At 71.2% G+C, this 51,297-nt stretch carries 55 protein-coding genes; 28 read left to right on the top strand and 27 right to left on the bottom strand.

Annotated features, from left to right (window positions below; genetic code table 11):
- Window positions 1-69: 69 nt before the first annotated feature.
- Window positions 70-921: a helix-turn-helix transcriptional regulator gene (locus I4J89_RS46445; protein ID WP_196420639.1), complete on the bottom strand. Its 852-nt coding sequence runs from the start codon at window positions 919-921 to the stop codon at window positions 70-72.
- A gap of 104 nt (window positions 922-1,025) precedes the next feature.
- Here I4J89_RS46445 and I4J89_RS46440 point away from each other — a divergent pair, with 104 nt between their 5' ends.
- Window positions 1,026-1,754, top strand: coding sequence for an SDR family oxidoreductase (locus I4J89_RS46440; RefSeq protein ID WP_196420638.1), 729 nt, complete (start codon window positions 1,026-1,028; stop codon window positions 1,752-1,754).
- Window positions 1,755-1,893: 139 nt separating this feature from the next.
- Here I4J89_RS46440 and I4J89_RS46435 read toward each other — a convergent pair whose 3' ends face one another.
- Together I4J89_RS46435 and I4J89_RS46430 are read right to left on the bottom strand one after the other, a co-directional pair.
- Window positions 1,894-2,457, bottom strand: a complete 564-nt coding sequence (locus tag I4J89_RS46435; protein ID WP_309238782.1) for an HD domain-containing protein — start codon at window positions 2,455-2,457, stop codon at window positions 1,894-1,896.
- The gene (locus I4J89_RS46430; RefSeq protein ID WP_196420637.1) at window positions 2,454-3,629 is read right to left on the bottom strand and encodes an ROK family transcriptional regulator; all 1,176 of its coding nucleotides are present in this window, start codon (window positions 3,627-3,629) and stop codon (window positions 2,454-2,456) included. Before I4J89_RS46430 ends, I4J89_RS46435 begins: the two co-directional genes overlap by 4 nt.
- Window positions 3,630-3,723: 94 nt before the next feature.
- Here I4J89_RS46430 and I4J89_RS46425 point away from each other — a divergent pair, with 94 nt between their 5' ends.
- Window positions 3,724-4,881: a serine hydrolase domain-containing protein gene (locus I4J89_RS46425; RefSeq protein ID WP_196420636.1), complete on the top strand. Its 1,158-nt coding sequence runs from the start codon at window positions 3,724-3,726 to the stop codon at window positions 4,879-4,881.
- On the opposite strand, the gene I4J89_RS46420 is transcribed toward I4J89_RS46425, so the two are convergent.
- The 5 genes from I4J89_RS46420 to I4J89_RS46400 all read right to left on the bottom strand — a co-directional run bounded on the left by I4J89_RS46420 (window position 4,874) and on the right by I4J89_RS46400 (window position 7,102).
- On the bottom strand, window positions 4,874-5,371 hold the full coding sequence (locus I4J89_RS46420; protein ID WP_196420646.1) for a YfbM family protein: 498 nt from the start codon (window positions 5,369-5,371) through the stop codon (window positions 4,874-4,876). The two genes, I4J89_RS46425 and I4J89_RS46420, sit on opposite strands and share 8 nt — an antisense overlap.
- Window positions 5,362-5,532 (bottom strand): hypothetical protein, encoded by a 171-nt coding sequence (locus tag I4J89_RS46415; protein WP_196420635.1) that lies wholly within the window; start codon window positions 5,530-5,532, stop codon window positions 5,362-5,364. The genes I4J89_RS46420 and I4J89_RS46415 overlap by 10 nt, the downstream gene beginning before the upstream one ends.
- A gap of 158 nt (window positions 5,533-5,690) precedes the next feature.
- Window positions 5,691-6,188: a hypothetical protein gene (locus tag I4J89_RS46410; protein WP_196420634.1), complete on the bottom strand. Its 498-nt coding sequence runs from the start codon at window positions 6,186-6,188 to the stop codon at window positions 5,691-5,693.
- An 87-nt stretch (window positions 6,189-6,275) separates the two neighbouring features.
- Window positions 6,276-6,557 carry a hypothetical protein gene (locus I4J89_RS46405; protein ID WP_196420633.1) on the bottom strand — a complete coding sequence of 94 codons (282 nt, stop codon included), beginning with the start codon at window positions 6,555-6,557 and terminating at the stop codon, window positions 6,276-6,278.
- A 113-nt stretch (window positions 6,558-6,670) separates the two neighbouring features.
- Window positions 6,671-7,102 (bottom strand): MarR family winged helix-turn-helix transcriptional regulator, encoded by a 432-nt coding sequence (locus tag I4J89_RS46400; protein ID WP_196420632.1) that lies wholly within the window; start codon window positions 7,100-7,102, stop codon window positions 6,671-6,673.
- A gap of 77 nt (window positions 7,103-7,179) precedes the next feature.
- On the opposite strand from I4J89_RS46400, the gene I4J89_RS46395 reads away from it, so the two are divergent.
- Both I4J89_RS46395 and I4J89_RS46390 read left to right on the top strand, forming a co-directional pair.
- Window positions 7,180-7,926 (top strand): SDR family NAD(P)-dependent oxidoreductase, encoded by a 747-nt coding sequence (locus I4J89_RS46395; RefSeq protein ID WP_196420631.1) that lies wholly within the window; start codon window positions 7,180-7,182, stop codon window positions 7,924-7,926.
- A gap of 86 nt (window positions 7,927-8,012) precedes the next feature.
- Window positions 8,013-8,414 carry a hypothetical protein gene (locus I4J89_RS46390; RefSeq protein ID WP_196420630.1) on the top strand — a complete coding sequence of 134 codons (402 nt, stop codon included), beginning with the start codon at window positions 8,013-8,015 and terminating at the stop codon, window positions 8,412-8,414.
- A gap of 1 nt (window position 8,415) precedes the next feature.
- Here I4J89_RS46390 and I4J89_RS46385 read toward each other — a convergent pair whose 3' ends face one another.
- Both I4J89_RS46385 and I4J89_RS46380 read right to left on the bottom strand, forming a co-directional pair.
- On the bottom strand, window positions 8,416-9,219 hold the full coding sequence (locus I4J89_RS46385) for an IclR family transcriptional regulator domain-containing protein (RefSeq protein WP_196420629.1): 804 nt from the start codon (window positions 9,217-9,219) through the stop codon (window positions 8,416-8,418).
- Between the two features lie 4 nt (window positions 9,220-9,223).
- Entirely contained in the window at window positions 9,224-10,660 is a 1,437-nt protein-coding gene (locus tag I4J89_RS46380; RefSeq protein ID WP_196420628.1) for an amidohydrolase family protein, read from the bottom strand.
- A 110-nt stretch (window positions 10,661-10,770) separates the two neighbouring features.
- Between I4J89_RS46380 and I4J89_RS46375 the strand changes: the two genes are divergently transcribed.
- The 8 genes from I4J89_RS46375 to I4J89_RS46340 are packed head-to-tail and all read left to right on the top strand — an operon-like array spanning window position 10,771 to window position 16,351.
- Window positions 10,771-11,904: a CaiB/BaiF CoA transferase family protein gene (locus I4J89_RS46375; protein ID WP_196420627.1), complete on the top strand. Its 1,134-nt coding sequence runs from the start codon at window positions 10,771-10,773 to the stop codon at window positions 11,902-11,904.
- Window positions 11,889-12,635: a citryl-CoA lyase gene (locus I4J89_RS46370; RefSeq protein WP_196420626.1), complete on the top strand. Its 747-nt coding sequence runs from the start codon at window positions 11,889-11,891 to the stop codon at window positions 12,633-12,635. Before I4J89_RS46375 ends, I4J89_RS46370 begins: the two co-directional genes overlap by 16 nt.
- Before the next feature lie 9 nt (window positions 12,636-12,644).
- On the top strand, window positions 12,645-13,508 hold the full coding sequence (locus tag I4J89_RS46365; protein ID WP_196420625.1) for a DODA-type extradiol aromatic ring-opening family dioxygenase: 864 nt from the start codon (window positions 12,645-12,647) through the stop codon (window positions 13,506-13,508).
- Entirely contained in the window at window positions 13,505-13,867 is a 363-nt protein-coding gene (locus tag I4J89_RS46360; RefSeq protein WP_196420624.1) for a hypothetical protein, read from the top strand. The genes I4J89_RS46365 and I4J89_RS46360 overlap by 4 nt, the downstream gene beginning before the upstream one ends.
- 41 nt (window positions 13,868-13,908) lie before the next feature.
- Window positions 13,909-14,826, top strand: coding sequence for a quinone oxidoreductase family protein (locus I4J89_RS46355; protein WP_230860739.1), 918 nt, complete (start codon window positions 13,909-13,911; stop codon window positions 14,824-14,826).
- 54 nt (window positions 14,827-14,880) lie between these two features.
- A complete protein-coding gene (locus I4J89_RS46350; RefSeq protein WP_196420622.1) occupies window positions 14,881-15,237 on the top strand; it encodes an ArsR/SmtB family transcription factor in 357 nt (118 codons plus the stop codon).
- Complete coding sequence (locus tag I4J89_RS46345) at window positions 15,237-15,878, top strand: SRPBCC domain-containing protein (protein WP_196420621.1); 642 nt, start codon at window positions 15,237-15,239, stop codon at window positions 15,876-15,878. The genes I4J89_RS46350 and I4J89_RS46345 overlap by 1 nt, the downstream gene beginning before the upstream one ends.
- Before the next feature lie 41 nt (window positions 15,879-15,919).
- Complete coding sequence (locus tag I4J89_RS46340; protein WP_196420620.1) at window positions 15,920-16,351, top strand: hypothetical protein; 432 nt, start codon at window positions 15,920-15,922, stop codon at window positions 16,349-16,351.
- Here the strand turns inward: I4J89_RS46340 and I4J89_RS46335 are convergent.
- On the bottom strand, window positions 16,309-17,148 hold the full coding sequence (locus I4J89_RS46335) for a YndJ family protein (protein ID WP_196420619.1): 840 nt from the start codon (window positions 17,146-17,148) through the stop codon (window positions 16,309-16,311). The genes I4J89_RS46340 and I4J89_RS46335 overlap by 43 nt on opposite strands.
- Before the next feature lie 63 nt (window positions 17,149-17,211).
- On the opposite strand from I4J89_RS46335, the gene I4J89_RS46330 reads away from it, so the two are divergent.
- Window positions 17,212-17,643 (top strand): class I SAM-dependent methyltransferase, encoded by a 432-nt coding sequence (locus I4J89_RS46330; RefSeq protein ID WP_196420618.1) that lies wholly within the window; start codon window positions 17,212-17,214, stop codon window positions 17,641-17,643.
- Here the strand turns inward: I4J89_RS46330 and I4J89_RS46325 are convergent.
- Entirely contained in the window at window positions 17,618-18,619 is a 1,002-nt protein-coding gene (locus I4J89_RS46325) for a carcinine hydrolase/isopenicillin-N N-acyltransferase family protein (protein ID WP_309238781.1), read from the bottom strand. The genes I4J89_RS46330 and I4J89_RS46325 overlap by 26 nt on opposite strands.
- Window positions 18,620-18,709: 90 nt before the next feature.
- Between I4J89_RS46325 and I4J89_RS46320 the strand changes: the two genes are divergently transcribed.
- Both I4J89_RS46320 and I4J89_RS46315 read left to right on the top strand, forming a co-directional pair.
- The gene (locus tag I4J89_RS46320) at window positions 18,710-19,642 is read left to right on the top strand and encodes an NADP-dependent oxidoreductase (RefSeq protein WP_230860738.1); all 933 of its coding nucleotides are present in this window, start codon (window positions 18,710-18,712) and stop codon (window positions 19,640-19,642) included.
- Window positions 19,643-19,711: 69 nt separating this feature from the next.
- Complete coding sequence (locus tag I4J89_RS46315) at window positions 19,712-20,665, top strand: cyclase family protein (protein WP_230860737.1); 954 nt, start codon at window positions 19,712-19,714, stop codon at window positions 20,663-20,665.
- A 15-nt stretch (window positions 20,666-20,680) separates the two neighbouring features.
- Here the strand turns inward: I4J89_RS46315 and I4J89_RS46310 are convergent, their stop codons facing one another.
- Window positions 20,681-21,172 carry a hypothetical protein gene (locus tag I4J89_RS46310; protein ID WP_196420617.1) on the bottom strand — a complete coding sequence of 164 codons (492 nt, stop codon included), beginning with the start codon at window positions 21,170-21,172 and terminating at the stop codon, window positions 20,681-20,683.
- A 96-nt stretch (window positions 21,173-21,268) separates the two neighbouring features.
- Between I4J89_RS46310 and I4J89_RS46305 the strand changes: the two genes are divergently transcribed.
- The gene (locus I4J89_RS46305) at window positions 21,269-24,778 is read left to right on the top strand and encodes an ATP-binding protein (protein WP_196420616.1); all 3,510 of its coding nucleotides are present in this window, start codon (window positions 21,269-21,271) and stop codon (window positions 24,776-24,778) included.
- Window positions 24,779-24,866: 88 nt separating this feature from the next.
- On the opposite strand, the gene I4J89_RS46300 is transcribed toward I4J89_RS46305, so the two are convergent.
- Window positions 24,867-25,460 carry a helix-turn-helix domain-containing protein gene (locus I4J89_RS46300; RefSeq protein WP_196420615.1) on the bottom strand — a complete coding sequence of 198 codons (594 nt, stop codon included), beginning with the start codon at window positions 25,458-25,460 and terminating at the stop codon, window positions 24,867-24,869.
- A 187-nt stretch (window positions 25,461-25,647) separates the two neighbouring features.
- Between I4J89_RS46300 and I4J89_RS46295 the strand changes: the two genes are divergently transcribed.
- Together I4J89_RS46295 and I4J89_RS46290 are read left to right on the top strand one after the other, a co-directional pair.
- A complete protein-coding gene (locus tag I4J89_RS46295; protein WP_196420614.1) occupies window positions 25,648-25,920 on the top strand; it encodes a hypothetical protein in 273 nt (90 codons plus the stop codon).
- A gap of 67 nt (window positions 25,921-25,987) precedes the next feature.
- Complete coding sequence (locus I4J89_RS46290; RefSeq protein ID WP_196420613.1) at window positions 25,988-28,948, top strand: Ig-like domain-containing protein; 2,961 nt, start codon at window positions 25,988-25,990, stop codon at window positions 28,946-28,948.
- 10 nt (window positions 28,949-28,958) lie between these two features.
- Here I4J89_RS46290 and I4J89_RS46285 read toward each other — a convergent pair whose 3' ends face one another.
- A complete protein-coding gene (locus I4J89_RS46285) occupies window positions 28,959-29,741 on the bottom strand; it encodes a LysR family transcriptional regulator (RefSeq protein ID WP_196420612.1) in 783 nt (260 codons plus the stop codon).
- Between the two features lie 15 nt (window positions 29,742-29,756).
- Between I4J89_RS46285 and I4J89_RS46280 the strand changes: the two genes are divergently transcribed.
- Window positions 29,757-30,329 (top strand): nuclear transport factor 2 family protein, encoded by a 573-nt coding sequence (locus I4J89_RS46280; protein ID WP_230860736.1) that lies wholly within the window; start codon window positions 29,757-29,759, stop codon window positions 30,327-30,329.
- Between the two features lie 58 nt (window positions 30,330-30,387).
- Here the strand turns inward: I4J89_RS46280 and I4J89_RS46275 are convergent, their stop codons facing one another.
- The 8 genes from I4J89_RS46275 to efeU form a co-directional block, all read right to left on the bottom strand.
- Complete coding sequence (locus tag I4J89_RS46275; RefSeq protein WP_230860735.1) at window positions 30,388-31,275, bottom strand: GNAT family N-acetyltransferase; 888 nt, start codon at window positions 31,273-31,275, stop codon at window positions 30,388-30,390.
- Window positions 31,276-31,410: 135 nt separating this feature from the next.
- Window positions 31,411-32,340 (bottom strand): CPBP family intramembrane glutamic endopeptidase, encoded by a 930-nt coding sequence (locus tag I4J89_RS46270; protein ID WP_196420610.1) that lies wholly within the window; start codon window positions 32,338-32,340, stop codon window positions 31,411-31,413.
- On the bottom strand, window positions 32,337-32,879 hold the full coding sequence (locus I4J89_RS46265) for a PadR family transcriptional regulator (RefSeq protein ID WP_196420609.1): 543 nt from the start codon (window positions 32,877-32,879) through the stop codon (window positions 32,337-32,339). Before I4J89_RS46265 ends, I4J89_RS46270 begins: the two co-directional genes overlap by 4 nt.
- A 75-nt stretch (window positions 32,880-32,954) precedes the next feature.
- Window positions 32,955-33,950, bottom strand: coding sequence for a nitronate monooxygenase (locus tag I4J89_RS46260; protein WP_196420608.1), 996 nt, complete (start codon window positions 33,948-33,950; stop codon window positions 32,955-32,957).
- A 9-nt stretch (window positions 33,951-33,959) separates the two neighbouring features.
- The gene (locus tag I4J89_RS46255; protein WP_196420607.1) at window positions 33,960-34,913 is read right to left on the bottom strand and encodes an FAD-dependent oxidoreductase; all 954 of its coding nucleotides are present in this window, start codon (window positions 34,911-34,913) and stop codon (window positions 33,960-33,962) included.
- Window positions 34,914-35,012: 99 nt separating this feature from the next.
- Window positions 35,013-36,242, bottom strand: a complete 1,230-nt coding sequence (efeB, locus tag I4J89_RS46250) for an iron uptake transporter deferrochelatase/peroxidase subunit (RefSeq protein WP_196420606.1) — start codon at window positions 36,240-36,242, stop codon at window positions 35,013-35,015.
- Window positions 36,243-36,244: 2 nt separating this feature from the next.
- Window positions 36,245-37,384 carry an iron uptake system protein EfeO gene (gene efeO / locus I4J89_RS46245; RefSeq protein ID WP_196420605.1) on the bottom strand — a complete coding sequence of 380 codons (1,140 nt, stop codon included), beginning with the start codon at window positions 37,382-37,384 and terminating at the stop codon, window positions 36,245-36,247.
- The gene (gene efeU, locus I4J89_RS46240) at window positions 37,377-38,225 is read right to left on the bottom strand and encodes an iron uptake transporter permease EfeU (RefSeq protein WP_196420604.1); all 849 of its coding nucleotides are present in this window, start codon (window positions 38,223-38,225) and stop codon (window positions 37,377-37,379) included. Before efeU ends, efeO begins: the two co-directional genes overlap by 8 nt.
- 91 nt (window positions 38,226-38,316) lie before the next feature.
- Between efeU and I4J89_RS46235 the strand changes: the two genes are divergently transcribed.
- Window positions 38,317-39,231, top strand: a complete 915-nt coding sequence (locus I4J89_RS46235) for a M56 family metallopeptidase (protein WP_196420603.1) — start codon at window positions 38,317-38,319, stop codon at window positions 39,229-39,231.
- On the opposite strand, the gene I4J89_RS46230 is transcribed toward I4J89_RS46235, so the two are convergent.
- Together I4J89_RS46230 and I4J89_RS46225 are read right to left on the bottom strand one after the other, a co-directional pair.
- A complete protein-coding gene (locus I4J89_RS46230) occupies window positions 39,228-39,611 on the bottom strand; it encodes a BlaI/MecI/CopY family transcriptional regulator (protein ID WP_309238780.1) in 384 nt (127 codons plus the stop codon). The genes I4J89_RS46235 and I4J89_RS46230 overlap by 4 nt on opposite strands.
- A gap of 25 nt (window positions 39,612-39,636) precedes the next feature.
- Window positions 39,637-40,380 carry a hypothetical protein gene (locus tag I4J89_RS46225; protein ID WP_196420602.1) on the bottom strand — a complete coding sequence of 248 codons (744 nt, stop codon included), beginning with the start codon at window positions 40,378-40,380 and terminating at the stop codon, window positions 39,637-39,639.
- Window positions 40,381-40,544: 164 nt separating this feature from the next.
- Here I4J89_RS46225 and I4J89_RS46220 point away from each other — a divergent pair, with 164 nt between their 5' ends.
- Genes I4J89_RS46220 through I4J89_RS46195 form a run of 6 tightly spaced genes read left to right on the top strand, consistent with a single transcriptional unit; the run spans window position 40,545 to window position 47,993 of the window.
- Window positions 40,545-43,358 (top strand): WD40/YVTN/BNR-like repeat-containing protein, encoded by a 2,814-nt coding sequence (locus I4J89_RS46220; protein ID WP_196420601.1) that lies wholly within the window; start codon window positions 40,545-40,547, stop codon window positions 43,356-43,358.
- Window positions 43,358-44,176, top strand: coding sequence for a carbohydrate ABC transporter permease (locus I4J89_RS46215; protein WP_196420600.1), 819 nt, complete (start codon window positions 43,358-43,360; stop codon window positions 44,174-44,176). The genes I4J89_RS46220 and I4J89_RS46215 overlap by 1 nt, the downstream gene beginning before the upstream one ends.
- A gap of 17 nt (window positions 44,177-44,193) precedes the next feature.
- Window positions 44,194-45,474 (top strand): ABC transporter substrate-binding protein, encoded by a 1,281-nt coding sequence (locus I4J89_RS46210; RefSeq protein WP_373688215.1) that lies wholly within the window; start codon window positions 44,194-44,196, stop codon window positions 45,472-45,474.
- Window positions 45,475-45,481: 7 nt separating this feature from the next.
- A complete protein-coding gene (locus I4J89_RS46205; protein ID WP_196420599.1) occupies window positions 45,482-46,516 on the top strand; it encodes an ABC transporter ATP-binding protein in 1,035 nt (344 codons plus the stop codon).
- A 38-nt stretch (window positions 46,517-46,554) separates the two neighbouring features.
- Window positions 46,555-47,424: a carbohydrate ABC transporter permease gene (locus I4J89_RS46200; RefSeq protein ID WP_196420640.1), complete on the top strand. Its 870-nt coding sequence runs from the start codon at window positions 46,555-46,557 to the stop codon at window positions 47,422-47,424.
- Between the two features lie 59 nt (window positions 47,425-47,483).
- Window positions 47,484-47,993 carry a hypothetical protein gene (locus tag I4J89_RS46195; protein WP_196420598.1) on the top strand — a complete coding sequence of 170 codons (510 nt, stop codon included), beginning with the start codon at window positions 47,484-47,486 and terminating at the stop codon, window positions 47,991-47,993.
- Window positions 47,994-48,103: 110 nt separating this feature from the next.
- Here the strand turns inward: I4J89_RS46195 and I4J89_RS46190 are convergent, their stop codons facing one another.
- Window positions 48,104-48,577 carry a VOC family protein gene (locus I4J89_RS46190; RefSeq protein ID WP_196420597.1) on the bottom strand — a complete coding sequence of 158 codons (474 nt, stop codon included), beginning with the start codon at window positions 48,575-48,577 and terminating at the stop codon, window positions 48,104-48,106.
- A gap of 54 nt (window positions 48,578-48,631) precedes the next feature.
- Window positions 48,632-50,722 carry a sensor histidine kinase gene (locus I4J89_RS50615; protein ID WP_196420596.1) on the bottom strand — a complete coding sequence of 697 codons (2,091 nt, stop codon included), beginning with the start codon at window positions 50,720-50,722 and terminating at the stop codon, window positions 48,632-48,634.
- A gap of 117 nt (window positions 50,723-50,839) precedes the next feature.
- On the opposite strand from I4J89_RS50615, the gene I4J89_RS46180 reads away from it, so the two are divergent.
- Both I4J89_RS46180 and I4J89_RS52275 read left to right on the top strand, forming a co-directional pair.
- On the top strand, window positions 50,840-51,118 hold the full coding sequence (locus I4J89_RS46180; RefSeq protein WP_196420595.1) for a hypothetical protein: 279 nt from the start codon (window positions 50,840-50,842) through the stop codon (window positions 51,116-51,118).
- 105 nt (window positions 51,119-51,223) lie between these two features.
- The coding region (locus I4J89_RS52275) for a leucine zipper domain-containing protein (RefSeq protein WP_196417566.1) at window positions 51,224-51,297 on the top strand (74 nt) is incomplete at its 3' end.

Genomic DNA, 51,297 nt, shown 5'->3' with positions numbered 1-51,297 from the left:
CGGCGCGGCCCGGCGCGGCCCGGCGCGGCCCGGCGCGGCCCCATCCAGCTCGGCTTGCCTAAGCGCTGCTCAGCTCGGCAGGGAAGCCGTCCAGTCAGTGCCGACCACGCTGAGCAGCTTCAGCGCATCCGCGGTCGGGCTCTCCAGCGCGGCGCCGTAGATGATCAGGCGCTGGCCGTGCCCGGCGATGTCGAGCACCTCACACTCGAGCGTGAGGTCACCGACCACTGGGTGGTGGACGTGCTTGATCGTGGTGCCGCGCCGCACGCAGACCTCCAGCTGCTCCCACCGCCGGACGAACTCGGGGCTGGCCGCGCGCAGCCGGGCGATCAGCTGGTGGATGCCCGGGTCCTGCGGGAACTGCGCGGCGGCGGCACGCAGGTCAGCGACGCACTCGGCGGCGAACGCGGCGGACTGTGGATCGGTCAATGCCGCGGCCGAATGCTCACCGGTGAACAGGTTCCAGATGATGTTGCGGCGGTCCGCCGGCCAGGTCGACGGGTCACCGAGCAGGGCGGCGGCCATCCAGTTCCAGGCGAGGATGTCGTACTTCACGTCGATGACATACGCCGGTGTGTCGTCGAGCCGGTCGAGCAGATGCAGGACACCGGCAGGCACGTCCCGGCTCGGGCCGGGCGGGGCGGCGGGCACCTCGCCGGCCAGGTGGTAGAGATGAGCGCGTTCGTCGTCATACAGCCGCAGTGCCCTGGCCAGCGCAGCGAGCACCTGCCGGGACGGCCGCGGGCCGCGCGCCTGCTCGAGGCGGGCGTAGTAGTCGACCGAGATGCCGGCCAGCCCGGCCACCTCCTCCCGGCGCAGGCCTGGGGTGCGGCGGCGGGCACCGGCGGTCAGCCCGACGTCGCCCGGCTTCACCCGGGCCCGGCGGTCGCGGAGAAACTCGGCCAACTGACGGCGATCCATGCCGACCATCCAACACCGGCGATGCCACCACCAACCAGGGTCTGCCAATCCGTGGTTGAGCCGGTCTCTCCTCACGTCGCCGCCTGGAGGGCAGCCTCGATGGCATGAGCGAAACGAAGGTCGCCCTCGTCACGGGGGCCAACAAGGGCATCGGGTTCGAGATCGCACGCGGCCTGGGAACGGCCGGTTTCACGGTGCTGGTCGGGGCCCGGGACGTGCACCGGGGAGCGGCAGCGGCCGAGAAGCTCGCCGCCGAAGGGATCACCGCGGTGCCGGTCGAGCTCGACGTCACCGACCCCGTCTCGGTTTCGGCAGCCGCCGCCCGCATCGACCGCGAGCACGGCCGGCTGGACATCCTGGTCAACAATGCCGGCATCCTGCTGGAACGCGGCCAGTCCCCCAGCGCGACACCGGTCGAGCTGCTGGAGCGGACTTTCGCCACCAATGTGTACGGCGTGGTGACAGTGACAAACGCCCTGCTGCCGCTGCTGCGCCGGGCCCCCGCCGGCCGGATCGTCAACATGTCCAGCGGTCTCGGCTCCCTCGGGATCACCAGCGATCCGCAGGGTCCGTACGCGGAGGCACCGCTGCTTGCCTACAACTCGTCGAAGAGCGCCCTCAACGCGGTGACCGTGTCGTATGCCAACGAGCTGCGGGACACCCCGATCAAGGTCAACGCGGCTGATCCGGGCTACTGCGCGACCGACATGAACGGGCACTCCGGTCCGCGGACCCCGGAGCAGGGCGCGGTCGCCGCGGTCCGGCTCGCCACGCTTCCTGCCGACGGGCCGACCGCCGGCTTCTTCAGCGAGGACGGCGCCGAACCCTGGTAGCCGCCATCAGGCACCACACTGCCCGCCCGACGGAACCGCGGGCAAACGGCACCGGAGCTGGTAGGCACCGTTAACCGCCACGCTGCCCGCCCGACGGACCAACAGCAGGCTTTACGGCGCCGCGCCCTGGTGGCCGTTGTCAGACGACGGCGTGGCCGAAGCGCTTGGCTGCCGCGTCGAGGTTCGGCTCGCCGTACCGGTCTCGCAGCTCGGCGAAGCGCGCCACCTTGCCTGCGCCGAACCGGCTGAGACTGACGGCGTAGGAGTCGGCGGTGACGAACACCGGAGGGCTGGTCTTGGAGTGGAACTTGTCGGCGTACATCACGAGCTCTTCCTCGGTGGTCTCGGCGAGGTAATCGCCGGGCGGCAGCGGCAGGCCCAGGGTGATCACGTCGTCGCGGGTGATGCCCACGCCGGTGTGGTGCGAACAAAAGCGGCTCAGCTGCTCCGGGAGGCCGAGCTCGCGGAGCAGCTCGTGACCGAGCACGCCGTGCCGGAGGTAGCTGTCGGTCTCGTTGAGGCGGTAGACGCCGATGTCGTGCAGCAGGCAGCCGGCGCGCACCAACTCCAGGTCGCCTCCGGTGTACAGCTCCTCGGCCAGCGCGCAGACGATCTCGCAGTGGGTGTGTACCAGCTCGAAGGCGGCGTGGTTGGGGGCGAATCGCTCGTGCAGGGCGCGGATCTGCCGGTCGGTCGGGATCACGAGGCGGCAGCCGGGAGGGGGTCGGCCAGCAGGGCGGCGAATCCGAGGTCGGCGGCGCCAAGCAGGGTGGCGTCGTCGGCCAGGCCGGACAGGCGCAGCTTGGCCCGTTCCCGGGACACCGGCATGGCGTGCTCGGCGATCCGGGCCGCCACCTGCGGTGCCGCTCCGGAGTACACGTCACGCAGCATGCCACCGAAGATAACTACGCCGGGGTTGAAGAGGTTGATCAGGTTGGCGACGCCGATGCCCAGCCAGTCACCGATCTCGGCGACCGCGGCGGCCGCGACCGGGTCGCCGGCGGCCGCGTCCCGCAGCACGGCACGCACGGCATCCCGGCCGATCTGGCCGTCGCTGCGGCCGGCGGCGGCCAGCAGCGCGTACTCGCCTGTCTCGGCTTCCAGGCAGCCCGCCGAACCGCACAGGCACGGGCGGCCGTCGACCGGGTTGACCAGCATGTGCCCGACCTCGGCGGCGTACCCGCCCTCGCCGCCGAGCGGCTTGCCGCCGACCAGGATGCCGCCGCCGACCCCGACGTCGCCGTGCAGGTAGATCAGGTCGGGCGACCCGACGCCGGCGCCGCGCTCGTACTCGGCGCGGGCACCCAGGTGGGCCTCGTTGCCGACGGCCACCCGCAGGCCCAGGCCGAGCGCCTGCGCCAGCTCGGCGCCGAACGCCTGGTCCACCCAGCCCAGCGCGGGCCCGTACCGGACCATGCCGTCGCGGGGGCGCACCATGCCGCAGTAGGAGGCGCCCACGCCGACGCAGGTCGCGCCGGGCGGCATCGCGTCGATCAGCTCGCGGCCCAGAGCGGCCAGGTTGCCGACCACGGTGGCCAGGTCGGCGCCGGCCCGGGGCCGGACCGTCTCCCGCCGGTCCAGGATCGGCCCGCCCAGCCCGACCCGCGCGGCGATCAGGCGGTCCACCGCGACGTCGAAGGCGAGCACGCACACCCGCTCGGACTCCGGGCGGACCAGCAGCGACGGACGGCCGGCACCGGTCGTGGCGGCGGGATGCTCCTCGCGGACCAGGCCGGCGGCGACGAGCTCGGCGGTCAGCGCCAGCACCGTGCTGCGGTTGACGCCCATCCGCTCGGCCAGCGCGGCACGTGTCAGGGGGCCACTCACGTGAACATGGTGGAGCAACGTTCCGAGACTCGATCGATGTCGTCCCATGGCGTTCCTCAACCTAGGGGTGGGGATAGCCCTACCACCAGCCGGGGTGGTCGCCGGATGGGAACCCATCGAAACCCTTCATAGGTTGATTCTCATGCGACGACATCTCGCCCGTTGGGGCCTCGCCACCGCACTAGCCGCGACCGTCATCGCCGGCACCGCGATACCTGCCGCCGCCACGAACCGCCCGCTTCAGACCGCGGCCGACGATCTGCACCGGCTCGGGATCACCGGCGTTCAGGCGCTCGCCCGGGTCGACGGCGTCACCGCCCGGGCCCGGGCCGGCGTCGGTGACCTGAAGCGCGGCACGCCGGTGCCGCTCGACGGCTACTTCCGGATGGGGAGCAACACCAAGACGTACGTCGCGGTGACCGTCCTCCAACTCGTCGGGGAGGGCCGGCTGTCGCTGGACGACACGGTGGACCGCTGGCTGCCCGGTGTGGTCGCGGGCAACGGCAACGACGGCCGGAAGATCACCGTACGCCAGGTGCTGCAACACACCAGCGGCGTCTTCAACTACACCAACGACATGGCGGCGCTGACCTCCGAGGAGGGCTTCCGGGCGCACCGGTTCGACCACTACGACCCGGCCGACCTGGTCGCCATCGCGATGAAGCACGAGCCCGGCTTCGCGCCCGGCACGCACTGGGACTACTCGAACACCAACTACATCCTCGCCGGGATGATCATCGAAGAGGTCACCGGCCGACCGTGGGACGTCGAGGTACGCGACCGCATCCTCCGGCCGCTGGGGCTGCGTCGTACGTCCGCGCCGGGTGACCGGCCGTGGGTGCCGAACCCGCACGCCAAGGGCTACCAGCAGTGGGAGCCCGGCGGCGAGCTCTCCGACACCACCGTGTGGAACACGTCCGGCGCGGGTGCCGCCGGCAACCTGATCACCACACCGAGCGACCTGGCCCGCTTCTGGCAGGCGTTGCAGCGCGGCCGGCTGCTCAAGCCGCAGCAGATGGCGCAGCTGCAGTCCACGGTGCTCGCCGAGACCTTCCAGGACTACCTGCCGGGTGCCCGGTACGGCCTGGGCGTCATGTTCGTCCCGAACCGGTGCGGCGGATACTGGGCGCACGGCGGCGACGTGCCCGGCATGAGCACCGCCAACGGCGTCAGCCCGGACGGCGATCGGGTGGCGGTGGTGTCGCTGAGCACCCAGCTCGCCGACGAAAAGGCGGTGTTCGCCGTGCACGAGCGCACCATGCGGCTGATCGACGACGCGATCTGCGCCGGCGTCAGGTGATGGCGAGCAGCACGGCCGCGTCTTCGGCAGCCGCGGTGCGGTAGAACTCGCGCAGTTCCTGGAAGCGGGGCGCGAGGAAGCTGTCGAAGGCTTCCTCGCCCCCGCTCCAGATCGCCGGATAGATCTCGGCGGTGGTCATCGCCGCCGGATCGAACCGCTCCCGCAGCGTGGCCGGGTCGATCGCCGCGAGCCCGGCGTCGATCGACCGCACCGCTTCCGGGGAGAGAACGCGGGCCGGGCCGTACCCGCCGTCGTCGCCGATCTCGTCGCCGCCGAGGATCGCCGCGCCGGCGCCGGGACCGACCTCCCAGGCGGTGCCGGTGAGCAGGTAGTGCAGGCCGTGCCACGACTTGTCGAGGTCCAGATCGGGCTCTGGCATCTCGGCGTCGTCATCATCCAGGTCACCGAAGATCACGGTCTCGACCACGGCCGGGTCGTCGAGCATGGCACGCCATTGCTCAACGGACAGCCGGTGCCCGATCAGCTCCATTCCCACGGCTGTTCACCGTAGCGGGTGGCCCAGAGCAGCACGGTCCAGAGCAGCACGGTCCAGAGCAGCACGGTCCAGAGCAGCACGGTCCAGAGCAGCACGGTCCAGAGCAGCACGGTCCAGAGCAGCACGGTCCAGAGCAGCACGGTCCAGAGCAGCACGGCCCAAAGCGACGCTGCCGCCTTGGGACCGGGAGCAGCGTCGGGCTACCGGGAGCGGCGCCCTCTCTGACCGCCGCCCTGAGGCCGGCTTAGAGAGAGATCGAAGATGTAGCGCCGCACCGCCCGCCACAGTTCGATGGGACGAGGTGCTGATCGGGTTACTCCTCGCGGTGCTTCACACTGACCAGCAGGTCGACCTCGGCGACCGTGAGCGCCCGCCGCAGCTCCGGCGACAGATCGGGCCCGGGCCGGGTGCGCTCCACCCGGCCGCCGGCGTGCAACCGCAGCCGGGCCACATCGGGGGTGCCGCCGCCGGAGTACACCGTGCGGATCACCTCGAACCGCCGCACATCTCGGGCCTGATACGTCGTGGTGCCGCCATCCGGCCGGACCAGCGTGATCGCTCCCCCGGCCACCCGCACCTCGACCGCCGCGCGCCGGTCGGCCACGACCACCGCGAGAGCGTAGGCGCCGGCGACCGGCGCCAGCAGCAGCGACAACCAGAAGGCCGGCAGCAACTCGCCGGCCAGCCCCGAGCCACAGAAGATGAGCACCGCCGGCACCAGGGAAACGATCATCAGCTGGCCGCCCCGGCGCCACGCATAGCCGCGGTCGTCGCTGGTCGCGAACCAGACCACGGGTTCACCGTTGTTCACCGCGACATCATGACTACCACCGTCAATCCCAACAGGCCGGGGGCCGAGCGCGGGCGAAAGGCCGAGCGCGGGCGAAAGGCCGAGCGATCAGGCGACCAGAGCCCAAACCCCAACCGATCGACGACGCGCCACATAAAGCTCATCAACCAACTCCCGCGCCCACCGCATCCGTGGCACCGCAGTCTCCGGATGATCGCCATACTCCGCAGCCACATCACCGGCGCACCCACGCACACCACCATGGGCACGCACCGCAACCCGGATCGCGTCCTCGACCACGTCGTGGCCAGGTCGGCTGCCGGTGGCGAGCCGGCTGGTGAACAGAGCCTCGGCGCGAGCCGCGGTCAGCATCGTGGTCTCGGTAGTCATCGTGATCGCCTCCTTGTGCGATGTCCTCGACGGTTAAGACCGTCCAGCTCTCGAAGACTCATCGCTGAAAGTAGACCTGGGGTACGACAATTTCCCGAGCCCGTATCCAATCCTTAAGTCAGCAGATTCGCGCGCACCTTCTCCAGCAGCGCGGTCAGCTGAGCCCGCTGATCGGCGCCCATCCCGGCGGTGGCCGACTCGGCCAGACCGCGCCACGCCGCCTCGATCCGCGGGATCGCCGCCTCGCCCTTCGGGGTCAGCCGGATCCGGATGGCCCGCCGGTCCCCCGGCACCGTCTCCCGCACGAACCAGCCACCGCCGGCGAGCCGGCTGAGGCTGCGGGTCACCGTCGGCTGCTCCACCGCGAGCCGCCCGGCGATCTCGCTGATCAGCATGCCGTCCGGCTGCCGGCCGAGGTGCCACAGCAGCACGTCCTGACCCGGATGCAGACCCAGTTCGCTCAGCGTTCCGGCCTGCGCCGCCCGGTAGAGCTTGGCCACCTTGACCAGGGCCCGGTTGACGGACAGCGCTTCCTCGAATTCCACGCCAGCAGTCTACGGAGTTGACGAACAGCACCGAGCGATACATAGTCGGCTAATAGTTAGCCGACTAAGGAGATCTCATGGACACCGGACTGCATGGCCGTACCGCGCTCGTCACCGGCGCCTCCGGCGCCATCGGAGGAGCCATCGCGCGGCGGCTGGCCGCCGAAGGCGCCGCTGTCGCCCTCGCCTGGCACACCAACGAGCGCGCGGCCGCCGACCTCGTCGCCGCCATCACCGGCCAGGGCGGCAAAGCCCACGCGGTACGCCTGGACCAGCGCGATCCGGCAAGCGCGCGGAAAGCCCTCGAGGACGCCGGCCCGGTCACGATCCTCGTCGCCAACGCGGTGCAGTGGCCGTCCTTCGACGCCGACGAGATCAGTGGCCTCACCGCGTCGCTGGCCGCCAACGTGGCCGGCCCGGCCGCCCTGATCGACGCCGCGCTGCCGGCCATGCGCGCCGCCGGCTGGGGACGGGTCGTCATCGTCTCCACCGACATCGTCGAGCAGCCGATGGCCGGCCCCCTCGCCTACCCCGCCGCCAAGGGGGCCATGGAGACCGCCGCCCGTGTCCTGGCCGTCCGCGAGGCCCGGCACGGGATCCTGACCAACGTGGTCCGCCCCGGCTTCACCCTCACCGACCGCGCGCTGACCGCCCCGTTCCTCGGCCCGAAGGCGGTCGCCGACGAGTCGGCGAAGACGCCGACCGGGCGGATCTGCACCCCGGACGACGTCGCCTCCGCGGTCACCTACCTGGCCTCGGCGGCGAACGGCCACGTCAACGGCCAGGTGCTGTCGGTGGCGGGCGGCCGGGAACTCGTCCGTTGAGGACAACGTCACCGATCCGGCGAGGGGACGTTCGTCGTGGACGGCGGCTATCTGGAGAACAACGGCATCGCACTCGCCCTGGACCTGTGACGGGCCCTCGAACCGACGGTGGCCGCACACAACCGGGCGGCGACCGCCAGTTGGCCGAACTGGTCGCGCCGCTGTCCGCGTACCTGGCGCCGCATGCCGCCCAGACCGACCCGATCATGCTTCAGGACGCTCTGCTGGAACTCTCCGGGCCGCTGCCCGGCATGGAGAGCGGCCGGCTGCGGGTCGGGACCCACCAGTGCGGCAACAGCCGGGTCTTCCGGGTGGCGCCGCTGGGCTGGGCGGATCCGCGGAACGAGCTGCGGCGCCAGGTGGCCGCCGGGTTGCCGTGCACGGCCGCTGGCGCCGAGGAGACGAACGGAACCGTCGACCCGGCGCTGGAGCCGGGCCGGATGGCGACGGTCCTCCAGATGCTCGGCGGCGGGCTGAACGTCGGGTGACCTACGAGGCGGTGACGGCCGGGATCCGCGCGGTCAGCGACCAGTCGTGGCCGATGTCCGCGGCGGTCCGCAGCAGCCGGGGCAGGTGCTCGTCGATCAGGGTCTCGACCGAGGTCTCCGCGGCGTGCACGGTCACGTTCACCGCCGCGACGACCCGGCCCTCGCCGTCGCGTACCCCGGTGGCGATCGACCGGATGCCGGGCGCGAGATCCTGGTCGGCCAGGGCCCAGCCCTTGGCGCGTACCTCTCGCAACGCGGTTTCGAGCTCGGCAGCCGAAGGCTGCCAGCGCGGGGTGATGCCGGACCGGGACGGCTCGGCGAGCACGCCCGGCACCGCTGCCGGCGGCAGCGCCGCCAGCAGCACCTTCCCCATCGAGGTGGGCGGCGCCGGAAAGCGGGTGCCGATGGTCACCCCGAGAGTCACGATCTTCGGTACGGCCACGCGCGCCACATAAACGATGTCGGAGCCGTCGAGCTGCGCCATCGATGTGGACTCGTTGGTCTGCGCGACAAGTTTCTCCATGTGCGGGCGGGCCACGTCCCACATGTTCAGCGAGTGCACGTAGGCCATGCCCAGGTCCAGCACCCGCGGGGTGAGCGCGTAGCCCCGGCCGTCCGCGCGCACGTAGCCGAGCTGTTCCAGCGTGATCAGGATGCGGCGGACGGTGGGCCGGGCCAGCCCGGTGCACGCCGCCAGCTCGCTGAGCGTCAGCGCCGGGCTGCCCGACCGGAAGGAGCGCAGGACGTCGAGTCCCCGGGCGAGGGCCTCGATGAAGTCGGGACCCGCGCCCCTCGAGTCGGTCATGGGCTCAATGCTTCCATTGCGCCGATCCGGCGTCGTAGTCGGTGTACTGGTAGGGGTTCTCCAGCACGCTGGTCTCCGGGATGTCCGGGTTCATGCCGCGCTGCCAGGCCTCTTCGCCCAGCGTCCCGCGCAAATGGTCGACGGTCGCGGCGACCTTGGACCGGGCCGCGGCGAGGTCGACGCCGAGCAGCCGGCCCTCGTGCTTCACCACCCGGCCGCCGACCAGGACGGTGTGCACGTCGCCGCGTTGCGCCTGGTAGACGACGTGGCCGTACGGGTTGAGGATCGGGGACATCGCCGGCGACGCGTCGTTCTTGATCAGCACGACGTCGGCCTTGCGGCCCGGGGTCAGGGCGCCGACCTGGGAGTCCATGCCGAGGGCGCGGGCGCCGCCCCGGGTGGCCCAGTCGACGACGTGCTCGGCGCGCAGCTTGTGGTGGGTGACGGTCTCCTGCCGGCCGTGTGCCTCGAGGTGTTCGCGGACCCGGTCGGCGCTGAGCGTGGTGCGCATCGCGGTGAACAGGTCGCCGCTCCACCAGACGCTGGTGTCCATCGACAGCGACACCGGGATGCCGTGGTCGCGCAGCCGGAAGGTGGGCGGGTAGCCCTGGCCGGCGCTCTGCTCGCTCTCGGTGGAGACGGAGACCGAGCCGCCGGTCGCGGCGATCCGGTGGTACGAGTCGGCACCGAGTGTCGCCGCGTGCACGTAGACGGTGCCCGGGGCCATGAAGCCGTTCTCGTACATGAGCCGGATGCCCTCGTCGTTGGTGGCACCCCAGACTCCGGCGTGGGTGGTGACCGAGACGCCGAGCTCGCGGGCCACCTCGAAGGCGGCCTTCTCCGGGAAGGCCGGGTCGCCGGTGACGTCGAAGGCCAGCTGGAAGCCGGCCAGTTTCCCGCCGTCGATACGCCGCCGGTAGAAGTCGTGGAAGGCGTCCGAGGTGGACCACTCCCACGGCCCCCGCTGGATGTTGCCGTACGCCAGCACGAACCGCCCCGGCACCGATTCGAGGGCGTCCACCGCGGCGTCGGCGTGGTCGCTGGTCTGTAGCCCGTGCGACCAGTCCACGCTGGTGGTGACCCCGGCGTCGACCGCCTCGATCGCGGACAGCAGGTTGCCCGCGTGGATGTCCTCGGGCCGGAAGAACTTGCCGGACTCCAGGTAGTACCAGACGAAGTACTGGGTGAGGGTCCAGTCGGCACCGTAGCCGCGCATCGCGGTCTGCCACATGTGCCGGTGAGTGTCGATCATGCCGGGCATCACGATGCCGCCGGTCGCGTCGATCTCCAACGCGTCGCCGGGCGCCTGGAGGCCCGGCCCGACCTCCACGATCCGGTCACCGGCGACCAGGACGTCGGCGCCGGGCAGGATCGTGTGCGAGTCGTCCATGGTGAGAACCAGACCGTTGCGCAGCAGCACCGGCCGGTCGTTAGCGCTCATCGTCTCCCCCTATCGGACGGATGTCCGCTGCACGGACAAGCCGTTGACACCCGAGCATCATGCGCGCAGTCTGGGTCGGCGGACAAGTGTCCGCAGGACGGTCGGTGACAATGGCGCAGCAACTCCCACCGCTGGACGGGCTGCTGGTGGCGGATTTCTCCCGGATCCTCGCCGGGCCGTACGCGACGATGCTGCTCGCCGACCTCGGCGCCCAGGTGATCAAGGTGGAGGGACCCGCCGGGGACGACACCCGCACCTGGATGCCGCCGGTCCGCGACGGCGTGTCCACCTACTACCTGGCGATCAACCGGAACAAGCGGTCGATCGCACTGGACCTGAAGGACCCGGACGACCGGGCCGCCGCGCGGGAGCTGGCCCGCCGCGCCGACGTGGTGATCGAGAACTTCAAGCCGGGCGGGCTGGCCCGGTTCGGCCTCGACTACGACACCGTGGCGGCCGGCAACCAGCGGGTGATCTACGCGAGCATCACCGGGTTCGGCTCCGGCGCGGGCGCCGACCTGCCGGGGTACGACCTGATGGTCCAGGCGATCTCCGGACTGATGAGCCTCACCGGGGACACGTCCGGGCCGGCGTACCGGGCCGGGATCTCGGTCTTCGACGTGATGACCGGGATGCACGCCAACATCGGCATCCTGGCCGCCCTGCAACACCGCGAACGGACCGGCCGTGGCCAGCACGTCGAGGTCAACCTGCTGTCGTCGGCACTGTCCGGGCTGGTCAACCACTCCGGCGGCTACGTCGCCTCGGGGGCCGTGCCGTACCGGATGGGCAACGCGCATCCGAGCCTGTTCCCGTACGAGCCGCTGCCGGTGGCCGACGGCGAGCTGATCGTGATCGCCGGCAACGACGGCCAGTTCCGTAAGCTCTGCCGGGTCCTCGACCTGCCCGGCCTGCCCGAGGACCCGCGCTTCGGCCGCAACCAGGACCGCACCGCCAACCGCGACGAGCTCCGCCCGATCCTGGTGGAACGCCTGGTTCAGCGGACCCGCGACGAGTGGTTCCGCGAACTGACCGCGGCGGGCGTACCGTGCGCCCCGATCAACACGATCGACGGCGGGGTGGCCCTCGCCGAGGAACTGGGCCTGCGACCGGTGGTGACCGCCGGTGACGTGCCCGGCGTCCGCAACCCGATCACCTTCTCCGAGACCCCGGCGCGGTACGAGCTGCCGCCGCCCGGCCTCGACGAGCACGGCGAGGAGATCCGCGCGTGGCTGAGGAACTGAGCTTCCCCACCGGTCTCGGTACGTCCGACGCGACCACCATCTCGCTGCTGGGCCAGGATCTCGCCGGCGATCTGATGGGGCAGGTCGGCTTCGGGGAGCTGGCCTTCTGGCTGGTCGCTCGGCGCCGGCCCACGCGTGGCGAGACCCGGGTGTTCGAGGCGGTCCTGGTGGCTCTCGCCGATCACGGGTTCACCCCGACCGCGATCGCCGCGCGTCTGACGTACCTCTCGGCTCCGGAAGCCCTGCAGGGCGCCCTCGCCGCCGGCCTGCTCGGTGGCGGCTCCCGGTTTCTCGGGGTGACCGAGGACTGTGCCCGCTTCCTGAGCCAGGCGCTGGACGACGCCGACAAACGCGACAGCTACGACGAGATCGCGTTGAAGGCCGTGCGGGCCACCCGCCGGGTTCCGGGCCTGGGTCATCCCGTCCACAAGGTCGAGGACCCGCGGACTCCGGTCCTGATCCGGATCGCCAAGGAGGAGGGGTGCTACGGGCCCCACCTCGCGCTGTTCGAGGCCGTCGGCCGCGTACACCCGAAGAAGTTGCCGTTGAACGGCGCCGGCGTCTGCGGCGCCGCCCTCGCCGACCTGGGCCTGCCGGTCGATCTGCTGCGCGGTTTCGCGCTGCTGGCCCGCGCCGCGGGCCTGCTCGGGCACCTGGCTGAGGAACGGCGCCACCCTATCGGCATGGACGTCTATCTCACCGTCGATCGGAACGCCGTCTACGAACCGTAAGGAATGACTATGGCCAGCATCGTCGCGGTCATCGCCTCCACACACCACCCGTTCTACCTGAAGGCCAGCACCGCCACCGGTGCGGACCGCCCCCCGTTCGCCGACGAGTGGACCGCCAAGATCCGGACGTTCCGCGAGACGCTCACCCGGGCGGAACCGGACGTGCTCGTGATGATCGGCTCGGACCACTTCCACCAGCTGTGGCTGGACAACATGCCGCAGTTCCTGGTCGGCAAGGCGCCGTTCTACGACGCCAACTGGTACAACGAGGAACGCGAATTCGGATTGCCGCGGATGCTGCTGACCGGCCAGGAGGACCTGTCGGCGTACATTCTGCGGTCCGGCCTGGACGCCGGCTTCGACCTGGCGTTCAGCAACGAGCTGCGGATCGACCACAGCATCACCTGCCCGATCATCACGCTGCGGCCGGAGGCGGACCTGCCGATCGTGCCGATCTACACCAACATCTTCGCCCCGCCGCTGCCGCAGCCGTGGCGCTTCGTGCAGCTCGGCGCGGCCATCCGCAAGATCGTCGAGGACTGGCCCTCGGAGCTGCGCGTCGCGATCATCGGCACCGGCCATCTCTCCCTCGAACTGGGCGGCCCGCGGCAGTTCGGCCCGCACGGCCCGGATCCGCTCTTCGACCGGAAGGCGGTCGAGTGGATCGCCACCGGCGACCTGGACGCGTGCCTGCGCGAGGTCACCCTGGACAGCCTGCACTCGCCGGGCAACGCCACCCACGGCTTCATGGACTTCATGCTCATGATGGGCGTGGCCGGCGCCGGGGCGAAGGCCGACCACGTGGACACCCTCGACCTGTTCCACACCATGGAGGCCTACTTCACCTGGTACCCGAACGGAGCGCCGGCATGAGCAAGTACCTGCTCGACAAGTTTCTCTACACGGTGGACCGGGATCCGTCGCTGGTGGAGCGCTACCGTTCGTCGCCCGCCGAGTTCGTCGCCTGGTGGGAGGCCGAACGCGCGAACGCGGTGCTCAACTGCCACCCCGGCGACGCCAGCACGTGGTTGCGCTTCACCGACGACGAACGGTCCGCCCTGGCAAACCAGGATCATGTACGCCTGTTCGCGCTCGGCGCCCACCCGTTCCTCACACTGACGTTGTTCATCGCCATGTTCGAACGCGACAACCGGGAGCCCCTCGAATACCAGAAGGCGTTCGGTGCCCGGCTCGCCCACTTCGACCTGCCGTACCCGGACATCGCCACATGATCCGCGCGGCGGTCCTGACAGTCTGCGGGCGTCCGCCGGCGATGACGTCACGTCCGGTGCCGATCGCGGGCGTGGGCCAGGTGCCGATCGCGGTGGCCGCCGCGCCGATCACACCGCTGGACCTGCTCTGCGCCTCCGGTACGAGCTACTTCGGCACCCCCGCGCTCCCGTACGTGCCCGGGGTCCAGGGTGTGGGCTACCGGCCGGACGGCACGCCGGTCTGGTTCGCCACGTCCGCCGGGATGCGCCCGGGCGACGGCAGCATGGCGGCGGCCGTGGCCGTACCGGAGGTCGACGTGGTGCCGCTGCGCGACGATGTGCCGCTGCCCGCGATCGCCGCGCTGGGTTTGTCGGCGGTGGCGGCCCACTCGGCGCTGACCCGTACCGGCGCCCTCGCCGAAGGTGAGCAGGTCCTGGTCCTGGGTGCCGGCGGTGTGGTCGGCCAGAGCGCGATCCAGCTGGCCCGCCTGGCCGGCGCGCGCCGGGTGATCGCGGTGTCCCGGTCCGCCGCCGCCCGCGACCGGGCCCTGGAACTCGGCGCGGAGGCGGTGGTGCCGCTCGGGGCGGACGATGACGTGCCCGCCGTGGCCGCCCGGCTGCGCGCCGCCGCCGACGGACCGTTGGACCTGGTGCTGGACCCGGTCTTCGGGGTGCCGGCCGCGGCCGCGCTACGGGTGCTGCGGCCGGGCGGGCGGCTGGTCAACCTGGGCAGTTCGGCGGCGCCGACGGCACCGTTCGACTCGGCGTCGCTGCGGTCCGGATCGCTGCGCATCCTGGGTTACACGAACAACGCGCTGACGGTCGCCGAGCGTGCGGAGTCGCTGACCGTGGTCGCGGACCACGCGGCCGCCGGGCGGCTCGCCGTGACCCACGAGGTGGTCCCGCTGGAGCAGGTCACCGACGCCTGGACACGCCAGGCCAGCGGCGCCGCGAGCGGCCGCATCGTCCTGATCGTCTGACGGCCGGCTAATTCAGGCTTGACTTAATTAAGGCGGGACTGAAATAGTCGCCCCATGCACGCGTTCGACGTCCTGGGCGACCCGGTGCGGCGCCGGATCCTGGAGCTGCTCGCCGACGGCGAGCAGCTCGCCGGCGCGATAAGCGAGGTGGTCCGGGCCGAGTTCGGCATCTCGCCGCCGGCCGTCTCGCAGCATCTGAAGGTGCTGCGCGAGTCCGGTTTCGCCACGGTCCGGGCCGAGGGCACCCGGCGGCTCTACGCCGTTCAGGCGGACCCGTTGCTCGCGGCGCACAGCTGGCTGGAACGGTTCCGCCCGTTCTGGACCCAGCGACTGGACGCCCTCGCCACCGAGCTGGCCCGCGGCCGCCGCAGGACGTCGCCCGACAGCCCTTCCGACAGTAAGGAAAGTTGATGTTCGACATCGTCAGCCAGATCAACGCCACCCACCGCGAGCTCGGCAGTCTGCCGGTGAGCTCGGGCGAGGGACGCTCCCTGCTGCTGCGGCGCGAGTACGACGCCGAGGTCGACGACGTCTGGGACGCCTGCACCGCCCCGGACCGCCTCAACCGCTGGCTCGGCCCGGTCGAGGGCGACTTCCGCCTCGGCGGCGCCTTCCAGCTCAAGGACAACGCCGGCGGCGAGATCCTGCGCTGCGAGCGCCCCCGCCTGCTCAAGGTGACCTGGGTGCTCGGCGAGGGCATGTCCACCGAGGTCGAGGTCCGCCTCTCCCCCGGCACGGCCGGACGCACCGTCTTCGAGCTGGAGCACTCGTCGCCCGCCGAGATCGTCGACGAGATGGTCAAGACGTACGGCCCCGGCGGCACGATCGGCATCGGCGGCGGCTGGGACCTCACCGTGCTCGCCCTGGACATGCACCTGCGCGGCGCCACCATGGACCCCGCCACCTGGGAGGACACTCCCGAGGCGAAGGACTTCGCCACCCGGAGCTGCCATGCCTGGGGTGCGGTCGTCCAGGCCGCCTGGGGCACCAGCGACGAGGAGCTGGCCGCCGCCGTGGCGTTCGGCGTGCAGCACTTCGCACCCGGGTCCTGACCGTCCGGCACCGATCAGGTGGCCGGTGCTAAGTTCCCGGCATGATCGAGGTCGCCCGAGTTTCCGCCGAGTCACGTGTCGCCCCGGCGTTCTTCTACGCCCGCTGGAGTGACCTCGCCACCCACCACGAGTGGAGCGCGAGCATGGAATATCTGCGTCTTCACGAACCCCTCGCGGTCGGCGCGACCGGCGTCTCGAAGGCGAAAGGTGGCACGCCGACACCGTTCGTGGTCACCACCCTGGAGCCCGGGGTGGCCTATGCGGACATGACCCTGCTCCGGGGCGCCCGGCTGACCGTGCACCACGAGGCACGCCCGCGAGGCACCGGCAGCCGGCTGGTGGTGCACGCCTACCTCCAGGGGCGCCGGGCCCGCCGGTGGGCGCGGGAGATGGGCGACGACGTGCAGCGATCCCTCGAGATCGACCTCGCTCAGCTCGTCGCGCTGACGGAGAGGACCGTGCCGGCGCCCTGACGGTCCCGCACCCGGCGCCAGCCGGCGATGCCGCACACCGCGAAGCCGAGGGCGTTCGCCACGCCGTGCGTCGCCGCCATCCAGGCCAGCGACGGGTGCGGGATACCGGTCGCCTCCCCCAGCGCCCAGCTCACCGCCAGGACCATCGACGCCGCCAGCACGACCGCCGACGTGCCGAGCAGCGCCGCCGTCAGCCGGTCGTACCGGCCCGAGCGGGCATGTGTCCAGGTCAGCCACCCGACCGTCCACATCCCGGCGGTCAGGACCAGCGCACCGGCCAGTTCGACGAACTCGCCGGTGAAGTATCCGAGCAGCACCAGCATCGTCCCGGCCGGCACGGTCAGCGCGGCCGCGTCGGCCCACCGGCCGGGCGAGATCTGGCGGTGCAGCCCGGCGATCAGGGCCGCGGCGAAACCGGCGAAGTGGAAATGCGCCACGGTGAGCGCCAGCACGCCCGGCTCGAAGCCGAACAACGCGTATCCGGCCCGCTCGGCCACCAGCGCACTCGCCGCGACACCCGGGCTGACCAGGGCGGTCACCCATGCGATCTGGGCGCGCCAGCCCCGATTCGAAAACCGTGCGGCGTACGCGCAAAGCACTCCCGCCGCCACCGCATAGATCACCGCGAACCCGGTCGCGACCGGCCCCCGCGGCAGCCAGAGGCATACCGCGCCCGCCGCCCCATACGGCCAGACGCGCCTGGCGAGAGCCAGCCCCGAGTCGTCCAGCAATCGCAGCCCGCCCGGCACGACCACCAGCATGCCGACCATGACCAGCAGATTCACCAGCACCCACACGCCGCGCCTCCATTATTGAACGTGTTCAACAAGGGTAGCGGACGTGGTCTAAGCTCACCTGCCATGGCAGCGCTCTCGTCCCGCCTGGCCGCGATCGTGGACGCCCTCCCCCTCGAGCCGCACCTGCGCGTACTGGAGATCGGCTGCGGGCCCGGCGCCGCGGCCCGGGCCGTCGCCGCCCGCCTGACCACCGGCCACATCCTGGCCGTCGACCGTTCCGCCACCGCGGTGGCGCAAGCCACCGCCGCCGGTGCGGCCGAGATAGCCGCGGGCCGGATGAGCGTGCGCCAGGCGACCGCCGAGGAGTTCGCCCTGGAACCGGGCGAGGAGCCCTACGACCTGGTGTTCGCCGTCCGGGTGGGCGCGTTCGACGGCCGCCACCCGGAAGCCGGCCGGCGGGCGCTGGCCCGGCTGGTCGCGGCCACCCGCCCCGGCGCCCGTCTCTTCGTCGACGGCCGCGAGGTCGCGCTCAGGCCTGGTCCATCCGCAGCGTGAACTCGTGCACCGACGCCCAGTCCTGCCGGGCGACCACGTGCACGGCTCCGGAGTGCGGCTGATAGGTAATTGACCACTGGGTGTGCGGCTGCGCGACCGCCCGCAGGACGTCGAAGGCCTGCTGCCGGTTCAGCACGCCGGCCCGCTCGTCGAGTGCCGCCCGCGCGGTCGCGTAGCGCCGGTCCGCCTGCTTGACGGCGGCGTCCGCCCCGGCCAGCCGGAAGTTGGTGAGGGCGTGCCAGCGCGTACCGCCGCGGGTCACCACCCGCTTCCCGTCGACGAACTCCACGACCGCCGAGGCTCCGGACCTGTCGGCGATCAGGTAGTGCAGCGGCGGGCCGTCGTCGAAGTCGAGGTTGAACCGGTCAAGCAGGGTGAGCGCCTGGTCGACGGTGGCCGACCGGTCGAGCATCAGCCGCAGGATGCGTACGCTGCCGACGGTCGGCCGGCCGGGCCGATGCTCCGCCCGCCCGGACTCGTCGGCGGCCATCCCGACGACGAGTCCCTGGTCGTTCATGCCGTCGAAGGGCAGCAGCGGCGCGCCGAGCAGCTTCCGCCGGGCCGCGTCGTCGGTCAGCGGGTCGACGCCGCTCGGCACGCCGAGATAGAACAGGTCGACCACGGAGACCGACGCGTACCCGTCGGGCGGGTCGGTGTGCAGGATCAGAGCGGGGTTGAAGTCCCAGTCGAAATTGCGGGCGTACACGCTTCGCGACGGGTCGCCCGTGGCGTAGAAGAGCGAGCATCCGAACGGTTTCGCGGACGGCGGGAGCGGCACGCCGGCCAGTTCGTCGTAGTCGCCGGTGTAGGTCATCGCGTACATGTGCGTACCGGGCACCCGGCGCAGACTCGACAGGGTCGCATCCGCCTCGGACGCGCTCTGCGGCGAGGCGGGAACCGGGTCCGGGTCGGAGCACGCGGCCGCTCCGGAGACCATGAGCGCGGCCAGCAGAATCGCCGCCATCCTCGTACGCACAGCCGGCACCTCCCTGGCTCAGTCTCCTCCGAAAGACACGTGGGGTCGACGCCCGGGCGGGAGACCAGCCACAGTGGAGGGACAGCCGACATGCATGAGGAGGCGTCGATGCGCTCGATAGCGGTCACCGCGGCCGGTGGGCCGGAAGTCCTGCGAGTCGTCGAGCAACCCGACCCGGTGCCGGCACCCGGCCAGGTCCTCGTCCGGGTGCGCGCCGCGTGCGTGAACCCGGCCGACGTCGCCGCGCGGGTGGGCCGGCTCCCCGGCGGGCCGGTACCGCCGCCGTTCACGCCGGGCTGGGACATCGCCGGCGAGGTGGTGGCGGCCGGTGACGACGTCACCGATCTGAGCGTCGGGGACCTGGTGGCCGGGATGATCCCGTGGTTCCTCACCCGCGGGACGCCAGGCGGGTACGCCGAGCTGGTGGCCGCCGGCACCGACTGGCTGGCCCCGGTGCCTCCCGGCCTGGATCCCGTGGTCGCCGCGACCGTGCCGCTGAACGGGCTCACCGCGCACCGGATGCTGGAGATCGTCGATCTGCCCGGTCCCACCGAGATCCTGGTGACCGGTGGGAGCGGCGGCGTCGGCGGTTTCGCGGCCCAGCTCGCCGCGCAGGCCGGGCACACCGTGCTCGCGCAGGCCACGCACGAGGACGAGGCCTGGGTGCGCGGGCTCGGCGTACGGACGGTGATCCCGCGATCGGCGGACCTCGCGGGCTACGGACCGGTCCCGGTGGTGCTGGACGCGGTGCCGGTGGGTGATCCGGCCGGACCGGCGGTCGCCGCCGGCGGCACGGTGGTGACCACGCGACCCACACCCCCGCTCGACCCGGCCAAGAGGGTGCGTCAGGAGGTCGTACTGGTGCAGACGAACCGGCAGGCACTGGGCGACCTGCTGAAGGCTGTGGCGAACGGGACGCTGCGCACCCGGGTGGCGGCCACCCTCCCGCTGGCGGAGGCGGCGGAGGCGCACCGGCGGCTCGACCGCGGCGGCCTGCGCGGCAAGATCGTGCTCACGCCCTGATCGATCCGGCGGCGGGATAACCTACCCGCGGAGTTCTCGAACAGCGTGACCGGAGGAGTCGATGCTGGGATGACGGCAGGGCGACCGATGCCCACCCAGGACGACGTGCTCGGGTATTTCGACACGCTGTCGAACTGGGGACGGTGGGGCGACGACGACGAGCTCGGAACCCTGAACCACATCACCGACGACGTCCGGCTGGCCGCGGCGCGGGCCGTGCGCCACGGCAGGAGCGTGTCCTGCGCATGGGACGTCGCCGTACCGGACGACATGGAGCGGTCGACGACGACGTGCCCGTACGCCGCCGAGATGCCGGGTGCCGAGAACATGCCGGCGCGTTTTCACGCCGACCGGCGCTGGGGCTTTTCGAACGAACGGCTCGGCATCATGTTCCACGGCAACACCATCACCCACGTCGATTCACCGTGCCACCTCTTCTGGGACGGCAAGATGTACAACGGGCGGTCGCACTCGTTGGTCGGCGCCGCGACGGGATCGGCGTGGGCGGCGGTCACGGCGGCGGCGAACGGGATCATCACGCGGGGTGTCCTGCTGGACGTCGCGAGGGCCCGCGACGTGCCGTGGCTGGAGCCGGGGCAGGGTGTGTTCCCCGACGATCTCGAGGAAGCCGAGCGTCGACAGGGCGTACGGGTGCGATCCGGCGACGCGGTGCTCCTGCGGACCGGCTACGGCCGCGTCCGGCACGAGGCCGGTGCGGCCGGCGGTGTCGCGCAGGCCGGCTGGCACGCGTCCTGCCTGCCGTGGCTGCATGAACGCGGCGTCGCGCTGATCGGCGCGGACACACCCCAGGACGTTCAACCGTCGGGGTACGACGACGTGCTGATGCCGGTGCACGCCGTGAGCCTCGTCGCGATGGGCCTGTGGCTGCTCGACAACTGCGATCTGGAGGCCTGCGCGACAACGGCTGCCGAGCTCGGCCAGTGGGACTTCCACCTCGCGGTCGCGCCGGTCCGCTTCGCCGGCACGTCCGGCAGTCCGGTCAACCCGATCGCCACATTCTGACCGCGAGCCGGACGATCACAGTGCCACGGCAGTGAGAACACCTCCGGCGACCAGCACAGCGGCCGGAAGGAGAAGCCAGAACCGCTGCGTCGTTCCGGTGATCCCGCGAGTCCATCGGTGCAGGCGGCTGGACTCGTGGGGCACATCCGCCTCGTCGAGAAGCGAGGCGAGGCTCGCCGGCCCGTCTGCGAAGAACTCGTCGTCGAGATGTTGCCGCAGTCGCACCGCCCGCCGCCTGTTGCGTTCGAACAACTCGGTGTACGACGCCGCGAACGCCAGGCCGATCAAGCCGGCAAGGGTCACAGCAACGCAGAGCGGAAGCTCGGATCGCTCCACCCCACCGTCGTTGGCGATGACCGCGACCAGAACCGACGCGACGACGATCATGACGTTGACGACGTTGGACCGGAGCATCTCGGCGTGGCGGGCGTGCAGACGCACATCGCTGTACAGCCCCCAGACCAGGTCCTTCCGAGCCTTGACCAGATCGGTCAGCTCCTCAGCCATGCCACTCCCGACCCCGGCCGGAACGCCGGTTCAGTTGATCGCGGGGACCACCTACATTGACGATAGTGCGCGCCGGCTAGCTGGCAGGAGGCTGACATGGGGCAGCTGAAGAACCCGGAGTCATGGGAGTCAGGCCTGTCCGATCTGCCCGCCGTGCTCGCCGACCTGACGAAATGGATCGACAGTGTCGAATACGACCTGACGGTCCACAAATGGTTCGACGACGGGCGCAGCGGGAATCCCGTGGCGCTGGTTCTGCGAACCGGACACCGAACGCCGGAACAGTTGGTGATGAAGTTCTGCGGCCCCGGTCTGCGAAGCCGGAAGCTGGGCGAGGCCTGGGCGGAATCGGAAGGGTTCCGGGAAACGCATCTGGCGGAGAAGGTGGACGGACCGTTCCCGCTCGCCGACCGGCTGGCGGTCTTCTTCGAGATCGCCGGAGACGACATCGACGAATACCAGCCGTTGAGCGCGAATCGCCAAGACCCCTCCCTGGCGGCCTGTCTCCGCATCATCGTGCGATCCGTCATAGCGGACTGGAACAGCAGGGCCACCGACCTCGGCGACCGCACGGCCGGTGACCTCCTGCTGCCCATCGTCGAGCAGCGACTCACCGCCGCGGAGAACTGGGCGCACAATCGAGGACTGGAGATCGGCGACGACTCGCCATTCGCACTGGTGTCCGGCGTGGACGCGGACCGTCCGATCCTTGGTCCGCTGCTGGGCAAAGCACACGGCGACCTGAGCGCACGCAACATATTCGTACCGCGGGACACCGAGCTGCGGCCGGAGTCCTATGTTCTGATCGACTACGACCACTTCAGCGCGACGAGTCTGCTGGCCTTCGACCCCATGCATCTGGTTGTCGCTCTGGCGCTGGACCACTTCGACGACTTCAAGGCGAAGGTTCACGCCGACTGGGTCAAGGCCATCGTCGATCCGTCCGCGACTGGTCTGCATCCCGGGGCCGAATGGATCCGGAATATCAGCCAGGAGATCCGCGACGGCGTTCTCGGCTCCTTCCCGAAGAGGGGCCTGCCCAACCTGTGGCGTCAGCAACTACTCCTCGGCCTGGTCGGAGCCGGGCTCCTGCACGTCGGCCGCGATCTGCACGTCGACGCGCGGGACGATGCCCGGCAATGGTGCTACGACCTCGCCGCGGCCGCCGCCCGAGCTCTTCGCCCCACACTCCCCGCGACCGCAGGGGGCCATCGTCAGCACGCGGCGCGGCCCCGGTCGACACGCCGGAAGAAGCGTCACCGACGCATGATCGACCGAAAGAGCGAATCGACGACGCTACGCCGGAGGCTGACCACGGGACCATTCGGTGCGGTCGTTCTGAACGGCCTCGCCGGCATCGGAAAGTCGCAGGTACTCGACCACGTCCTCGACGACATCCGCGACGCGGGGCCCACCGGTTCGACGCGCGTCTATCAGCAACTGGTGGACGCCACGACCCGGCTTGACCTGAAGGCGTTCCTCGACGCCCTCGAGGACCGGGAGACCCCGTCCACCGGGCCTGGTCAGGCCTCGATGGCCCGGCTCGAGTCGGTGCTCGCCAAATTGGGCAGACAGCCGGTGATCGTCGCTCTGGACGGCGCCGAGAACCTGCTCAAGGAGAGCACCCAGGAACTGGCCGATCTGGACCTGGACGAGGCCCTCGAACACCTGACCAGGGATCCGGACCATCGGGTCTCGGTGGTGCTCGCTCTCCGCGACACCCCGACATCGCCGAGCGGTGCCGGCTGGCCCCAGGTGACCGGACCCATCGCGATTCCCCGGCTGGAGATCGAAGATTTCTTCGAACTCCTCGAGGACATCGATCAGGACGGAATACTCGGCCTGGACGGCCTCGACCCGGTATTCCGCGGCAAACTTCACGGTCGTCTACAGGGAAATCCGCGCGACGCCGAGATCGTCGTCGCACTGGCGACCATCGCCGACCGGAGCATCAGCCTGACCGAACTCGCGGATTCGCTGTTCAAGTGGCCGCCGGGAACGGTCTCCGCTCAGCTGGTCCGCCTGCTCGCCAAGCGTCTGGGCCCATTGCGCGGCCGGGTACTGGAGGCGCTGGCCGCGTTCGGAACTCCGGTTTCCGCCGACGCTGTCGTCTCGGTATTGGACGGCGAACACGACGGCAGCGACGTCAAAAACGCGCTCCGAGTCTTCGCCCGCAAACGGGTCGTCTATCAGAACGAGGACGACGACTACTACCTGCCGGAGCCGAGCGCGACGGTCATTCTCAAGCGCTTGTCCAACAACGCCGAAGTGACTCTCATGGGAGCCGTCGCCCGGGTTCTGCGGGACATCCCGGACGGGCCCGTGACCGGAGTGCACGACCTCAGAATTCGTATCGCCGAGCTCGAAGCACTCCTCAACGCCCGCCGGTTCACCGACGCCTACCACGTCATCGAAAAGCTCTGCCGCTACCACCTCTACGACTGGAACGCCGGCCACCTGCTGGCCGACCAACGCCGTCGAGTCCGATTCCATCTCAAGGACGACCACCTGGAGATGGCAAACGAGGATGGACTCGCCGATATCTATGTCTCGGCCGGAGACTTCCAGAGCGCCAGCGAGGCGTTCGGTCTGGCATTGGACAAGGCCCAAATCCTCGGCGACACCATGAACGGTCAGAAGATCCGGCTGAACATGGCGAACTGGTACCTCGACGTCGGCGAGACGAATCAAGCCCGCTGCTACTACGAGCTGGTGCGGGACGACCCCGACATGGTCGGCAACCAGGCCGTGCGGATGGGCGCTCTGGAGGGCCTTGCCGACTGTGACCGGCGACAAGGCCACTACACCAGTGCCATCAGGCAGGCGAAGCAGGCGCTCACACTCGGAAAGAGTGACTTCTCCGGTGACCCGACAGCCGCCGCGTACGCTGCCACGGGACTGGTCCTCACGCCGATGAAGCTCTCACGCTGGTACGCCGAGCAGGGCAAACACGACGAGGCGACGAAGTGGATGAGGGAGGCCGACAAGGCCGCCGGAGGTGCGGACGCCGACCGGTTGCGGGCCGCCCGCCTGGACGGCTGGGCAGACCTGCGGCTCGCCATGGGCGACGTGCCCGCAGCGATCAGCACCGCCGATGAAGCAGTCCAGCTGGCTCGTGCGAAGCGCGACGAGGTCGTCCTGCTCCAGGCACACACGACGCTCTGCATCGCTCACCTGATGAACGAGGAGAACACCGAGCAGGCCCGGCGGGAGGCCCGGCGAGCGCGATTGCACCGCAAGCGCGACAGGCGCGGCCGGTCCCTGCTGGTCATCGGGCTCCAGGCTCTGCTCACCGTCGATGCCGGCGATCCGGACGAGGCCAAGCGACTGTTCCTCCAGCTCGCGAAGGAGTCGAAGCACCGAACCGACGACAGCCAGGACTTCACGGCTCACGACATGCTGGCCTTCGCGATCTGTGGTCTGGCCGTAGTCGGCGACGCCGACGTAACCCCGGCCGAGAAACTGTTCCGAGCGACGCGCCGGAGGGTCCCCGGCACCCCCGGCCTGGTGGCGCGCCTGCGCCTGCTGGTCGAGAAGCTGAACGAGTACGGAGACCGTCCCGGACTACTGGACCCAGCCCTCGACGCCCTGCGGACGAGCGGCTAGGGCCCCTTGGCCCACGCTCAATGCTGTCTCAACGGCCGCCAGACAGCACCCACGTTGGGCCGGACAAGACCCTGACTACGGAAACTTTCTAGACCAGGCCGGATTCGCGGGCCCGCAGCACCGCCTCCAGGCGGGTTCGGACGCCCATGTCGCGGTAGAGCGAACGCAGCAGCCGGTACATGGCCCGCTCCGAATAGCCCAGCCGGTCCGCCAGCTCGGCGACGGTTCCGCCCGCCGCGAGATGGTGCAGCCAGACCGCGCGGTCCATCGCGCTCGGCGCTACGTCCGGCGTGACCGTGGCCGCCAGCAGCCCCAGCACCTCCGGAGGCAGGACGGCCTGGCCGTCCATCGTCGCCTCGACCGTGCGCCGCAGGAGCCGGGCGGTTACCGCGCGCGGCAGAACTGACCGTGCGCCGGCGCGAACGGCGCGCGCTCCGGCCACGGCGGTCGCCTCGTCGAGCAGCGCGATCACGGTGGCCGGAGGGTCTGCCGACAGGTTCCGGAGCAGCGCCCAGTCCGCCTCCGCCCGGATCGAGAGCAGGACACAGGCATGCCGCCGCCGCGCGGCCCAGCGCAGAACGTCCGGTGGCGTGTCCACGACGTGGCCGGCGGCCACGAGCACGGTCACGACGCCATGCCGGAACATCGGCAGCGGGTCGACGACGGCAACGCGGACGGCCACTCGAGCGGGAGTCCCTTCTCCGAAGGCCGGCGACGCGATTCAGGCCGGGTGGTGCGGAACATCTTGCAACGATCATCGATGGGAGAGAAGCCGGCGTGGCAGGTCTCTGCCCATTGATCCGTCATGGACCTGCGAGGCGTGCGATTCGTAGCGTCGTTTCTGGGCCGTTGCGACTCGGGAGGCACGGATGATCTACGATGACGAGCCCCGCCGGCGCAGGCACTACCCCATCTGGAGTGAGGATCGCGCCGGCCCGGAAGCGCGGGCCGCGAGGAAGCAACCGGCACGCAAGCCGAGGCGCCTGATAGTCAGCCGGCCGAAGCAAGATCTCATCGTCGGTCTCGCCCGGCGGTATCCGGGGTGGACCGCGCAGGAGATCCACCACTGGATCCGCTACCAGGTCGGACGCAACGACGTCTCGCTCAAGGTCATCAAACGCGTTCTCACCAGAATGCGGTGACCGGGAGCATTCGCCACGACGGATATCCGACACCCGCGCGGGCGACCTCGTGTGCCACGTTGTCGGCATGCTCCGTCGCATTCGGACAGTCGCCGTCGCCGCACTGATTCCGCTCGCCGCCATCGCCGTTCCGGCCGGGCCGGCTCACGCCGCCGTCACTCCGATCGCGAAGATCAACTTTCAGCCGGCCGGCTCGGCCACGCCGGCCGGATACACCGCGGACACCGGTGCCGCGTTCGACGCGACCCGCGGCCGGGGCTGGGTGCGGCAGGACAGCCTGTCCGGCACCCGCGTGCCGCTGGACCTGAGCCGGAACACCCGCGACCGGGCACGCACCGGGATCGACGCCCGGCTCAACACGCTCATCCACCTGCAGTACGGCGATGTCGGCGGCACCGGCGGCGTCACCACGGCCGGTGCCTGGGAGTACGCGCTGCCCGCCGGCCAGTATCAGGTCACGGTGTCGGTGGGCGACCAGCCGGCGTACGACAGCAGCCACACCGTGCGGGTCGAGGGTGTCGCCGCGATCAGCGCCTTCCTCTCCACCGCCACGGCCGAGTTCCGGCAGGCGACCGTCACCGTTCCGGTCACCGACGGCCGGCTCACCGTGGACGCGATCGGCGGCCGGAACACGAAGCTGAACTACGCGGAGATCTCCCGGGTGACCGACGAGCCGCCCGCGGCGCTGACCGCCACGGCCGGCGACGGGCAGGTGGCGCTGAGCTGGACCGGCTCCGCCACCGAGTTCCAGGTGCTGCGGAACGGAACCCCGCTGGCCACGTCGGGCCGGACGTCCTACCTGGACACCGCGGTGACCAACGGGACCAGCTACACGTACCAGGTGACCACTGCGGCCGGGCAGAGCAACACGGTGACGGCGACCCCGGCCGCGTTCGGTCTGAAGGTCAACTTCTCGGACGCGGCGACCGCTCCGCCGGCTGGATACGTGCGGGACTCGGGCGACGCGTACACCGCCGCTCGCGGCTACGGCTGGGTGGATCTCGGTGAACGCACGCCGGTGAGCCTGGCCGGGAACGGCCGCAACCGGAACCCGGCCGCCGGGCAGCCCGATGTGCGGCTGGCCACTCTGATGCACGCGCAACTCCCGGCCGGCTCGGCCGGCGTGCCCACCCCGGGCGCGTGGGAGGCCGCGGTGCCTGCCGGGCTCTACACGGTGACGGTCGCGGTCGGTGACGCCGGCACGGCCGTGAACAGCGTGCATTGGGCGAACGTCGAGGACCAGAACGCGATCGCCGGCTTCGTGCCGACGGCTTCGGCCAAGCACGCGACCGCCACGCGTACCGTGCGGGTCACCGACGGCAAGCTCACGCTGACGCCGTCCGGCGGCACCAACACCAAGTTCAATTACATCGACATCGTCTCGGTGCCGGCTTGGGCGGCGATTCCTTCGGTACGCGCGAGCACACCCGCCAACGGCGCCACCGGAGTCTCGACCACCACCAGCGTCGTCGAGGACCTGGTCCTGCCCAACGGTGGGGTCGCCGCGTCCTCGCTGACCGCCTCGACCGTGACGCTGACCCGGCTCTCCGACGGCGCGGCCGTGCCCGCCACCACGATCACCAGCGGGGGCGGCGACGTCGTCAACCTCTCCCCCACGGCGGCGCTCGCGGCGAACACGGCGTACCGCTTCACGCTGACGACCGGGGTGAAGGACGTGACCGGCAAGGCGTTCGCGCCGTTCTCGATCGTCTTCACCACCGGCTCGGGTGGCGGCACGGGCGGGCCGATCGCGTTCGACAAGACGGTCGGGGTGGCCACCGGTGCGGCGTTCACCACCGTGGTGAAGGGACCGGACGGGCGGCTCTACGCCGGCACGCTGGACGGGCGGATCTTCCGCTTCCCGATCAACGCGGACGGCACGCTGGGCACGGCGACGATCATTTCCACCGTACGCGACAACGCTACCGCCCTCGGCCTGCCCGGCGCACCGGCCCGCACCGTCATCGGGATGGCCTTCGACCCGGCGTCGACGGCCGCCGCGCCGATCCTCTGGGTGACCGACAACTATCAGTACGTCGGCCCGCTCAACGTTCCCGACTGGTCCGGGCGGATCGGCCGCCTCACCGGCGCTGACCTGGGCACGTACACGCAGGTCGTGGTGAACCTGCCGCGCTCGGTGAAGGATCACGAGACGAACTCGCTCGCCTTCGGCCCGGACGGCGCGCTCTACCTCAGCCAGGGCGCCAACAACGCGATGGGCGCACCCGATTCCACCTGGGGCAACCGGCCGGAACGGCTGCTCAGCGCCGCGATCCTGCGCCTCGACCCGGCCCGGCTGCCGGCGACCCTGCCGCTGAACGCGAAGACCGAGGACGGTGGCAGCTACGACCCGTACGCGTCGGGCGCGCCGCTGACCCTGCACGCCACCGGTGTGCGCAACGCCTACGACCTGGTCTGGCACCGCAACGGCCACCTGTACGCGCCGACCAACGGTTCCGCCGCGGGCGGCAACACGCCCGCGACCCCGGCCACCCTGCCCGCCGCCTGCGCGCGCCGCGGCTACACCGGTCCGGCCGTACCCGGCCTGAACAGCGTGAACACCGCAGAGACCGACTACGTCTTCGACGTGAAGCCGGGCCGCTACTACGGTCACCCGAACCCGGTGCGCTGCGAGTGGATCCTGGCGGGCGGCGACCCGACCGGCGGCACCGACCCGTTCGAGGTGCCCGCCTACCCGGACGGCACCCAGCCCGACCCGAACTTCGACCTGGCCGGCACGTACGACGCGGGCCTGCACGCGTCGGCCAACGGTGTCATCGAGTACCGCGGGACGGCGTTCGGCGGCGCTCTCGCCGGCAAGCTCCTGGTCGTGCGCTACTCCGCCGGCCAGGACATCCAGACCTTCGACGTGGCCGCCTCCGGTGCGCTCAGCAACCGCACCACCGGCCTGCCCGGCCTGACCGGATTCAGCCAGCCGCTGGACGTCACCGAGGATGTCGCCACCGGCTATCTGTACGTGACCGAGCTGGGCGCCAACCGCATCACCCTGCTGAAACCCCGCCCCTGACGGGCCGGCGTCAAGCGCGGTGGACCACATCGAGGGCGGCCCGGTTGAACCCGAGGATCCGATCATTCGCGCGATCCTCGTGCCAGGCCAGCCCCCACTCGACCGGATCGGCGCCCCGGATCGGTAGGTAGGCCACGTCGGGGCGGGGATAGTAGCGGCGCACGTGCGCGCCGACCGGGAGCATTCCCCGGCCGGATCCGACGCAGGTGAGCAGTTCCTGGAAGGTCGCGGCGGGCGGAAGGATCGGCAGGTCCGCGAGCGCGGCGGCCGGGACGGCGGCCTGCGCGGCGAGCGGATGCTGGGCGGGCACGGCCAGCATCCGGGCCTCGGCGATCAGCGTGCCGCCGGCCACCAGGTCTTTCACCGGGTACGGGACGAGCGCCGCGTCGGCCACGCCGTCCCGGAGCCACGCGGCGTACTCGCCGAGCTGCGCCTCCCGGACCGGCACCTCGGCTGCCGGATGCCGCTGCTGGTAGAGCGCGACGACCTGGAGGAGCAGCTGTCCGGTGGCGGCACCGACGAAGGCCACGCTCAGCCGGCCGGTGGCTCGCTGGACCGCTGCGGTGACCTGCGCCCACGCCGGCCGCAGGTCGTCGCGGAGCCGCCGGCCGGCCTCGGTCAGCGTGACCCGGCGGCTGGTCCGGTGGAACAGTGGCACCCCGATGCGCCGCTCCAGCTTGGCGATGGTCTGGCTGACCCGGGTCGTGGACACGTGCAGCCGCTGCGCCGTACGCCCGAAGTGCAGTTCCTCGCCCAGGGTGAGGAACGCCTCGATCTCGTGCCGCTCCAGCATGGATCACCGCCGATCATGAAGCTTGACTTCACGATCGTTGCACACTCTCGCGTTGATCGACCGGGCGGTCGCGGCGTTGACTTCCACCATGTACGTCACTCGCCACCACGCCACCGACACCGGCACCGACCCGCGCGACCATCTGGAGATCGTGGACGCCCTGTACGGTTCGGCCTCGGCCAGGACCTCGCCGACCGGGCCCTGTTCGCCTCGTCCTTCGCCGACCGCGCCGAACTCGACTTCCGGCCGGCCGCCGCCCGCTGGGGTGCGACACCGCCCCTGATGACCGGCCGGGACGCGATCGTCGACACCATCCTGGACGGGTTCGCCGGCCGGGTCGTCACCACCCACCAGGTCACCAACCCACGCGTCGAGATCACCGGCGACACGGCGGCCCTGACCGCGCTGGTCGAGGCACAGCACGTGCTCACCGCCGACCCGGGCACGTTCGCACTGCTGAAGAACCGCTACGACGTCGAGCTGGTGCGCGACGGCGCCCGGTGGGTGATGACCCGCGTCCGGATCGACAACGTCTGGCTGACCGGCGACCCGGTGGCGATCTTCGGCACGCCGCAGCCGGCCCGCTGAGGCCGCATCGGCCGCCGCCGCGGGCCGTGCACGGCACGGCCCGCGGCGGCGGAAGCGGTCACCGCCAGGTCATGTCGACCTGATGCTCGAAGGTGATGTAGCCGGCCCGGGCGAAGGCGGCCGCCATCGGCACGTTGCCCACGTCGGTGGCCGCCCGGATCCGCGGCACGTCCTGCTCGGCAAGCAGGCGGGTGCCGGCCGCGAGGAGGTCGTCGACGTAGCCCCGGCCGCGGTGCGCGGGCGCCACCGCGATGTACGCGATGATCGGGTTGTAGCCGTTGTGCGCCGGGATGACGAACCCGACCGGCTCGCCGTCCGGCAGCGTCGCGACCCGCCACCAGTCGTGCGGGCTGGAGTAGCGGTCGAGCTCCTCCCGGTACTGCTGCTCGGCGGACTGCCGGGCGGTCATCCGGGCCAGGTCGTCCCGGCTGTGCGCGTCGAGGGTGCCGTCGAGCACCAGCGTCATCAGGCCGATCAGCTCGTCGGCGTCCCGGGGCGGGCGGAAGGCGAGCCGGTCACCCGGTTCACGCAGCGGCGTGCCGGGCCGCCACTCCAGGCGCAGCCGCTCGACGAACACGCGGGCACCGGACTTCTCCAGGACGTCCAGCCAGCGGGCGTCGTCGTGGTCACGCCAATCGGGGGCGAGGAAGCGGGTGTAGTCGGGCGGCGTACCCCCGGCGGGCTGGGCGGCGCGCAGCAGGCGTACCCCGTCGTCGGGATCCTGGACGTCGAAGACGTCCATCACCAGCGGTTGCTGATCGCCCGGCCGCGACCACCAGCCGGCGCGGGCCGTGACGCGGTCGCCGCGCAGGGCGACCCACAGCCATTCCGGGCGCCGGCGCCCGGCGGTCAGGTCACCCTCGATCTCGGCATTCAAGACGTACGGAAAGGCGTTGAACAGGTCGAGTTCATCCGGCCCGGTGATCGGGCGCAGAGTCAGTGTCAAGGCGTGCTCCATCGATAGAGCGCCCCGCCAGGGAGGACGAGAGCGCGATGTCCGTGCGGTACATGAGCCGGTCCTCCTTTCTCTCGTAGGTCCGGCCGACAGTTCTATCCGCTGCCGGCCGGACCAACAACGCATTTATCGGGCTCGCACCGGTCCGGCCGCGGTCGCCGCCAGGTCCGGAGTCGCCGCCGTCCGGTTGCTCAGGCGCGTGACCAGGAACAGTCCGGTGGCCGCGGTGAGGACGATCATCAGGACCGCGGACGGCACCGGCGAGAAGACGACGTCGGAGTGCCCCTCGAAGCCGAGATGTCCGCCGACCAGCAGCGGGGTGACGATCGCGTTGCTCATGCTGTGCATCAGCACGCCGGGCCAGATCGATCCCGTCCGCACCCGCATCTCGCCGTAGAGCAGCGAGGCGGCCATCAGGCCGGCGAACAGCAGTACCAGGTACACCGGCGCCGACAGCGAGGTGACCAGCCGCATGTCGGCCTCGGAGGTCCACATCAGGTAGAGCGGCAGGTGCCAGGCCGCCCAGACCGCGCCGGCCAGCAGGTGCGGTACGACCCGGCCGCGGAAGCCGAGGGCCATCGCGGTGCGGGTGCCGTAGCCGCGGAAGGCGAACTCCTCGATCGGGTTCTTGATCAGCTGGACGGCGAAGACGGCGAGGAACGCGGCCAGGAAGGTGGGCTGCCCGGGATCGGGCGCCACGGACAGGCTCGCGGCGCCCACGGCGAGGGCGCCGGCCAGGACGACGGCCGTGGCGAGGGGGTAGAAGGCGGTGGCCAGGGCGAACCAGCGCGTACGGTGCTCGAATTTCAGGGTGAGTCCCAGCGGCCCGGCGCCGTCCCGGGAGAGGAAGAACAGCAGCAGGCCCGCGACCGCCGGGCCGAGGATGAAGAGCAGCTGGCCGAGGGTGCCCTCGCCGCTGCTGAAGGCGACCTCGTTGGAGCCGGCCTCGCCGGCGGCTCGGTCCAGTGCGAGGCCGAGCCAGCCGGCGCCGACGGCGGCGATCGAGAAGAGCAGGAAGTTGAGGCGGGCGCGTCCGGTACGTGGGGTGGGCGTCATTCGGGTCCTCCGGAGAAGGCGTCGAGGGTCTCGTCGGCCCAGGCGATCGTCGAGCGGGTGTGGTAGATGCCGGCCCGGATGGTGGTCCGGATGTACGGCCAGTCGGGCGTGTCGCCCTCCTCGGCCGCCAGCCGGTGAAGCAGTTTCTCGTACTCCTTGAGCTGGCTCTCGGCGGCCTCGCGCGTCGCACGCACCAGGTCGCGGCAGCGGTCGCGGCCCAGGGTCCGGCCGAAGAACAGGCGCAGCATCAGCCCGTTGCGGGCGGGCATCTCCTGCACCGGTTCGCTGAGCAGCTCGATCAGGCGCGCGGTGCCGGACCCGGTGATCTCGAACACCGACGACCGGGCGCGGGCGCCACCTCGGCGCCGCACGTGCCCCTCCTCCTCGAGGGCGTGCAGCGTGGGATAGATCTGGCCGAAGCTCTCGCTCCAGAAGTGGCCGAGCACGTCACGGATGGCTTCGCGCAACGCGTAGGCCGTCATCGGCTCGATGCTGAGCGCGCCGAGGACCGCCATCTGGGTCTGACTGGATCGAGCCATGGTCTACCGCCTTCTTGTATCTGCCAGATATTTCTACCAGATACATGCGCGCGGCCGGCGTTCGGCTGCCGACTGTTACGGCGCGAGTGTTTCGACCAGGTCCGCGACCGGGCCGGGCCGCGCCGCGGCGAAGCCGGTTCCGGCCCACAGGTTCAGCGCCCCGGCGTCGCCGCGCTGAGCGGCGGCGGCCCGGATCGGTGCGGTCAGGTGATGCACGGCCGGGTAGCCGACCGGTGCGTCCGGGAAGGCGTCGGTGAACCGGTTGCGCAGCGCCCGCGCCGGCTGACCGGTGAACGCCCTGGTCACCACGGTCTCCCGGTATTCGCCGGAGAGCATCGCGGCACGCTGCGCCGGGCGGGTGCCGGCCTCGTCGGCGAGCAGAAACGCGGTTCCGCACTGGACCGCGACCGCGCCCGCGGCGAGCAGCCGCCGGACGTCCTCGGCCGATCCGGTACCGCCGGCGGCGATGACCGGCAGGTCGGTCACCGCCCGCACCTCGGCCAGGACCTCGACCGCGAGGCTGGTGCCGCGGTAGGCGCGCGGGTCGGTGGTGGACGCGTGGCCGCCCGCCGAGCCGCCCTGCGCGACCAGGGCGTCCGGCTCGGCGGCCAGGGCGCGGCGAGCCTCGTCGGCGGAGGTCACCGTGATCAGCACGGCACTCCCGGCCGCGCGCAGCGCGCGCACCACCGCCCGGTCCGGCACCCCGAAGGTGAAGCTGACCAGCGGGATCGCGTACGCGACAGCGAGCTCCACCTTGGCCGCGAAATGATCGTCGTCGTCCAGCCGCAGCGGCGGAAGCTCGACGCCGTACCGTTCGGCCTCGGGCGCCAGCCGCCGCCGGTACTCCTCGATCGGCCGGGGATCGGCCGGGGCCGGCACCGGGACGAAGATGTTCAGCCCGTGCGGCACACCCTGAACCCGCCGCAGCTCATCCTCGACGGCCTCCGGCGTCTTGTAGCCGGCCGCGAGAAAGCCCAGCGCCCCCGCCCCGGCCGCCGCCGTGACCAGCGCGGGCGTCGACGGCCCACCGGCCATCGGAGCAACGATCAGGGGCCGATTCGGCTCGACCATCCCCCGACCCTACGTCGGTGGGCCGATGAGGGTGGTGACGCGGGCGGCGTCGCCCCAGGAGAGGGTGAAGCCGGCGCCGCCGTGGCCGTAGCAGGCGATCACCGGGAGAGCCTGACCGGGGACGGCCTCCACCCGCACACTGCTGCGGGCCGGGCGCAGGCCCACGCCGCGGGACAGGACGGGCTGGCCGGCCAGTTCGGGGACCAGGGCGCGGACCCGGCGCAGGATCGCGGCCTCGGTCTCCGGGTCGGGCTGGTCGTCCCAGGAGCCGGCCTCGCCGGTGCCGCCGCACACCACGTCGTGACGGCGGGGCACCACATAAGTGAGACCGCCGGGGTTGTCCTGGTCGGTGATCCAGTCGGTCAGGCCGGGGTTGGCCAGCCGCACCACCTGACCGCGGATCGGATAGACCTCGTCGTCGTCGCCGAGCAGCGCGGCGGAGCGGAGGCCGGCCGCCACGACGATCGCATCCGGCTTCTCGGACCCCTGCACCTCGGCCAGGGAGCGCACCTCGGCGGTGCGGATCTCCACGCCGAGGGCCAGCACGGCGGTGCGCAGCCAGGTCAGGTAGACGTCGGTCTGGATCAGCGGCACGACGCAGCGCACCCCGGTGGCTCCGCCGGGCACCCGGGCCGGGTCGAGAGGCTCGTAGTGCGGAACGGCCCGCGTCCAGGAGAGATCCGGGTCGGGGCGCCGGGACAGGACCGTGCCGGCACGCATCGCGACGCCGGTGTCCGGATCCTCGGCGAGGCGCTGGAACCGCTGGTAGGTGACCGCGGACGCGTCGAGGACCTGCGCGGAGCGCTTCACGTCGTGCGGGAACCAGATCGCCGCGGCCATCCCCGACGTGCTGGCGGCCGCCTCCCGGTCGGCCAGGATCCGCACGGTATGGCCCGCCGCCGCCAGCTCGTGGGCGACGCTCAGCCCGATCACCCCGGCACCCACCACAGTCACCCTGCCCACGGGATCACACCATAGTGGGCGACCACCTGCCCGGGCCCGGCGGCCGCGCTGGGGCCCGGCGCGGTGCCCGGGCCGCGTGGTAGGCCGGGGACTGTGCGGTCACTCGTACTCGAAAAGGGCTTTCCCCCAGAAATCTGATGGGCCGGAAAGGCCCGGCGGGCAGGCGAAGAGTGCGCTGGAGACGTGCCGGATGTATTCGTTCAGCTCGTCGCGGCCGGACAGGCTGCGCTGGACCGGGATGAATGCCGTGCGCGGGTCGCGCTGGTAGGCGATGAAGAACAGGCCGGCGTTGAGCCGGCCGAGGCCGTCGGAGCCGTCCACGAAGTTGTAGCCGCGGCGCAGCATGCGGGCGCCGTTGTTGGTATCCGGGTGGGCGAGCCGGACGTGGGCGACCGGCGCGAGCAGCGGCTCGCCGTCGGCGCCCACCGAGGTGAAGTCGACGTCGTCGAACTCGTCCGCCATGCCGACCGGGGCGCCGATCCCCTTGGTACGCCCGATGATCATCTCCTGCTCCGCCAGCGGCGACCGGTCCCACGTCTCGACCAGCATCCGGATCTTGCGGGTGACCAGGTACGAGCCGCCGGTCATCCAGTCCGGGCCGTCGCCGGGCTGCACCCAGAGGTGCTCGCGGAGCAGGTCGGGCTCCTCCGCCTTGAGGTTGCGGGTGCCGTCCTTGAAGCCGAACAGGTTGCGCGGGGTGGCCTGGCCGGTGCTCGTCGACGAGGTACGCCCGAAGCCGAGCTGCGACCACCGGACGCTGACCACGCCCATCCCGATCCGGGCCAGGTTGCGGATCGCGTGCACCGCCACCTGCGGATCGTTGGCGCAGGCCTGAATCGCGATGTCGCCGTCGCACAGCGACGCGTCCAGGGTGTCGCCGGTGAACTTGGGCAGCGGGGCGAGCGCGGCGGGCTGCCGCGCGCCGAGGCCGAAGCGGCGGAACAGGCTGGGCCCGAACCCGATGGTCAGGGTGAGCGCGGCGGCGGGCAGGCCGATCGCCTCCCCGGTGTCGTCCGGCGGCGCCTCGGGGATGCCGGCGACCGCGCCGATCTCGCCGGCGTCGCGGCCCTGGGTCATCCGGGCGGCGGCCGCCGTCCAGTCCTTGAGAAGCTGGACGAGGCGGTCGCGGTCCTTGGTGATCACGTCGAAGGCGACGAAGTGCAGCCGGTCCTGGGCCGGGGTGACGATGCCGGCCTGGTGCTCGCCGGTGAAGGCGACGGCATCGGTGACCGGGTCCGGCTTGGAGGACTTGCAGGCGACGAGAGCGGCCGAGCCGGCGACCCCCGCGCCGGCCAGGGCGAGGGCACTCCGCCGGGACAGGGCGACCATCGTCAGGCCTTCTTGGCGACCACGGCGGCCACCTGGCTGATCGGCTCGGCGAGGGCGTTGATGGCGTCCGAGAGTTCCTTCAGGTCGGCCTGGGTGAGCTGGTTGTGCAGCTTCCAGCCGTCGCCGGCGCGGTGCTTGCCGAGCGTGGCGTCGACGTTGGCGAACTGCGCGTCGAGCGTCTTGACCAGCTCCGGGTCGCGCTCCTCCAGGACCGGCCGCAGCGCCGCGATCGCGGCCTTGGAGCCCTCGATGTTGGCGTTGAAGTCCCACAGGTCGGTGTGCGAGTAGCGGTCCTCCTCGCCGGTGATCTTTCCGCTGGCCACCTCGTCGAGCAGGGCCTTGGCGCCGTTGGCCAGCTGCAGCGGTGACAGCTTCTCGGCGTTGGCCTTCTGCACGATCTCCTTGATGTCGGCCATCAGCTGGTCGGCGATCGGGCCGGACTTGGACACGTCCCCGGCCACCCACAGGTCCTTCTCGATGCGGTGGAAGCCGCCGAAGGTCATGCCCTCCTCGGTGACCTCTTCCCGGCCGTCGATCCGCGGGTCCAGGTCACCGAAGATCTCGGCGACCGGCTCGATCCGCTCCCAGTAGGTGCGCGAGATCGGGAACAGCGCCTTGGCCTTCGGGATGTCGCCCGCCTTGACCGCGGCGACGAACTCGGCGGTGCGCTCCTCGAGGGCCGTCGTCTGGCTCTTCACGTACCGCGAGTAGCTGGCGGTGGCGGCCAGCAGCGCGGCGTCGTCGGTGAGCGGGGCGGCCGAACCGGAGACGGTCAGCGGGCCACGGATGCCCTTGCCGATCATGCCGGGCTTGCAGGCCGTCTCGTAGGTGCCGGCCGGCAGCTCCACGTGCAGGTTGCGGGACAGGCCCGGCGCGATGTTCTCCACCTCGGCCATCACCCGGTCGCCGGCGGCGTACACGTAGAACTCGGTGACCTTGTTCCCGCCGTTGGTGATGGCGAAGACGCTGGTGCCGGCGTCCACCGAGGTCTTGGCCACCTCGCAGCTGCTGTCGGTGGCCTTGACCGCGATCGGGCCGCCGGCGGCCTCGTCCGTGCCGGCGTCGCCGGAGCCGCATGCGGCGAGCGAGACGCCGAGCGAACCGGCGGTCACGAGGGCGAGCAGGCGGGGGGAATTACGCACGGGGTTTCTCCAATGGCTGCGGAACGGGGAGCTGCTTGCGCCCGGCAGGGCGCAGGAAGAGAAAGAGGACGGGTACGGCGTACGCGCACCAGGCGACCACCTCGAGGACACTGGCCGTCGGGGTGACGTTGAACATGCCGGTGAGCAGGGCCGTGTACCAGGCGGACGGGTCGAGGACGCCGCTGATGTCGTACGCCAGGGTGGTCAGCCCGGGCAGGACACCGGCCTCCTGAAGGTCGTGCACGCCGTACTTGAGGATGCCGGCGGCGACGAGGATCAGCAGCACGCCGGTCACGGTGAAGAACACGGTCAGGTTGATCCGGACCGCGGTGGCGTACATCAGCCACCCGATCGCGACGGCGGTGACGATCCCGCCGATCAGCGCGTACAGCGGGCGGCCGTTGATGTCCGCACCCTGCACCGCGGAGTAGAAGATCAGCGAGGTCTCCAGGCCCTCGCGGACCACCGCCAGGAAGGCCATCACGGCCACCGCGATCGAGCCGAGGGCGAGCGCGTCGGTCAGCTTGCCGCGCAGTTCGCCGGCGATCGAGCGGGCCGCCCGGCGCATCCAGAAGATCATCCACGTGACGAAGACCACGGCGAGGATCGAGGTGATCGCCTCGAAGAGCTCGCGTTGCTCGTACTCCCGCAGCAGGGTGGTCGAGGTGTAGCTGAGCAGCCATCCGAACCCGACGGACAGCGCCACGGCGGCGGCGACACCGGCCCAGACCTGCGGCAGGCGGTCCCTGCGCTCGGCTTTGACCAGGAATGCGATCAGAATGCTGACCACCAGGGTGGCCTCGAGGCCCTCACGTAGGCCGATGAGGTAGGTGGCTAGCATGGTCTCCCGTCCGATACTTCTACACGCTGTAGATGATGCGCCCCCAGATTAGGGATGCCTTACCTAAACTGTCCAGTGAGAGACTGACCGCGTGTTCGATCACTTCATCTGGGAGGTCGTCGTCTGCCCGGCGGCGATCGCGGTCACGGCGCGCTACCTCGCCGACCGCATGCGCCCACAGGCCGCGCTCACCTTCCTGGTCGCCGCGATCGCCGCGGCCGCGGCCGCCTGCCTGGTCACCCTGATCGCCTTCGCCCTGAAGGCGGCGGCCGAGCTGCCGGTCACCGGCGAGCTCTTCCACTTCTCCGATCGGTACGTGCGGGCCGACACCGCGCAGGTGCCGTGGGTGTCCTGGCTCTCCGTGGCGATGCTGGCCCTCGCGGCCGCGGGCCTGGTCCGGGCTTGGGCCCGGCACCGCCGGGACGTCCGGTTCGCCCGCCGGTACACGGATCTGCCGGTCACCGACGGCCTGGTGCTGCTCGACGACGACCGCGCCGAGGCCTTCGCGGTGCCCGGCGGCGACGGCCGGATCGTGGTCACCACCGGCATGCGAGCCGCTCTCGACGACACCCAGTACGCCGCCCTGCTGGCCCACGAACGCGCCCACCTGACCGGCCGCCACCACCGCCTGGTGCTGATCGCCCGCCTCTCGGCCGCCGTCCACCCGGCCTTCCGCCGGCTCACCCGGCGCATCGACTACCTGGTGGAACGCGCCGCCGACGAACGCGCCGCGACCGAGCTGGACGACCGGCGCGCGGTGGCCCACGCGATCGGCGCCGCGGCCCTGGTCTCGGTCGGCGCGACCGGCCTGCGCATGGCCCCCTCCGCCTCCGACCTGCGGCGCGCGGGCGCCGTCCCGCGCCGCGTCGCGTCGCTGCTCACTCCGCTGCGGACCTGGTCGCCGCTACCGCTCGTGGTGCCGGTCGCGGTGGCCGTCTTCTCCCTGGCCTGGACCGCCGAATGCGTCTGGGACCTGGGCGAACTACTGGCCGCCGCACACCCCTAATCGCCTAGCAGGCGGCGTAGCAGGTCTTCGTCGCCGGGTTCCAGGGTGTCGACGAAGCGGCGCAGCACGGTCGCCCGGTCCACGCCGGTCTCCAGGAGGGCGTTCATCCGCTCGGCGGTGATCGAGGCGCTGTCGGTGAGCGGGGCGTAGCGGAAGGCGCGGCCCTCACGGTGGCGGGCCGCCATGCCCTTCTCGTACATGCGGGTCAGGATCGTGACGACCGTGCTGTACGCCAGCGGATCCCGCAGCCCGTCGAGCACCTCGCGCGGGGTGAGCGGCCCGGCCGCCCGGACCAGGACGCCGAGGATCTCGGACTCGAGTTCGCCGGCCCGCCGCCGGGCGGCGCGGTCTCCGGGCGGCACTGCGTCTTCGGGCGGCACGAACGGCAGCCTACCGGTCGCTCGATCAACCGGCGGCCGCGCGATCGATCACCTCTCCGACGTCCGGCGCGAAGCTGATCTCGGGGCGGAACAGGCCGTGGCGGGTGAACCACAGGTGCATCTCGTGGTCCGCGCCGCCGCGGTGCCGGGCCACCGCGATCGCCGCGTCGTCGGTGCTGGGCGTCACGGTCAGGCGCGAGCGCTCGCCGGCGTTGCCGTGCACCAGGGCGACACACCGGTGGTCACCGAGGCGCTCCGCCACCTCGTGCGTTCCGTTGTCACCCGGCTCGACGCGGAGTTCCCCGGCGTCGTCGAGGAAGACCCACAGCGGCTCGACGCCGGCGAACGGGGTCCACCGCAGCGGGGTCTCCCGGAGGAGGACCAGGGCGATGCGGGCGAAGTCGCGGCGTACCCCGGCGGGGTGCTGTGCCAGGCCGTAGGCGACCTGCTCGGCCTGCACCGCCATGCGGGCCCACGTCAGAGCCGGCCGGGGCAGCGACAGGCGGGCGCCGGCCTCGGCGAGTTCCTTGCGGGCCGGTTCGTGGCGGCGGATCAGGTCGGCGATCCGGGCCTGCCATGTGTCCAGCTCCGCGAGGCGTACCGCGTCGCGGCGGGCCGGAGCCGCCTGTTCGATCCGGGTGGCGGTCTCGTCGAGCGGCTGCGACGCCAGCAGTTCGCCGTACCCGGCACGCGCCGCCGGCCAGGCCGGCGTACCGGCGGCGGCGACCAGTTCGGCGGCCCGGATCCGGGCGGCCAGTTCCTCATCCATGGTCGCCATCCTGGCCCCTCGGTGTCCGCTGAAAGCGACGGACCGGCCGAACCGACCAAGAACATTGCTGTCGATCACTGGAACTGGCACCCTCCGAGGAGACGCTGACAGTGACGGTCGCCGATGGGTGCCGTGCTGCGGTTACCCATTCGGGAGGGGGTCCGATGACTCGGCGACGGCGGCAGGTCTTCATCGGTGCATTGATCGGGGCGCTCGTCGCCACCACCGGGGTGGCGGGCGTGCATCTGGCCGGTGCCCCAGCGCCCGCGGCGGCCACGGCGGCCGCCGGCGACGGGGAGATGCCCCGGGCCCTGGGCGGGCACCTGGCGGCGATGCGGCAGGCCGCACCCAACCACGGGGTGCTGGACAGTCCGGGCGCTCTCGGGATGGGCGAGTTCGACGAGCGGGCGTACCCGGCGGAGACCATCAAGGTCGCCCAGGTGGACCAGTCGCGGACCGCGTTCAGCGCCGCCGACAAGCGGTCCGCCCCGCGGGGCCGGATCGCGCAGAACCGCTGGACGAACGTCGGGCCGAGCGAGGCGCTCTACCCGTTCACCGAGTTCCGCAACTCCTTCAACTACGTTCCGAACGAATACGTGGCGGGCGGCCGGACCACCTCGATCACGGTCAGCCACCAGTGCCGTCCCGGCCTGTGCCGCGCCTACATCACGCCGGCCGGTGGCGGTGTCTGGGCCACCCTGGACATCCTGGCGGCCCGGCCGAAGTGGGTGTACCTGGGCGGTCCGCTCGGCATCAACGCGGCCGGCTCGGTCACCATCGACCGCAACGACCCGACCGGGCTGACCATCTACGTCGGCACCGGCGAGGCCAACATCTGCGCCTCCGGCTGCGTCGCCGGCGTCGGCCTCTACAAGTCCACCAACGGTGGTCTGACCTGGCAGGGCCCGCTCGGCAAGAAGGAGCTGGGCGGCAAGGGTCTCGGTGAGATCGTGGTCAAGCCCGGCGACCCCAAGACGCTGTACGTGGCAACGACCACCGCCCTGCGCGGCATGTCGAGCGTCTGCTGCAGCGGCATCACCCGCCCGGTGCCGGACGCCGCGAAGTGGGGCCTCTACAAGTCCACCGACGGCGGCAGGAACTGGGCGTTCATCCACAACGGCTCGGCCGACCCGGCGCAGTGCACCGGCAGCACCGAGGAGTGGACCAACAACTCCACCTGCTCGCCGCGCGGCGTGCGCCACATCGAGCTCGATCCGGGCAACAGCAACATCGTGTACGCGTCCTCGTACGCTCGTGGCATCTGGCGGTCACCCGACGCCGGCGCCACCTGGACGCAGATCAAGCCGTCGCTGGCGCCGACCGTGTTCCAGACCCGCGCGGCGTTCGACGTGACCCGGCTGCCGGACGGCAGGACCCGGATGTACGTCTACGAGGGCAACATCGGCACCCCGTACTCGCGGCTGTTCCGCAGCGACGACGTGGCCACCGGCACCCCCGCCTTCACCGACCTGACCAGCGCCAACGTGGCCGACCCGGGATACGCGACCTACAACCAGTGCGGGACACAGTGCTGGTACGACATGTTCGTGCACACCCCCGACGGGCACCCCGACATCGTCTACACCGGCGGGTCGTACGTCTACGGCGAGACGATCGCCAACAAGCGGGCGGTCGTGCTCTCCACCGACGCCGGCGTGAGCGGCACCGACATGACCTTCGACGGCACCGACGAGCTGCACCCGAACGGCCTGCACCCGGACCAGCACGACATCGTCGTGAACCCGCGCAACCCGTTCCAGTTCTTCGAGGCCAACGACGGCGGCGTGTCCCGCTCCAGCGGCGAGTTCGTCGACCGGTCGGCGTGGTGCGACGACCCGCGGCGCGCCCTGAACCCCGCGCAGCTGGCCCGCTGCCGGCAGATGCTGTCGCGCATCCCGTCGCGACTGGACGACATCAACGAGGGCCTGTCCACGCTGCAGTTCATGAGCCTGTCGGTCAGCCCGCACGACGTCAACCTGCTGCAGGGCGGCACCCAGGACAACGGCACCTGGGAGAACAAGGGCGAGCGCCGGCGCTGGCTGAACACGATCATCGGTGACGGCGGGCAGTCCGGCTGGGACGTCGCCCGGCCCGAGTTCCGGTTCCACACGTACACCGGCGTACAGATCGAGGTGAACTTCAACAACGGCGACACCGGCAGCTGGATCTACGTCGGCGAGCCGATCGACGCGCAGCCCAACACCCAGTTCTACGCGCCGGTGATCAGCGACCCGAAGGTGAGCGGCACGATGTTCGCCGGCACCGGCCTGAGCGTGTACCGGACGAAGACGTCCGGCCTCGGCACCCGCACGCTCGCGGAGGCCAACCGGATCTGCAACACCTGGACCGGTACGTTCGAGGAGCAGTGCGGCGACTGGGCGCAGCTCGGCCCGACCGCGCTGACCGACGTGCTCTGGGGTGACAAGGCCGGCGGCGCCGTCGCGGCGATCGAACGCTCCCCCGTCAACACCTCGACCGCCTGGGCGGCCACCACCACCGGCCGGGTGTTCATCTCCCGCAACGTGGACGCCGAGCCCGCCTCGGCGGTGCAGTGGACGCGCATCGACGACGACCGGCAGCTGCCGAACCGCTTCGTCAGCAGCATCTACCCCGACCCGAAGAACGCGGACCGGGCGTGGATCTCCTACAGCGGGTTCAACTCGAACACGCCGGCGACGCCGGGGCACGCGTTCGAGGTGACCGTCGCGGCGAGCGGGGCCTCCACCTGGACCGACCGGTCGGGCAACCTGGGTGATCAACCGCTGACCGACCTGGTCCGCGACGACGTGACCGGCGACCTGTACGCCACCACCGACTTCGGGGTGCTGCGCCTGCCCAGCGGGACCAGCGCGTGGGTCCGCGCGGCGGCGGGAATGCCGAACGTCGAGGTCACCGGCCTGACGATCATTCCCGGCAAACGGATCCTCTATGCGGCGTCACATGGTCTGAGCGCTTGGAAGCTGGACCTGAGCAAGTAATGCCGGCCCGATGGTGGCGCACCCTCGGTGCGGTGTTCGTCCTGCTCGTGTTCGTGCCACCACTGGTCCTGCTGGTGTCGGGGTCGCTGACCGAACCTGGTCAGCCACCCCCGCCGACCCCGCGGCTGCTGCCCGAACCGCTGTCAGCCGCGGGGTACGAGCATGCCTGGTCGCTCGGCTCCCTGGGCCGGGCCACGCTCAACTCGGTGCTGGTGGCGGCGGTCGCGGTGCCGCTGAGCGTGCTGGTCGCCGCGTGGGCCGGGTTCGCGCTGGCCCGCTCGTCGCGGCGGCTGGTCACCGTGGTGGTGACGGCGTCACTGCTCGCCCTGATGGCGCCGGCCACCGCGCTGCTGCTGCCCCGCTTCGTGATCTTCCGGTTCCTGGGCCTGACCGACACGCTTGTCCCGCTGATCGCGCCGGCCCTGCTCGGCGCCTCCCCGCTGTACGTGCTCGTCTACTACCTGGCGTTCCGGGGCCTGCCCGCCGACCTGTACGACACCTGCCGGCTCTGTGACCTGACCCCGGCGCGGACGTGGTGGCGCTTCGCCCTGCCGGTGGTCCGCCCGGTCACGGCCGCGCTGACCGCGCTGAGCTTCATTCTCACCTGGTCGAACTTCCTCGACCCGCTCGTCTACGTCTACGACCGCGACCTGTTCACCCTGCCCCTCGCCCTGCGATCGCTGTCGGTTCTCGACCCGACCAACTTCCCGGTCTTCCTGGCCGGTGCGGTGGTGGCCACGCTGCCACCGGTGATCGTCTTCGTGCTGGCCCAGCGGTGGTTCCTCCGCTCCGAATCCCCCGGAAGGCAACTGCGTTGATCCGTCGTCTGACCGCCCTGCTCCTGTGCGCCGCGCTGGCCGCCTGCGGTTCCAACTCCGCCGACAAGGACGACACACCGGTGCAGCTGCTGGTGTTCGGTGCGCCGGAGGAGCTGGAGGCATACCGGACGCTGATCTCCTCGTACTCCAAGCCGGTGCAGCTGGTGGAAGCCAGCGACCGGGAGGATCTGCTCGCCCGGCTCGCCACGTCGATCGCCGGCGGCTCCCCGCCGGACCTGTTCCTGATGAACTACCGGTTCTACGGCCAGTTCGCCGTCAAGGACGCGATCGAGCCGCTGGACGAGCGCGTCGCCGCGTCCGGCGTCATCGACCCGGCCGACTACTACCCGGTGGCGATGGACGCGTTCAAGTGGCAGGGCAAACAGCTCTGCCTGCCGCAGAACGTCTCCAGCCTCGCCGTCTACTACAACCGCACCCTCTTCGAGAAGTACCGCGTCCCACTGCCCAAGGCGGGCTGGACCTGGAACGACCTGCTCACCACGGCCACGGCGATGACCCGCGACAAGAACGGCGGCGTCATCCGGGCGGCGGAGAGCGAGGGCGCGGCGCTGCGGCCGGCCGTGCACGGGCTCGGCATCGAGCCGTCGATCATCCGGCTGGCGCCGTTCGTCTGGTCCAACGGTGCCGACATCGTCGACGACCCGGTCCGGCCCACCCGGCTCACCCTGGACTCCCCCGGCGCCCGGGAAGCTCTGAAGAACCTGGTCGACCTGCGGCTCGCGTACGGGGTGGTGCCGACCGACCAGGAGGTCGAGGCGGAGGACGACGAGTCGCGGTTCGTGAACGGCCGGCTGGCGATGCTGCTGTCGTCGCGGCGGTCCACCACCACCTTCCGGTCGATCACCGGCTTCGAGTGGGACGTCGCACCCCTGCCGATCTACCGGCAACCGGCCGGCATCCTGCACTCGGACGCCTACTGCCTGACCCGCGGCAGCCGCAACAAGGACGCCGCGTGGGACTTCCTGGAGTACGCGATAAGCGCCGAAGGACAGAAGATCATCGCCGCGACCGGACGGACCGTACCGTCGCACATCGAGGTCTCCACCAGCCCGGCCTTCCTCGGTCCGGCGCAGCCGCCGCGCAGCGCCAAGGTCTTCCTGGACGCGATCCCGACCGTGCGGGCGCTGCCGACGGTGTCGACGTGGCCGGAGATCGAGGACGTGACCGGCGGCATCCTGGAGAACGCCCTGTACCGCGGTGACCGCCTGGACGACGTGATCCGGCAGCTGGACGAGCAGACCAGACCTCTGTTCGCCCGGGCGGAATATCCGCGATGATCAGTGGATGACGGACGCCGGGCTGGTTCTGGAGGGGGTCTCGGCGGCATATCGGGACGCTCGCGTGCTGCACCGCCTCGATCTGGAGGTGCACCGCGGCGAACTGCTCGTCGTGCTCGGGCCGTCCGGGGCCGGGAAGAGCACGCTGCTGCGGCTGGTCGCCGGGCTGCATCCGGTGGCCGAGGGGCGCGTCCTGATCCAGGGGCGCGACGTGACCACCCTGCGCCCGGGCCGGCGCAACGTGTCCATGGTGTTCCAGTCGTACGCGCTGTTTCCGCACCTCACCGCGCTGGACAACATCACCTTCGGCCTCGAGGTCCGCGACGTCTCCCGGGCCGCGGCCCGGGAGCGGGCCCGGGCCGCGGCGGCCTCGGTGGGCTGCGCGCACCTGCTCGACCGGCGGCCCGGGCAGCTGTCCGGCGGGGAACGGCAGCGGGTCGCGCTGGCCCGCGCCCTGGTCCGCGAGCCCGACCTGTTCCTGTTCGACGAGCCGCTGTCCAACCTCGACCCGGAGCTGCGGGTGGAGACCCGCGGCGAGCTGAAGGCGCTGCACGCCCGGCTCGGGGTGACGTCGGTGCACGTCACCCACGACCAGACCGAGGCCCTGGTCCTGGCCGACCGGATCGCCGTGCTGCGCGACGGCCGCCTGGAACAGCTCGGTACGCCGGACGAGATCTGGCGATCGCCGGCGACGGTGTTCGTGGCCCGGTTCGTCGGGTCCCCGGCGATGAACCTGGTGCCGGCCGGCGGCCCGGTGGCTCCCGAAGGAATGCCGGAAGCACTCGGGCCGGAGCGGTTGCTCGGCTTCCGCCCGGAGGCCGTGCGACTCGACCCCACCGGCTCCGGCGCACCGGCCACCGTCGAGCGCGTGGACGTCGTGGGCGAGGACGCCCACGCGTATCTGCGACTGGCCGACCACTTGATCGTCGCGCGGGTGCCCGCCTCGGCCAGGCCCGCGCCCGGCGACCCGGCTGAGGTGGCCGTGCGCTGGGCCGATGTGCACGTCTTCGACGCCGGCACCGGCCAGCGGGTGCCGTTGTGAGCACCGAGCCCGACCGGGGCCACCGGCAGCTGCGCCTCATGCTCGCCCCCTACCTGCTCGGCCTCGTCGTGCTGGTGCTCGGCCCGTTCGTGATCACCTTGGCTCTGGCGTTCACCGAGTACGACCTGATCCGGCCACCGGTGTGGACCGGGACCGGCAACTTCACCGAGCTGACCAGGGATCCGATCTTCCGTACCGCGCTGGTCAACTCACTCGTCTTCGCCGCCGTGGCGGTGCCGTTACGGCTGCTGATCGCGCTGGCCCTGGCCCTGCTGCTGCACCGGCGCGCGATGGCCGCCGGGCCGGCCCGCACCGCGGCGGTCCTGCCGGCCGCGGTCCCGGAGATCGCCTACGGCCTGCTGTGGCTCTGGCTGCTCAACCCGCTGTACGGTCCGATCAACCAGGTGCTGGCGCTGGGCGGCCAGAACGGGCTGACGGTGTTCGGGCGTACGCCGCCGCAGTGGCTGACCGACCCGGCGGACGCCCGGGCCGCGATCATCCTGATGAGCCTGTTCACCATCGGCGAGACGTTCATCATCCTGCTAGCCGCCCGCCGGTCCCTCCCCCACGACGTGTACGAACTGGCCGCGCTGGAGGACGCGACGAGCTGGGACGTGCTGCGCCGGATCACCCTGCCGCTGATCGCGCCGGTCCTGGGCCTGCTGCTGGTCCGTGACGTGATCCAGAGCCTGCACTTCTCGTTCGTGCCCGCACTCGTGGTGACCGACGGAGGCCCACCGCCGTACGCCACCACGTACGTCCCGCTGTTCGCCTACCGCACCGCGTTCGAATACCTGCGGTACGGCTACGCGGCCGCCGCGACCCTGGTCATGCTCCTGCTCACGGTCGCGGCGGTAGCCGTGCAGTGGCGGCTGTTGCGGCGTTACGGACGTTTCCACGACAGGTGATATGCCGGAGCCGGGCGCCCGTGCCCGCCGTCTCAATCGGTATGGAGGGAGTGACAGCCATGCGGCGCATGCTCATCCTGCTGGTGGCCGGTATCGCGCTGGCGCCGTTGACCGCGTGCGGCTCGGATCCGCCGTCCAGCGAGCCGTCCACTGCGGCGCCTGGTGGAACGCCGTCCGCGTCAGCGCCCAGCGCATCCCCACCCAGCACATCCCCGCCCAGCGCATCACCGCCCAACGCATCACCGCCCAACCAGGCGGCACCGTCCACTGAGGCCGCGCCGCTGCCGTCGGGCCCGGCGCCCGGCACGCCGCTGCCGGATCCGTCGTCCGGTGAGCTGCCGGGCGGCCTGCCGTTCGGCGAACGCAACCTGACCGGGGTGGTGGAGCGCTCCGGCGACTGCACCATGCTGCGGGTCGGCGCTCGCCTCTGGGGCCTGACCGGCACGCCGGTCGCCGGCCTGAAAACCGGCGCGGAGGTGGCGGTCAGCGGTCAGGTGACCACTCCCGGCCCCGCCTGCCCGCCGGAGGTCACGCGCGCCCTGGTGGTCCAGCGAGCCACTCCGGTCTAGCCAGCCCAACGTGGGTGCTGTTGGCGGCCGTTCAGACAGCACCCACGTTGGGCCAAGACCCTGACCACGAAGAGGCTGACATCATTCCGGTACGAGCGCGGAGGGTGTCGTCAGAGGTTTGGCCGGAAGTCGGCGCTCTGCACGTACTCCATGTTGGCGGCGAGCCGCGGGTCGGCGAGGCGGGCCGTCATCTCCTCCTCGGAAAGCTCGGCGACCCGCTGGTGAATCCACCACAGGTTGCCGTACGGATCCTGGAAGCGGCTGACCCGGTCGCCCCAGAACAGCTCGGTCGGCTCGGTCACGACGCGGGCGCCGAGTTCGACCGCGCGGCGCAGCACCTCGGCGTCGTCGGCGACGTAGAGCCGGAGGAATGCCGGGGTCGGCGGCCACTCGGGCTTGTCGAAGAGCATCACCACCGAGTCGCCGATGCGGACCTCGGCGTGGCCGATCACCCCGTTCACCTCCATCCGGCCCAGGTCGGTGGCGTCGAAGACGGACACGAGGAAGTCGATCACCTGGGCGGTGTTCCCGCGCGAGATGATCCAGGGCGTCACGGTGTGGTAGCCGTCCGGCACAACGTTCATGCGGTCACGCTAACGGCCATAGCGGACAGTTTCCGGCCGCTATACAGGCGTCTTTCATGCCGGCGTCGTCCGCTGCTCCTCGAAGTCGCGCGGCACCACGACGGAGCGGCGACCCGACCCGGACTGGCCCGGCCCGGTGGCCGGCAGCGTCAGCGTGAAGACCGCGCCGTGCGGTTCGCGCGGCTGGTAGCCGACCTCGACGCCGCTGGCGTCCGCGAGCTGCCGGACGAAGTGCAGGCCCAGGCCGGTGCCGGGCTTGACCGTGGCGATGCCGGTGTCGGCCCGGGCGAACCGGTCGAACAGGTGCGGTACGAACTGCTCCGGCACACCCTCCCCATGGTCGACCACCCGGATCTGCACCCGGTCACGCAGGCGCACCACGGCGATCTCGTACGGCGGGCTGCCGTACTTGACCGCGTTGCTGATCAGGTTGCCGAGCATCAGCTGGAGGTGGACCGGGTCGGCGAAGGCGGGCGCCTCGTCCGGTGCGCTGACCGACACCGGCGCGTCCGAGGCGATCACGGCTTGGCGTACCACGTCGTGCACGTCGACGGCCACCTGCCGGGTGGCGATCGCCCCGGCGTCGAGCTGGGCCAGCGTGAGGATCTCGGTGACGATGTGGTCGGCGCGGCGGCCGGCGGCGGTCATCCGCCGCACGTACCGTTGCCGGGTCTCGTCGTCTATGTCCATCCAGTCGTCGAGGAGCACGTCGCCGCCGCTGACGATGCCGGTGAGCGGCTGCCGTACGTCGTGGGTGAGCATCGCGATGAAGTCGGCCATCTGGTTGTTCGCCTGCTGCAGCTGCTCGGCGCGTTCGGCAAGGTCCCTCTCGTGCTGTTCGCGGGCCCGCTCGAACGCCCGGCGCTCGGTGACGTCGACGACCTGGGTGGCGAACAACTGGGGGCGTTCGTTCTCGTCGCGCAGCACGGCGGCGGTCAACGAGGCCTCCACGACATGCCCGTCGGCGTGCACGTACTGCTTCTCGACGGTGAACCCGGCGGCCCGGCCGTCCAGGCAGGCCTGAATCTCGCTCGCCCCGACGTCGTGATCGTCGGGATGGGTGATGTCCAGATAGCTCCGGCCGACCAGCTCGTTCTCGCTGCGGCCGAGCATTTGGCACAGCGCCGGGTTGACCCGGATCAGCCTGCCCTTCGTGTCGTTCAGCGTCATCCCGACCCGGGAGTCGTCGAAGACCCGGCGGAACAGCTCCTCGCTGATCTTCAGCTCGCGCCGGTTCCGGCGGGCCCGGGCAGCGGCCACGACCACGAGCAGGCCCACCGCGGAGGCCGTGACGACCGCCGCCCGCCCGCCGATCTGGCTTCCGGCGACCGGGGCGTACAGGACGTTCTCGGCGACCGAGGCGGAGAGCACCCACGGCGTACCGGGAATCGGGTGGGACTCGTACCGCCAATTTTCGCCGTCGTGGCTGTAGCGGCCGCGCACGCCGCGCTCCAGCGCGGCGGCGAGTCGCGGCTCGTGCGTCTCCAGCTTCGGCATCGTGCCGCTGTGCTCGTGGTTGGCCGCCACGACGACGCCGGAGGCGTCGAGTAGATGCACCTTGACCCCGCCGATCGAGATCGCCGAGTTGAGGTACGCGCCGAGCGGGCTGCTCGCGATCTCGACCGCGCCGGAGAAGACCCGCCGGCCCGACGTGGTCTCGAACGGGACCGCGAACCCGACGACCGGCTGGCCACGCGCGACCGACGGCACCACCGGCGACACCGCGGGCCGGCCCTCGACGAGAGCCGTGCGCAGGTGCGCGTAGTTCGCGGCGAGCTGCCGGCCCGTCATCGACGGGTCCCGGGGTGCGACGTGCAGCGCCCGGCCCTCGCTGTCCAGCAGAACCGCCGCCGGGTAGCCGAACGCGTTCACCGAACGGAAGAAGTCCCGCTCGTCGACGACCGGCTCGGTCAGGAAGGCCTCGGCCTGCACCCGCTCCCGCTCGATCAGATTGGCGACGTAGCTGTTGATGAAGTCGGCGACCAGCTGCACCCGCAACTGGAAGCGCTGGACCAGGGTCTCCCGGCCCCCGCGCTCCAGCAGGACCAGGCCGGTCACGCCGGTCAGGGTCAGCGCCAGCCACACCGCCAGCGGGCCGGCTGCGAAACGCCAGCCCGCCGTCCGCAGCAGCCGCGAGACGCGCACCACTCACTACTATCACTTTGGGTAGTCAGACGGGCGTCGAACCGAAGTGAACCGGTGGCCGGTCCGGGGCGTACCCATTGTTGCCGGGGTCGCACCCCACCGACGGAGGAGGACACCATGACCGTCCAGGAGCTGCACCGTCAGGAGGCGCAACACCACTCGGGCGCCATCCTGCGCAGCCACGGCCGCTTCGCCCGCCAGTTCGAGATCGACGGCCACGTGCTCACCCTGGGTGTCGAGCCAGGCGTGCGCGGCGGCCTCTACTACCTGCCGTCCACGCCCCGCTGGGACGACGGCACACCGGTGCCACGGGACATCGTCACCACCCTGCAGCCGATCATCGAAGAGGTCGAGCGCTTCTGGGGCACCTGGCCGGAATTCCGCGCCGTCCTCTAGGTGTAATGACCATGAGCGTTGTTGACTGCGGCGTGGCTGCTTGAGATGTGAGGAGACCTCCGGCGAGGTGGAAGTTGCGACGCTTTCACCGGAACCGGAGGTCTCATGGCCCACCGTAACGCCCGACTGACCGTGCACGGCCGACGGCTGCTCATCACGCGTGTCGTGCACGACGAGCG

The sequence above is a fragment of the Actinoplanes aureus genome (genome assembly GCF_015704865.1).
GTDB classification, from domain to species: Bacteria; Actinomycetota; Actinomycetes; order Mycobacteriales; family Micromonosporaceae; genus Actinoplanes; species Actinoplanes aureus.
This window is presented reverse-complemented; position numbering and strand designations above follow the sequence as displayed.

What these genes read in the sequence shown, in the direction of transcription:
- I4J89_RS46445 (WP_196420639.1), bottom strand. Translation starts at nt 921, where the DNA reads ATGGATCGCCGTCAGTTGGCCGAGTTTCTCCGCGACCGCCGGGCCCGG.
- I4J89_RS46440 (WP_196420638.1), top strand. Translation starts at nt 1,026, where the DNA reads ATGAGCGAAACGAAGGTCGCCCTCGTCACGGGGGCCAACAAGGGCATC.
- I4J89_RS46430 (WP_196420637.1), bottom strand. Translation starts at nt 3,629, where the DNA reads ATGGGACGACATCGATCGAGTCTCGGAACGTTGCTCCACCATGTTCAC.
- I4J89_RS46425 (WP_196420636.1), top strand. Translation starts at nt 3,724, where the DNA reads ATGCGACGACATCTCGCCCGTTGGGGCCTCGCCACCGCACTAGCCGCG.
- I4J89_RS46420 (WP_196420646.1), bottom strand. Translation starts at nt 5,371, where the DNA reads ATGGAGCTGATCGGGCACCGGCTGTCCGTTGAGCAATGGCGTGCCATG.
- I4J89_RS46405 (WP_196420633.1), bottom strand. Translation starts at nt 6,557, where the DNA reads ATGACTACCGAGACCACGATGCTGACCGCGGCTCGCGCCGAGGCTCTG.
- I4J89_RS46395 (WP_196420631.1), top strand. Translation starts at nt 7,180, where the DNA reads ATGGACACCGGACTGCATGGCCGTACCGCGCTCGTCACCGGCGCCTCC.
- I4J89_RS46385 (WP_196420629.1), bottom strand. Translation starts at nt 9,219, where the DNA reads ATGACCGACTCGAGGGGCGCGGGTCCCGACTTCATCGAGGCCCTCGCC.
- I4J89_RS46380 (WP_196420628.1), bottom strand. Translation starts at nt 10,660, where the DNA reads ATGAGCGCTAACGACCGGCCGGTGCTGCTGCGCAACGGTCTGGTTCTC.
- I4J89_RS46375 (WP_196420627.1), top strand. Translation starts at nt 10,771, where the DNA reads ATGGCGCAGCAACTCCCACCGCTGGACGGGCTGCTGGTGGCGGATTTC.
- I4J89_RS46365 (WP_196420625.1), top strand. Translation starts at nt 12,645, where the DNA reads ATGGCCAGCATCGTCGCGGTCATCGCCTCCACACACCACCCGTTCTAC.
- I4J89_RS46360 (WP_196420624.1), top strand. Translation starts at nt 13,505, where the DNA reads ATGAGCAAGTACCTGCTCGACAAGTTTCTCTACACGGTGGACCGGGAT.
- I4J89_RS46355 (WP_230860739.1), top strand. Translation starts at nt 13,909, where the DNA reads ATGACGTCACGTCCGGTGCCGATCGCGGGCGTGGGCCAGGTGCCGATC.
- I4J89_RS46350 (WP_196420622.1), top strand. Translation starts at nt 14,881, where the DNA reads ATGCACGCGTTCGACGTCCTGGGCGACCCGGTGCGGCGCCGGATCCTG.
- I4J89_RS46345 (WP_196420621.1), top strand. Translation starts at nt 15,237, where the DNA reads ATGTTCGACATCGTCAGCCAGATCAACGCCACCCACCGCGAGCTCGGC.
- I4J89_RS46340 (WP_196420620.1), top strand. Translation starts at nt 15,920, where the DNA reads ATGATCGAGGTCGCCCGAGTTTCCGCCGAGTCACGTGTCGCCCCGGCG.
- I4J89_RS46330 (WP_196420618.1), top strand. Translation starts at nt 17,212, where the DNA reads ATGGCAGCGCTCTCGTCCCGCCTGGCCGCGATCGTGGACGCCCTCCCC.
- I4J89_RS46320 (WP_230860738.1), top strand. Translation starts at nt 18,710, where the DNA reads ATGCATGAGGAGGCGTCGATGCGCTCGATAGCGGTCACCGCGGCCGGT.
- I4J89_RS46315 (WP_230860737.1), top strand. Translation starts at nt 19,712, where the DNA reads ATGACGGCAGGGCGACCGATGCCCACCCAGGACGACGTGCTCGGGTAT.
- I4J89_RS46310 (WP_196420617.1), bottom strand. Translation starts at nt 21,172, where the DNA reads ATGGCTGAGGAGCTGACCGATCTGGTCAAGGCTCGGAAGGACCTGGTC.
- I4J89_RS46305 (WP_196420616.1), top strand. Translation starts at nt 21,269, where the DNA reads ATGGGGCAGCTGAAGAACCCGGAGTCATGGGAGTCAGGCCTGTCCGAT.
- I4J89_RS46295 (WP_196420614.1), top strand. Translation starts at nt 25,648, where the DNA reads ATGATCTACGATGACGAGCCCCGCCGGCGCAGGCACTACCCCATCTGG.
- I4J89_RS46290 (WP_196420613.1), top strand. Translation starts at nt 25,988, where the DNA reads ATGCTCCGTCGCATTCGGACAGTCGCCGTCGCCGCACTGATTCCGCTC.
- I4J89_RS46285 (WP_196420612.1), bottom strand. Translation starts at nt 29,741, where the DNA reads ATGCTGGAGCGGCACGAGATCGAGGCGTTCCTCACCCTGGGCGAGGAA.
- I4J89_RS46280 (WP_230860736.1), top strand. Translation starts at nt 29,757, where the DNA reads ATGAAGCTTGACTTCACGATCGTTGCACACTCTCGCGTTGATCGACCG.
- I4J89_RS46270 (WP_196420610.1), bottom strand. Translation starts at nt 32,340, where the DNA reads ATGACGCCCACCCCACGTACCGGACGCGCCCGCCTCAACTTCCTGCTC.
- I4J89_RS46265 (WP_196420609.1), bottom strand. Translation starts at nt 32,879, where the DNA reads ATGGCTCGATCCAGTCAGACCCAGATGGCGGTCCTCGGCGCGCTCAGC.
- I4J89_RS46260 (WP_196420608.1), bottom strand. Translation starts at nt 33,950, where the DNA reads ATGGTCGAGCCGAATCGGCCCCTGATCGTTGCTCCGATGGCCGGTGGG.
- efeB (WP_196420606.1), bottom strand. Translation starts at nt 36,242, where the DNA reads ATGGTCGCCCTGTCCCGGCGGAGTGCCCTCGCCCTGGCCGGCGCGGGG.
- efeU (WP_196420604.1), bottom strand. Translation starts at nt 38,225, where the DNA reads ATGCTAGCCACCTACCTCATCGGCCTACGTGAGGGCCTCGAGGCCACC.
- I4J89_RS46225 (WP_196420602.1), bottom strand. Translation starts at nt 40,380, where the DNA reads ATGGATGAGGAACTGGCCGCCCGGATCCGGGCCGCCGAACTGGTCGCC.
- I4J89_RS46220 (WP_196420601.1), top strand. Translation starts at nt 40,545, where the DNA reads ATGACTCGGCGACGGCGGCAGGTCTTCATCGGTGCATTGATCGGGGCG.
- I4J89_RS46215 (WP_196420600.1), top strand. Translation starts at nt 43,358, where the DNA reads ATGCCGGCCCGATGGTGGCGCACCCTCGGTGCGGTGTTCGTCCTGCTC.
- I4J89_RS46205 (WP_196420599.1), top strand. Translation starts at nt 45,482, where the DNA reads ATGACGGACGCCGGGCTGGTTCTGGAGGGGGTCTCGGCGGCATATCGG.
- I4J89_RS46200 (WP_196420640.1), top strand. Translation starts at nt 46,555, where the DNA reads ATGCTCGCCCCCTACCTGCTCGGCCTCGTCGTGCTGGTGCTCGGCCCG.
- I4J89_RS46195 (WP_196420598.1), top strand. Translation starts at nt 47,484, where the DNA reads ATGCGGCGCATGCTCATCCTGCTGGTGGCCGGTATCGCGCTGGCGCCG.
- I4J89_RS46190 (WP_196420597.1), bottom strand. Translation starts at nt 48,577, where the DNA reads ATGAACGTTGTGCCGGACGGCTACCACACCGTGACGCCCTGGATCATC.
- I4J89_RS46180 (WP_196420595.1), top strand. Translation starts at nt 50,840, where the DNA reads ATGACCGTCCAGGAGCTGCACCGTCAGGAGGCGCAACACCACTCGGGC.